Below are 56,621 nucleotides of genomic sequence, written 5' to 3'. Positions count from 1 at the left end.
GCCTGGCGCGCCCGGCCGTGGTCGCGGCGATCACCCGCGAACAGGACGCCCAGGCGCGGCTGGCCTGACGCCGGCGCTGTCGCTCAGCTCGACGGTGCGGCGACGCTGGCCCGCGTCGCCTCGGCATCCAGGAAGCCACCCGACTGGCGGCGCCACAGCCGCGCATAGAGCCCGTCGCGGGCGATCAGTTCGGCATGGCTGCCCTGCTCGACGATCCGCCCGCCATCCATGACCACCAAGCGGTCCATGGCGGCGATGGTCGACAGCCGGTGGGCGATGGCGATCACCGTCTTGTCGGCCATCAGCGTCTCGAGGTTTTCCTGGATCGCCGCCTCGACGTCGGAATCCAGCGCCGAGGTGGCCTCGTCGAGGATCAGGATCGGCGCATCCTTGAGCATCACCCGGGCGATGGCGATGCGCTGGCGCTGGCCGCCCGAGAGCTTGACCCCGCGTTCGCCGACGTGGGCCTCCAGGCCGCGGCGGCCGTGGATGTCGCGCAGCTCGTCGAGAAAGCTCGCCACGTGGGCCTGGCGTACCGCCGCGTCGACCATCGCCGAATCGGCGTCGGGCCGGCCGTAGAGCAGGTTGTCGCGCACCGAGCGATGCAGCAGCGAGGTGTCCTGGGTGACCATGCCGATCTGCGCGCGCAGGCTCTCCTGGGTGACCCGGGCGATATCCTGGCCGTCGATGTGGATGCGTCCGCCCTCCAGGTCGTGAAAACGTAGCAGCAGGCTGACCAGTGTCGACTTGCCGGCCCCCGACGGGCCGACCAGGCCGATCTTCTCGCCGGGGCGGATCGTCAGGCTCAGCTCGTCGATCACCCCGCTGCCCTTGCCGTAGTGGAAGCGAATGCGCTCGAAGACGATCGCCCCGTGGGGCACGCTCAGCGCCACGGCCTCTTCGGCGTCCTCGACGTGGTGGGGCAGCGACAGTGTGGCGATGCCGTCCTGCACCGTGCCGACGTTCTCGAACAGCGCCGAGACCTCCCACATGATCCACTGCGACATGCCCGACAGCCGCAGCACCAGACCCAGCGCCACGGCCACCGCGCCGATGCTCACCGATTCGCCGAGCCACAGCCCGATCGCCAGCGCGCCCATGGCGAACAGCAGCAGCGCATTGAGCGCGTAGAGCGCGCCGTAGAGCCCGGTGACCAGGCGCATCTGGCCGTGCACCGTGGTCAGGAAGCCGGCCATGCCCTGGCGGGCGAAGCTCGCCTCGCGCCGGGCGTGGGAGAACAGCTTGACGGTCTGGATGTTGGTGTAGCTGTCGACCAGCCGTCCGGTCATCTGCGAGCGGGCGTCGGCCTGGGCCTTGGAGACGCGCCCGAGGCGCGGAATGAAGTAGTAGAGCAGCAGCAGGTAGCCGACCAGCCAGGCCGCCAATGGCATTGCCAGCCGCCAGTCGGCGAGACCCACCAGCACCAGCGTACCCAGGAAGTACACGCTGACGTAGTTGAGCACGTCGATCAGCTTGATCACGCACTCGCGCACTGCCAGCGAGGTCTGCATCAGCTTGGTGGCGATGCGCCCGGCGAACTCGTCCTGATAGAAGCCCAGCGACTGCTTGAGCAGGTAGCGGTGGCCCAGCCAGCGGATACGCATCGGATAGTTGCCCATCAGCGTCTGCTGGTTGATCAGCGAATGCGCCAGCACCATCGACGGCAGCCCGACCAGGATCAACAGCGCCATGCCGGCGAGCTTCCAGCCCTGGTCGGCGAGGAAGGTCTCGCGCTGCTGGCTGGACAGCCAGTCGACGATGTTGCCCAGGAAGCCGAAGATCCACACCTCGGTGACCGCGATCAGCGCGATCAGCAGCGCCGAGGCAGTCAGGTAGGGCCAGGCGCCGCGGGTATAATGCAGGCAGAAGGCGACCAGCGAGGCGGGCGGGCGGCCCGGTTCCTCGGCGGGGAAGGGATCGAGACGGTTTTCGAACCAGCGAAACATGGCGGATCCTGTCCTTGGTGATGATTGCCGGCTTGGGGCACGGCTTGGATGGCGACCGGTTGCAAATAGCCCGACACTATCGCCGGAGCGTATCGACGGAAGCGGGCCGTGCGCTGCGGGCTGCCCTCAGCGCACGGGCGCAGAGCTCGAGTCGGGCGATGAGCCGGGCCAGGCGCAGCGGCTCGCCGAGCGAGGCGTACAGCGCGCCATGCAGGCCGAAACGGCCATAGGCATCGGCACAGCATAGCGGCTCGGGCAGTGCCAGTGCGCGGCGGGCGACGAAACGTTCCTGCAGGCGGGCCACGGCCCGCTCGCCGCCCGAGTCGCCGCCGTAGCCGATCAACGCGACCGGCTTGCCGGCCCAGGGGGCGTCGATGGCATCCAGCAAGCGTTCCAACGTCATCGGGTCGCCCCGAGTGTACTCCGGCGTGAGGACCAGGAATCCATCGGCGACGTCGAGCCTTGCGGCGATGGCCTCGGTCGGCAGTTGCGGTGAGTCGTGGACGCAATCGAGCAGCGTGACTGCCAGTTGGTCGCGATCTCGCAGTTGGCGGGCCACCCAGCGCACCACGCGGTCGCGGAATTGCGTGGGCGGAGCGCCACCGAGAATCATGGTGAGAGCGAGCGGGGCAGTCATGCGGCGGCACCTCGGGTTGCGAACGGTCGCCGATTACTCTAGAACCTCAAGTAAACTTGAGGTCAAGGGGGTCGCGAATGGATCGATTCAAGCCGCGCAAACGCGAACTGTCGGTGGGCGAGGTGGCCGCGCGCTGCGGGGTGGCGGTGTCGACGCTGCACTTCTACGAGGCCAAGGGGCTGATCGCGAGTCGCCGCAACGCCGGCAATCAGCGCCGTTACGCGCGCGACGTGCTACGCCGCGTGGCGATCATCAAGGTCGCCCAGCGCACCGGCGTGCCGCTGGACGAGATAGGCGAGGCGTTGCAGGCGCTGCCGGCCTGGCGCAGTCCCAGCGCAGCGGACTGGCAGCGGCTGTCGGCCAACTGGCGCGCCCAGCTCGACGCGCGCATCCGGCGCCTGGAGCGGCTGCGCGACCAACTCGACGGCTGCATCGGCTGCGGCTGCCTGTCGATGGAGGCCTGTCCGCTGCGCAATCCCGGCGATGTGCTGGGCGAAGAGGGCCCCGGCGCACGGCTGCTGGAGTCCTGAGCCGGCTGCACTCAGGACTCGGAGCACGCTCAGGCCTGGGGCGAGAGCACCGCGGTATACACCGCGAAGTAGTGACACACGCTGCCACCGAGCACGAACAGGTGCCAGATGGCGTGGTGGAAGGGGATCGCCCGGATCGCGTAGAACACCACGCCCAGCGTGTAGGTGATGCCACCGGCGACCAGCAGCGCGATGCTGGTATCGGAGAGATGGCTGCCCATGGCATCGGCGGCGATCACGATCAACCAGCCCATCACCAGGTAGACCGCCACCCGCAGCACGCCGAAGCGATGCGGCCAGATCAGCTTGAGGGCGATGCCGCCGATCGCCAGCGTCCAGATGATGGCGAACAGCGTCCAGCCCAGCGGGCCGCGCAGGTTGACCAACAGGAAGGGTGTGTAGGTGCCGGCGATCAGCGCATAGATCGCGCAGTGGTCGACAACCTTGAATGCCCGCTTGAGGCGAGGCCGGCGCACGCCGTGGTAGAGCGTCGAGGCAGTATAAAGCAGCACCAGGGTCGCGCCGTAGAGGCTGACGCCGACGATCTTCCAGGGGTCGACGTGGGCCGCGAGACTGGCCAGCGCGATCAGCACCACCATGCCGATCAGCGCGAGGATCGCGCCGATGCCGTGACTGATGCTGTGCAGCAACTCCTCGAGCAGGCTGTAGACGTCGTCTTCGTCGGTATGGTCGGTCGCGTTGCGCAAACGGGGATGGGGCATCGCCTTGGCTCCTCGTCAGATCCAGAAACGCGGCAAGCCCGGCTTCAGGGCTTGCGCCGGTTCTCCACGTCGCCCGCCGGGGTGAAATCCTCCAGCGCCATTAGGTGGCCGAGCTTGCCGGCCTTGGTCGACAGATAGTGTTCATTGTGCGGGTTGCGGCCGGTGGTCAGCGCCAGCCGCTCGCTGATGGTCACGCCGTCGCGGGTCAGGGCGTCGACCTTGCGCGGATTGTTGGTCATCAGCTTCAGCGAACGCACGCCGAGGTGCTCGAGCATCGGCACGCACAGGTCGTAGCGGCGCAGGTCGGCGCCGAACCCCAGGTGCTCGTTGGCCTCGACGGTATCGTAGCCCTGATCCTGCAGGTGATAGGCACGGATCTTGTTGAGCAGGCCGATGCCGCGGCCTTCCTGGCGCAGGTAGAGCAGCACGCCGCGGCCCTCGGCGGCGATGCGCTTGAGCGCTTCCTGGAGCTGGTAGCCGCAGTCGCAGCGCATCGAGAACAGCGCATCGCCGGTCAGGCATTCCGAATGCACGCGGCCGAGCACCGCCTCGCCGATCGACACGTCGCCCAGCGTCAGGGCGATATGATCCTTGCCCGTCGCTTCGTCCTCGAAGCCGTGCATGGTGAAGGTGGCCCAGGGCGTGGGCAGTTGGGAGGCGGCGATGAAGCGTATCGTCACGATGATCCTCGACTGCGAACCGGCGGGCACCAGCGCCCGCCGATGGAAACGACCCATGATAGCAGGATAGCGGCCATGGCTCATCAGCCGCGCGCCTCGAGGGGCACCCATATGCAGGGGACGTCGGATGCCCGACCATCCGCTACAATGGCGCAAACTCACGAGTCGACGAGAGCCCGATGGAACTTCACAACGACCGTCTTCTTCGCGCCCTGGCCCGCCAGCCGGTGGATCGCACCCCGGTATGGATGATGCGCCAGGCCGGGCGTTACCTGCCCGAGTACCGCCGGGTGCGCGGCGAGGCCGGCAGCTTCATGGATCTGTGTCGCGACACCGCGCGGGCCTGCGAGGTGACCCTGCAGCCGCTCGAGCGCTATCCGCTGGACGCCGCGATCCTGTTTTCCGACATTCTGACCATCCCCGACGCCATGGGCCTGGGGCTGTATTTCGAGACCGGCGAGGGCCCCAAGTTCAAAAAGCCGGTGCGCACCCAGGCCCAGGTCGAGGCGCTGAGCCTGCCCGATGCCGAGCGCGATCTCGATTACGTGATGAACGCCGTCACCGCGGTGCGTCGCGAACTCAATGGCCGGGCGCCGCTGATAGGCTTCTCGGGCAGTCCCTGGACGCTCGCCACCTACATGGTCGAGGGCGCCTCGAGCAAGGACTTCCGCCACGTCAAGGGCATGCTCTACGGCAACCCCGAGGCGATGCATCAGCTGCTCGACCTGCTGGCCCAGGCGGTCACCGATTATCTCAACGCGCAGATCCGCGCCGGCGCCCAGGTCGTGCAGATCTTCGATACCTGGGGCGGCACGCTGTCGACGCCGGCCTATCTGGAATTCTCGCTGCGCTACATGGAGCAGATCGTCGCCGGGCTGAACCGCGAGCACGACGGCCGCCCTGTGCCGGTGATCCTGTTCACCAAGAACGGCGGCCAGTGGCTCGAACACATCGCCTCCAGCGGCGCCGATGCGCTGGGCCTGGACTGGACCACCGAGCTTTCCGATGCCCGCGAGCGGGTCGGCCACCGAGTGGCGCTGCAGGGCAACCTCGACCCCAACGTGCTGTTCGCCCGCCCGGCGGCGATTCGCGCCGAGGTGGCGCGGATTCTCGACAGCTACGGCACCGGCCCGGGGCATATCTTCAACCTGGGCCACGGCATCAGCCAATTCACCGAGCCCGATCAGGTCAGCGCCTTTCTCGATGCGCTCCACGAACTCAGCCCGGCTTACCATGCCGGCTGAACGGGCGGCCTATCCGTTGCGCCGCTACGGGCGCCGGCTGGCCATGGTCGCCACCCTGGCCGTGGTCCTGGTGATCGCCTGGGGCAGCCTGTCGCCGGCCGAGGAACTGCCCGCGAACCTGCCCTGGGACAAGCTCAACCATCTGAGCGCCTATGCCGCGCTGGCGCTGGTCGCCGGCCTGGCGGGGCTGCGCCCCTGGCGGGCGGCCGCGCTGGCCATCATTTACGGGGTGGCGATCGAGTTCGCCCAGGTGGCGGTGCCCGGCCGGCAGGGCGGCGATTGGCTGGATATCCTCGCCAACGGCCTCGGTGCGCTGATCGCCTGGTTGGTGCTGGCTGCCTGGCAACGTTTCTTCTCGAGCCGCGATTAGGGTGGCTGGTAAATCGCTCTCGGCCGGGCCGGGCCGGGCCGGAGCGGGCCTGGGCCGGCAAAAGGGCCGCCTCTTGCTGGGGCCCGGCGCAGCCTCAAGGCGACTTCATGGTGCATCGGCGCTGCGTCGGCGTCGCTCGCCTGCGTTGGGTCTACGTTGATTGAAGGTGTAACGCGAACAGGCGACAGGTTGGAACACTCCTTGCTAGCGTTATGAGGCCATGCTTGAGCATGCACTCAAATGACAACGCGAGGGAGTTGATTCCACTATGCGACATAAGAACAAGAGCCTGTTACTGCTACCTGCCGCCGTACTGGCTGCGTCTGTGGCCTCCCAGGCCCAGGCGGCCACGCTCGACGACGTCAAGAGTAACGGCGAATTCCGCTGCGGCGTGAGCACCGGCCTGCCCGGCTTCTCCGCACCGGACGAGAATGGCAACTGGCAGGGGCTCGACGTCGAAGTCTGTCGTGGCGTTGCGGCCGCCGTGTTCGGCGATCCGAAGTCCGTGAGCTTCACCCCGCTGACCGCCAAGGAGCGCTTCACCGCGCTACAGTCCGGCGAGATCGACGTGCTGTCGCGCAATACCACCTGGACCGCGACCCGCGACAACTCCTTGGGTCTGAACTTCGCCGGCGTCAGCTTCTACGACGGTCAGGGCTTCTTGATCCGCAAGGAGCTGGGTATCGATAGCGCTACCGAACTCGACGGCGCCTCGATCTGCGTGCAGTCCGGCACCACCACCGAACTCAACATGGCCGATTACTTCAAGGCCAACGACATGCAGTTCCAGCAGGTCGCCTTCGATACTTCCGACCAGACCTCGCAGGGCTTCGATAGCGGTCGCTGCGACGTGCTGACCTCCGACTCCTCGCAGCTCGCCGCGCTGCGCCTGCAGCTTCAGGACCCGTCCAGCGTCAAGATCCTTCCCGAGCGTATCTCCAAGGAGCCGCTGGGTCCGGTGGTGCGCCAGGGCGACGATCAGTGGTTCGACATCGTCAAGTGGTCGCTGTTCGCCATGCTCAACGCCGAGGAACTGGGCGTGACCAGCGAAAACGTCGATGACATGAAGGCCAATCCGCCTAACCCCGACGTCGCACGCCTGCTGGGTGTCGACGGCCGTTACGGCGAGCAGCTCGGCCTGAGCAACGACTGGGCCTACAACATCATCAAGCAGGTGGGCAACTACGGCGAGATCTACGCCAAGACCGTGGGCGCCGATTCGCCGCTGGAAATCGAGCGCGGCATCAACGCCCTGTGGACGGACGGCGGCATTCAGTACGCTCCGCCGGTTCGCTAAACGCTATGTGATGTCCTCGCACCGCACGCCTCGGCGTGCGGTGCATTTACCCTGCCCGAAGTAGAGACATTCCATGTTGCGTCCATCCACCTCCACTCCCCGGCGCGGGCGTGGCCCCCTGTGGCGTGATCCGGCCATCCGAGCTCTGGTGGTGCAGATCGCGCTGTTCGTGGGGCTGGCCGTCGTCATCGGCTTCCTTATCCACAATACGCTGGCCAACCTCGAGGCCAGGGGCATTCGCACCGGCTTCGATTTCCTCGGTGAGCGTGCGGGCTTCTCGATTCCGCAGACGCTGATCGACTATTCCAGCGAAGATTCCTACGGTCGCACCTTCGTTATCGGCCTGCTCAACACCCTGCTGGTCTCGGCGCTGGGTGTCATTGCCGCGACGATCATCGGCTTCGCGGTGGGCATCGCCCGGCTGTCGCCCAACTGGCTGCTGGCCAAGCTGGCGGCGGTCTACGTCGAAGTGTTCCGCAACATCCCGCTGCTGGTACAGATCCTGTTCTGGTACTTCGCGGTATTGCGCTCGCTGCCCTCGCCGCGACAGAGCCTGTCGCTGTTCGAGGCGTTCTATTTCAACGTGCGTGGCCTGGTGATGCCGGCCCCGCAGCCCCTGGAGGGTTTCGCCGCCACGCCCTGGACGTTGCTGGTGGCGATCGCCGCCGCCGTGGCGCTGGGAATCTTCGCGCGCAAGCGCCAGGCCGCCACCGGCAAGGCGCTGCCCGTCTACTGGCTGGGCGCGGCGATCATCATCGGCCTGCCGCTGATCGCGTTCGTGGTAACCGGCATGCCGCTAGAATGGTCGATGCCCGAGATGGCCGGCTTCAATTTCCGCGGCGGCGTCAACGTCATGCCGGAACTGATGGCGCTGTGGCTGGCGCTGTCGGTCTACACGGCCGCATTCATCGCCGAGATCGTGCGTTCGGGCATCCAGTCGGTGCCCCACGGCCAGACCGAGGCCGCGCGTTCGCTGAGCCTGCCGGGCGGCATCGCGCTGCGCAAGATCGTGATTCCCCAGGCGATGCGCGTGATCGTGCCGCAACTGACCAGCCAGTACCTGAACCTGATCAAGAATTCGTCGCTGGCCACCGCCATCGGCTATCCCGACATCGTCGCGGTCTTCGCCGGCACCACGCTCAACCAGACCGGCCAGGCGATCGAGATCATCGCCATGACCATGGCCGTGTATCTGGTCATCAGCCTCACGGTGTCGCTGCTGATGAACATCTATAACGCGCGCACGTTGCTCAAGGAGCGTTGAGATGGCCTCGACTACCAATCCCGTCCGCATCGAAATGATCGAGGCCCGCAAACCGCCGAATCAGAGCCGTGGCCTGGTCGGCTGGCTGCGCGCCAACCTGTTTTCCGGTCCGCTCAACTCGGTCGTCTCGATCGTTACCATCATTCTGCTGGTCCGGCTGATCTGGCCGTTTCTGGAATGGAGTCTGTTCGACGCCGACTGGCTCGGAACCACCCGCGAGGATTGCACCGGCGGGGGCGCCTGCTGGGTGTTCATCTCGGCGCGCTTCGAGTCGATCGTCTATGGCTTCTACCCCGAAGCGGCGCGCTGGCGGGTCGATATCGTCTTCGCCATGATGGCGCTGCTGATCGCCTGGCTGGCGATCCCACGGCTGCCGGCCAAGCGCTGGGTGGGGTTGTTCACCCTGGTCGGCTTCCCGGTCATCGCCTACTTCCTGCTGCTCGGCGGCAGCTTCGGCCTGATGCACGTACCGACCCGCGAATGGGGCGGGCTGATGCTGACCCTGACCGTGGCCACGGTGGGCATCGTCGGCTCCCTGCCGCTCGGCGTGCTGCTGGCGCTCGGCCGGCGCTCGAAGATGCCGCTGGTCAAGGGCCTAAGCGTGATCTTCATCGAGTTCTGGCGCGGCGTGCCGCTGATCACCGTGCTGTTCATGGCTTCGGTGATGCTGCCGTTGTTCGTGCCTTCGGAGATCGAGTTCGACAAGCTGCTGCGCGCGCTGATCGGCATCATGTTCTTCTGGAGCGCCTACATGGCGGAGGTGGTCCGCGGTGGCCTGCAGGCGATCGACAAGGGCCAGAACGAAGCCGGCCAGGCGCTGGGCCTGGGCTACTGGCGGCGCATGGGGCTGATCATCCTGCCGCAGGCGCTGAAGCTGGTGATTCCCGGCATCGTCAACACCTTCATTGCGCTGTTCAAGGACACCTCGCTGGTGCTGATCATCGGCCTGTTCGATCTGCTGGCGATCATCCGCGCGGGCCTGACCGACACCAATTGGCTGGGCTTCGCGATGGAAGGCTATGTGTTCGCGGCCCTGGTGTTCTGGATATTCTGCTTCAGCATGTCGCGTTACAGCCAGTACATCGAACGCCGGCTGCACACCGGCCACTGACGGCCTCGGCGCCCGGACGGTTACCCGGCGCCGAGTGCGACCACGACAACAACACGCCCGATCGGCGCCATGTCCGCCGGGCACACGATTACCAGGAAGAACCGTCATGAGCGAAGCAAGCGCCCCTCGCAGCGACAGCGAGGCGATGATCGAAATCCAGGGGCTCAACAAGTGGTACGGCGATTTCCACGTGCTGCGCGATATCGACCTTACCGTCAAGCGCGGCGAGCGCATCGTCATCTGCGGGCCCTCGGGGTCCGGCAAGTCGACGCTGATCCGCTGCATCAACCACCTCGAGGCGCATCAGCAGGGCGAGATCGTCGTCGGCGGCGTGCACATGACCCAGGACATCAAGCGCATCGAGCAGATCCGCCGTCAGGTGGGCATGGTGTTCCAGCATTTCAATCTGTTCCCGCATCTCACGGTGCTCGAGAACTGCTGCCTGGCGCAGGTCTGGGTGCAGAAGAAGCCGCGCCGCGAGGCCGAGAAGACCGCCATGGAGTATCTCGAGCGGGTCCAGATCGCCGACCAGGCCAAGAAATTCCCCGGGCAGCTGTCCGGCGGCCAGCAGCAGCGCGTGGCGATCGCCCGCGCCCTGTGCATGCGCCCCGAGGTCATGCTATTCGACGAGCCCACCTCGGCGCTCGACCCGGAAATGATCAAGGAAGTCCTCGATGTCATGGTCGAACTGGCCAACGAGGGCATGACCATGCTCTGCGTGACCCACGAGATGGGCTTCGCCAAGACCGTCGCCGATCGGGTGATCTTCATGGATCAGGGGCAGATCATCGAACAGGCGCCGCCCGAGACGTTCTTCAACAACCCGCGCTCGGAGCGCACCCAGCTGTTCCTCAGCCAGATCCTCGGTCACTGATGCGCGTAATCCCATCGGCGCCACCGGTCTGACCGGCGGCGCCGATGGCGAGGCGGGCGCCTCGACGCCACCGGCCTCCGGCTAGCCGGGCGGCTACGGGGCGAGCATCAAAGGCTGGGTTCCTGACGAGGCGGGCGCGTGCCGGCGTGACTCGCCTCGTTGCCGTCGCGCTTCGCCGTGGGCGAGTCACCCGCTGCGGCCGCCGGCTTCAGCGGTTGCCGGGCACGCGTTACCCGGGGACTACCGATGACGCCCTCGTCGGGATCCACGGCCTTGGCCTCGTTGACCCAGGCGCTTTCGGGGTCGTGAACCGCCGGACGCCGATCGAAGGCACGCGTCACCACGGCCCCGGGGCCTTGGCGCAGGCCGGCGAGATGGTAGGGCAGCATCAAGAGCTCGGCGAGCAGGCGCAGGCCGACCAGCGCCACCAGCCATAGGCCGGCATCCAGCACCAGCGTCGGCCAGCGCTCGGCCCACGAGCCGCCAGCCAGCCACGGGCTGCGCATCGCCAGCCAGGCGAGCCCGGCGATCACCAGCGTGAGTTGCGCCACCACATGGCAGAACACCAGGGTGCGCCGCGGCAGTGGGCGGCGCAGGAGCAAAAAATCGCGCATCTTGCAGTTTCTCTCCGATTGGAATCTTCACGCATGACGGCGCGGTCGCTTTTCGGCAGTCCTTGCCGGTTAGCCGATACTAACAGCTAAGCATGAAGGGAGAGAATCTCGCCGTGCTTCCGCCGCCTTGCCGCTGGCCGTGCTTGTCGTGGAAGAGGCGTGATCAGCGACGGCCGGTGCTGCCGGCATGGCCGAGGCCCGCCGTCCGACAGCTGGTTGAACGCCTTGCCATGATCGACCATTCTGGGTGTACGCGTCTTCGCAATCGCGACAGGAAAAAGGTTGGTATCAAGGAATAAGGAGACTCCATGACGACCTATATCGTAGCCACTGATGCAGCGCGCGCACGGATATTCGCCCACGCCGCCGGGGTACTCAACGAGATCGAGGACCTGGTCCATCCCGAAAGCCGCGAACACGCCGGCGACCTGCGTACCGGTGGCAAGGGCGAGGCCGGCGGCGACAGCGGTCCCAACCTGCGCCAGACCGGCAACCACGATGCCACGTCCGAAAAACACGAGATGTTCTTCGCCAAGGAGGTCGCCGACTATCTCAAGAACGTCCGTTCGCAGGGCAAGGCCGACAGTTTCGTGATCGTCGCCGCGCCCAAGTTTCTGGGCATGCTACGCGAGAAGCTGGATTCGAATACCCGCGACATGGTCACCAAGGAGCTCGACAAGGATCTCTCCAAGGCCTCCAAGGAGCAGATCGCCGAAGCGCTCGGCTACCATTGAATCGCCGTTTGCAGTTTGTAATAACCACCCGAAACACAGGCCGGGCCCGCAAGCCCGGCCGTGAGCCACTCCAGCCGCAACGCGCCTACCACAAACGCCGAGCAATCGCTTGATCGACGGCAAGCTTGGCTCGAATTCCGCTTAAGTTTGATTGTCGCGAGCCGATAGCATTGCTAATGGGCGGCGTTGCATATCCCTGGCGGCGTCTCCCGAATAACTACCATAAAATCCCAAGTGAGATGCCCGTATGTTGTCTTCCCTGAAGCGCCGCATCCAAGTGGCGTGCTTAGCGATCATCGCCTTGGCGATGTTGCTGGTGGCCGTGGTGAGTTACTTCACCATCCGGTCGCATTACGAGAATACCGTCGATAACACCCTGGCCGCGGTCAGCCAGGGCAGCAGCGCGACCATCGGCGAATGGGTCGCGGCGCGACGTAGCATGATCGAGGCCGCACGCCAGCCGGTGAATGTCGACGACGATCCTACGGCGGCGCTGGTCCAGCTGGCCGAGTCCGGTGGCTTTTTATCCGCCTATATTGGCAGGGCCGATGGCAGTCTGACCTCTAACGATGGCTGGGAGCCTCCCGCCGATTACGACCCGCGGCAGCGTGGCTGGTATAAATCGGCCGTCGAGCAGGGCGGTACCATCGTTTCGCTGCCCTACATCGATGCCAACTCCGGCAAGCCGGTGGTGACCTTCGCCACGCCCGTCGAGCGTAACGGCAAGCTATGGGGCGTGGTGGCCGGCGATGTGGTGATCGACACCATCGTCGAGACGGTCGCGGCGATCCGTCCGACCCCGTCCAGTTTCGCCTTTCTCAGCATGGCCGACACTCTGATCGCGCATCCCGACAGCGCACTGACGCTCAAGCCGCTGTCGGCGCTGAGCGATGCGTTGACGCCGGCGCTGATCGGCTCGCTGGCCGGCGCCGACGGCTGGCAGCGAATCGTCCTCGACGATGCCACCAAGCGTCTCGACGTGACCGCCATCCCCGGTACCGACTGGCGATTGAGCGTTGCCCTCGATGAGCGTGAGGCCACCGCAGGGTTGCAGGCGATCATTCGCTCCGCGCTGATCACGCTGGCCGTCGTCACGCTGATCGCGACGGTGCTGCTCGGACTGTGGCTCAAGCGCGCCTTCGTCGGCGTGGAGCGGGTGCGCGATGCGCTGGAGAACATCGCCTCGGGCAGCGGCGACCTGACCCAGCGACTGCCGGTCAACGGTCGCGACGAGATCGCCCAGATCGCCGACGGTTTCAACCGCTTCGTCGGCAAGATCGAGACGGTGATGCTGACCATTCGCGACAGCAGCGACTCGGTGCGCGTGGCCTCCGACGAGATCGCCACCGGCAGCCAGGACCTGTCGGGGCGCACCGAGACCGCGGCGTCCAACCTGCAGCAGACCTCGGCGTCGATGGAGGAGCTGACCAGCACTGTCGAGCATACCGCCGACTCGGCGCGCCAGGCCGATACGTTGGCGGCCTCGGCGACCGATGTCGCCTCGCGCGGTGGGCGGGTGGTCGCCGACGTGGTGCAGACCATGGACGACATCGACGCTTCCTCGAAACAGATCGCCGAGATCGTCACCACCATGGACGGCATCGCCTTCCAGACCAACCTGCTGGCGCTCAACGCCTCGGTCGAGGCGGCGCGTGCCGGTGAGCAGGGCCGCGGTTTCGCGGTGGTCGCCGGCGAAGTGCGCCAGCTGGCCAGCCGTTCGGCCGAGGCCGCGCGTCAGATCAAGACGCTGATCGACGCCTCCTCGAGCAAGACCCGCGCCGGTGCCGAACTGGTGCGCACCGCCGGCTCGACCATGGACGAGATCGTCGCCAGCGTGGCGCGGGTCACCGACGTGCTCGGCGAGATCAGCGCCGCGACCAGCGAGCAGAGCCAGGGCATCGGCCAGGTCAACCAGGCGGTCGCCGAGCTCGATCGCATGACCCAGCAGAACGCCGCGATGGTCGAGGAGACCGCCACCGCCGCCGAGGAGCTCAAGGCCCAGTCGCAGCGCCTGGCCGATACCGTCGGCGCCTTTACCCTGTCGCGCCGCGCTGACCGGACGTCGTCGGTGGCGCTGCCTTCGCCGACGGCATCGGCGTCGCATCGCGCCTTGCCCGAACGCGAGCCGGCCTAAGAGATTTTTCCTATACCTTATAGAACGGGTCGCCTGGTGCGGCCCGTTTTTTGTTGGCGAGCCGGGCGCTAGGCAGCGCTCGCCCTGACGGCGAGAAACTCGCCTTTCCCGACCGGCACGAGACTGGTGACGAACGCCTCGTCGCTCTCGACGAGCGCGGTAAAGGCGCTCAGCTCCTGACGATGGGACACGGCGTTGTCGACGACCAGCAAGCCGCCGGGCCGCAGTGCCCGGCGCAAGGCCGGCCACCAATCGACGTACGCCGTGCGCTGCGCATCGAGAAAGATCAGATCGCAGGACGTCTCCGTGACGCTTCCCAGCACGCGCTCCGCCTCGGCGTGCCGCAACTGGACGACATCGCTCAGCCCCGCGCGAACCAGGGTCGCGGTGGCCAGCTCGATCTTGCCGGCGTCGCGCTCCACCGTTTCGACACGTCCACCCAGCGCCCGGGCGGCCTCCGCCAGCCACAGCGTGGAGTAGCCGTTGGAGGTGCCTATCTCCAAGATCCGCCGGGCGTCCATCGCCCGCACGAGCACGGCGAGGAATTCACCGGTGTCCCGGGTGATATTGAGCATGCGTTGCGCGCGCTCGGCATGGGTGCGGTCGTTTTCCTCGCCGAAGCGTTCCAGTTCGCGCTTCAGGCATTCGAGATCGGGCATGGCGGCCTCCTTGTGGCGTCGCTTGTAGCATAGCGTCTGCGGGGTTTGCCCGGTGGCGGTCAGGGGGGCTAGGCTCAGCGGTGCTCCTGCAGCCGGGCGTCTTGCGTCGCCCCGGCATGCACCATCGCGGTGCGCTGCGCTTTCGGCTATGCTCGGGGGCCGGCCGCTCGGCCGGTAACCGTCATCCGGCGATACGGCCGGTCGTTGCATGGCGGTGGCGGGGTGACGCGCTCAGGTGCCGCCATGCCATCGTCCGTCGTGGATCGCCCTTCATGGAGAGTGCCATGTCCTCGTCCCTGCTGGGAATTCTGATCATGTGCGCGGGCGTGCTGTGCCTGGCGCTGGGCGATGCGATCTCGAAGTGGCTAGGCGGCAGCTTCGACCCGATCCAGATCATCTTTTTCCGCACGCTGGTGTCGCTGCCGCTGATCGCCCTGCTGGCGCGCCTCAACGGCGGCTGGGCATCGCTCAAGACGCATCGCCCCGGCGTGCACCTGCTGCGCGGGCTGATCTTCACCGGCACCATGTTCTGCTTCGTCACCGGGCTGACCCTGCTGCCGCTCGCCGAGACCACGGCGATCGCCTTCGCCGCACCGCTGTTCGTCACCCTGCTCTCCGGACCGCTGCTCAACGAGCGCGTCGAGGCGGTGCCGTTCGCCGCTTCGCTGGTCGGCTTCGCCGGCGTGCTGGTCGTGGTGCGACCCGGCGCGGCGGGCTTTCAGTGGGGCGCGCTGATCGTCGTCGGTGCGGCGGTGTGCTATGCGCTGATGATGATCACCGCGCGACTCTATGGCGGCAAGGAGCGGCTGTGGGCGATGGTCTTCTATGCCACGCTGGTACCGATGCTGGTCAGCGCCGCGCTGCTGCCCAGCGTCTGGCAGATGCCGCACGGGCTGCACTGGCTGGGCTTCATCGCCGCCGGGGTGCTCGGCGTGGGGGCGATATCGTGCATCACCCTGGCCTTTCGCTACGCGCCGGCGGCGCTGGCCGCGCCCTTCGACTACACGGCGATGGTCTGGGCGGTGCTGCTCGGCTGGTGGCTGTGGGACGAAGTGCCCGACGTCTGGGTATTCGTGGGCGCGGGAGTGATCATCGCCAGCGGCGTGGCGATCGCCTTGCATGAGCGCCGGGTGGCGATCAAGGCGCGGCCCAGCACTTGAGCGAATGATTAATATCCTTATCGAATAAAAGGATAAAAAACGATTCCTTAAAAGCATGAGGGGTTTGCCACTAGCCTAGGGGGATCTTTGGCGATTTCTAGGATGGTGAACGCCTATGCCCAGCAAGGCGCTCGATACGACCAACAGCCCGCTGACCGACGAGCAGGCCGCCGAGGTCAACCGTCTGGTGGCACGCCTGTCGGGCGACCAGCGGACCTGGCTGAGCGGTTACCTGGCCGGCCTGCAGGCGGTATCCGGCGAGGCGCGCGCGCCGCGCGAGGCTACCGCCGAGCAACACACGCTGACGATTCTCTACGGCTCCGAGACCGGCAACGCCGAGAGCGTCGCCCAGCAGGCCGGCGAGCAGGCCCTGGCCCGCGGGCTGCCGGCGCGGGTCGTCGACATGGCCGACTACAAGGCTCGCGAGTTGCGCGACGAACGGCTGCTGTTGGTGGTCACCGCGACCCACGGCGAGGGCGACCCGCCCGATCCGGCGCTGGATTTCTACGAATTCCTGCACGGCCGCAAGGCGCCCAAGCTGGCCGAGGCCCGCTTCGCGGTGCTGGCGCTGGGGGATTCCAGCTACGAGCATTTCTGCCAGACCGGTCGCGACCTCGATGCGCGCTTCGAGGCGCTCGGTGCGCAGCGGTTGATCGAGCGCGTCGATTGCGACGTCGACTTCGACGAGGCCGCCGGGCAATGGATCGAGCGCGCGCTGGACGCCGTCGGCGAGCATATCGTCGAGGCGCCGGCGTCAGCGATGCCGGCGGCCGTCGCCGAGCCGGCGGGGGTCAGCTACGATCGCCACAATCCCTTTCAGGCCGAGGTGCTGGAAAACCAGATTCTCAACGGCCGCGGTTCCGAGAAGGCTACCCACCATATCGAGCTGTCGCTGGAGGGCTCGGGCATCGACTATCGGCCCGGCGACATCCTCTGCCTGATGCCGCGCAACCGCGAGGAGGTCGCCGCCGAGCTGCTCGAGGCGCTGAGCCTCGATCCGCAGCAGACGGTGCCCAGCCACGCCGGCGAGCGCCCGCTGGCCGAGGCGCTGCGCGACGACTACGAGATCACCACGCTGACCCCGGCGTTCGTCGAGGCCTACGCCGAACTCGCCGAGGCCGAAGCGCTGCACGCCCTGCTCGCGGAGGGCAAGCGTGGCGACCTGATGGCCTACCTGCATGGCCGCCACATCATCGACGTGATCAACGAGCATCCGCTGAGCGGAGGCCTCGATGCCGAGACCCTGCTGGGCATGATGCGCCGGTTGCAGCCGCGCGAATACTCGATCGCCTCGAGCCATCTCGCCAACCCCGGCGAGGTCCACGTCACCGTCGCCGCGGTGCGCTACGAGAGCCACGGGCGCCAGCGTCACGGCGTCGCCTCGACGTTTCTCGCCGAGCAGGCCGAGCCCGGCGAGACGGTGCCGGTCTACCTGCGCCGCAACAAGCACTTCCGCCTGCCAGAGAACCCCGACACGCCGATCGTGATGATCGGCCCGGGTACCGGGGTAGCGCCGTTTCGCGCCTTCCTCGAGGAGCGCGAGGTGAGCGGCGCCGGCGGCGCCAACTGGCTGTTCTTCGGCAACCCGCACTTTCGCACCGACTTTCTGTACCAGACTGAATGGCAGCGCTGGCTCAAGGATGGCCTGCTGACCCGCATGGACGTGGCCTTCTCCCGCGACGGGCCCGAGAAGGTCTACGTCCAGGATCGCCTGCGCGAGCGCGGTGCCGAGCTCTACCGCTGGCTCGAGGACGGCGCCCACGTCTACGTCTGCGGCGACGCCGAACGTATGGCGCCGGACGTGCATGCCGCGCTGGTCGAGATCGTCGCCGAACACGGCGGGCACAGCTTTGAGCAGGCCGGCGAGTACCTCAAGCAGCTCACGCGAGACAGGCGCTATCAGCGCGACGTCTATTAATGGAGAGAGGTCATGGAGACACCCGACCGTAGCCGTGATATCACTCAGCCGCTCGAGGCCAAGCATGCCAACGAGCGGCTCAAGGCCGAGAGCCGCTACCTGCGCGGCAGCATCGAGCAGAGCCTGGCGGATCCGATCACCGGGGCGCTGGCTCCCGACGACACCCAGTTGACCAAGTTCCACGGCTTCTACCAGCAGGACGATCGCGACCTGCGCGACGAACGGCGTCATCAGAAGCTCGAGCCGGCCTACCAGATGATGATCCGCCTGCGCCTGCCGGGCGGCACCTGCACGGCCGAGCAGTGGCTGGCCCTCGACGACCTGGCGCGGCGCTACGGCGACGGCGGCCTGCGACTGACCACCCGCCAGACCTTCCAGTATCACGGCGTGCTGAAGCGCGACATCAAGGCCACCCTGCAGGGCATCGACGCCGCCCTGCTGGACACCCTGGCGGCCTGCGGCGACGTCAACCGCACGGTGATGGCGGCGGTCAATCCGCACCAGTCGCGCGTCCACGCCGCGGTACAGCGCTGTGCCCGCGAGGTCAGCGATCACCTGGCGCCGCGCACCCACGCCTACCGCGAGATCTGGCTCGACGGCGAGCGCGTCGATCCCGACGCCGACGAGGAGCCGCTCTACGGCCCCACCTACCTGCCGCGCAAGTTCAAGATCGGCTTCGCGGTACCGCCGGTCAACGACATCGACGTCTACAGCCAGGACATCGGCCTGATCGCCGCCGTCGAGGAGGGCGAGCTGGCCGGTTTCACGGTGTGCGTCGGCGGCGGGCTGGGGCGCACCGAGAACGAGCCGGCGACCTACCCGCGGCTCGCCGACCCGATCGGCTTCTGCCGCCCCGAGCAGGTCAACGAGCTCGCCGAGACCGTCGTCGCGATCCAGCGCGACCACGGCGATCGCACCGACCGCAAGCACGCGCGCATGAAGTACACCCTCGACGATCATGGCCTCGAGTGGTTCAAGGCGGAACTCGAGCGGCGCCTGGGCTGGCCGCTGGCGCCCGCCCGCGAGGTGCATTTCGAGCACAACGGCGACCGCTACGGCTGGGTCGAGGGCGACGACGGCAACTGGCACTACACACTGTTCATCGAGAACGGGCGTATCCGCGACTGGCAGGACTACCCGCTGATGAGCGGGCTGCGCGAGATCGCCAGGGTTCATGGCGGCGAGTTCCAGTTGACCCCCAACCAGAACCTGACCATCGCCGGCATCGCCCCCGGAGAGCGCGACGCCATCGCGCGGCTGATCCGCGACCATCGCCTGGAGCGCCCGCAGCGCGCGGGCCAGCTACGTCGCAACGCCATGGCCTGCGTGGCGCTGCCCACCTGCGGGCTGGCGATGGCCGAGAGCGAGCGCTACCTGCCGTCGCTGATCGATGAGCTCGAGCGTCTGGCCGCGGAGGCGGGCATCGCCGACACGCCGATCGTGATCCGCATGACCGGCTGCCCCAACGGCTGCGCGCGGCCCTACCTCGCCGAGATCGGCTTCACCGGGCGCGCGCCGGGCAAGTACAACCTGTATCTCGGCGGCGGCTTTCACGGCCAGCGGCTCAACAAGCTGTATCTCGACAATGTCGGCGAGGCCAAGATCCTCGCGACCCTCGACGGGCTGTTTCGCCACTACGCCGCCGAGCGCCAGCCGGGCGAGCCGTTCGGCGACTTCACGATCCGCGCCGGCTATGTCGATGAGGTGATTGCCGGACGGCATTTCCACGATTAGCTGTATACAGCCCCAGCCTACCTCTGCAACTCGGCCGGGACGACGCAGCTCAAAAGGGATAGGTGAGTTGCAGGCGCAGACCGTGGCTGTGAGTGTCGCTTAAGTCGTCCGCGGCGTCGTGATCGATTCGGCTATAGAAGGCGCCGAGATAGGTCTCGAGGTCGGCGACGGTGACGAGCCCGGAGAGATCGTAGGAGGCATAGACGGTATCGATGGTGTAGCGGCCGGCGATGATGTCGTCCTCTTCCGCCGCCGGGGCAACGCTGTCGATGGTGTTGCGGGCGTGAATATAGCCCAGGCCCAGCGCGTCCCAGATCAGGTTCACGCCCATGGTCAGGTCTCGCTCGCGGTAGGCGTCCATGTACGCCAGATTGACGTTGATCTCGAGCTCCTCGCCCGCATAGCCGAGGGTAAGCCCGTAGCCGGTCCGCGCGCTGATGTCGGCGCCGGTCTCGTCGACGACGGCATCGTCGACTAGGTTGGCCTCCAGGCCCGCCGCCACGCGCCAGGGACCGGGTTCCCAGGCGACGACCGGACGCACGATGATCGCCTCCTTGTGGTGTGGCGCGATGGCGTAGCCATGGTAGGTGTCGTCATCGAACAGCGTCAGGCGTTCGCCGAACAGCGTCGACACCTCGGCGTACAGGACTTCGCCCTGGTAGCTGATCATCGCCTGGAAGGCGCTGTCGGAGGGGCCGATGCCTTCCAGCACCTGGTAGACATAGCCTTCGCCGTCGATGTAGAGATCGTCTGAGGTGTCGCCGCCGTAGTCGACGAGAACGTCCTGGCCGAGGGGGAAGAGGTCGTAGGCCTCGAAGCGCCCGAAGCGAACCTCCAGTCCGGCGTCGTTGCCCAGCGCGAACCAGACATCGTCGAAGCCCAGGTAGCCGTCGTCTTCCAGATAGGGCTGCAGGGTGAAGGCCATGTGGCGACCATCCCGGTCGCGTTCACCGCTCAAATCCAACGACAGGCTGGTGTATTGACTGCTCTCGACGCCGCGATCGTCGGCCTCGCGTGAGAACAGCGAAGTGGAGCGAGTGGTGTAATGGTCGAAATCCCACTCCAGTTCCCCTTCGAGCGTCAGCTCGCTGTCGTCATCTTCGTAGAGCAGGGCGGCGGGCGTCGGTGTGCCGACGAGCAGGGCGGCGACGGCGATGGCGAGCCTCGTGACGTGGCACATGATATTCCCTCGTTTGGCATGGCTCGCCTCGCTGGCGCTGTCTACAGTGATGGACGAACCCTGCGGCTTTTCAAGATTTCTGGCTCGCGGACGTGCCGCTCGCTATGTCTCGCCCAATGACCTGGCACCAGCTGTGTCGAGCCCTCGATGCTCGTGACGGCCCCTTTCGGGACTGCCGAATTGCCTTGACGCTCGGGGTGCCGAGCGCCGAGCGGCGTGGGCCCGCGCGGCGCTGGCGCTCGCTGCCTCCCGAGGAGCGCTATCGTGCCTCGCGGTTGCTGATTCGCTGGCTGCTGACGACGCTGACCGCGGGGAGTGTCCGGCCACAAGCCTGGATTCTGGCGCGCTCGGCCAGTGGTCGCCCCCGGGTTTTGGGGCCGGTGAGCGGCTTTCACGCCTCGCTGGCCTACGCCGAGACGGCCTGCGTGGTGAGTGTCGCCCGACAGCGGACGGTAGGCGTCGACCTCGAGATGTGGTCGCCGCCCCCGCTTGACGACATGCCTCGGCATCTGTTTTCGTCACGCGAAATGGCCCTGCTCGATGCCGACCCCGAGCTCTTCCTGACGCTTTGGACGCTCAAGGAGGCCCTGGCCAAGGAGTGTGGCGAGGGGTTGGTCAATGATCCCGGGCGTTTCGAGACGGCGACCTATGCCGCGGCGCCGGCCGGTGTGGCGTGCCGGCGCGCCGATGGCGGCACGGCCTTCCATGGCCGGTTCCATCTGGGCGGGCAGTGCTATGTCCTGGCACATACGCTCAGTCCTCCGCTGATCTGAATCGGCATGTCCTCGACCGGCGCCGCCCCGGTTACGGGGCGTGCCGGGTTACCGCGCCAGTGGCTGTACGGAGCGGTCCGTTCGCCCTTCATCAAAAAGGCATCGATCTCGACCAGTGTCTGGTCATCGATATACGTGCCGTAGTGGACGAAGGCGCGCGGTTCGAGCGTGACGCCGTGGCCGAGCACGACATGATCGGACTTGAAGGCGCCATCCTCGAGAGAGTGGGCCTGGATGGTGGTCGCGGCATTGAGCGTGCAGTGATCGCCGATCGCTACCAGGCTCCGCTCGGGGATGCCGCAGCCCTCGTCGTAGAGCTTGCGTCCGACCCGCAGAGCGAGCAGCCGCCAGAGCAGTCCCTTGAAGGGCGTGCCGTTGAACATCGTCAGGTGGGACGAAACCAGCAGTTTCCAGTAACGCTCATGGATCCAGAAATAGTGGTCATAGATGGAGCAGTAGCGCGGCTCCAGATGGCCGAAGCCACAAACCGCCCGCTCGATCACGATGACGTAGAGGGTAGATACGAGGGTTAGCAGCAAGCTGGCGACGGCCAGCTCCTCGACCGTGTCGAGTCCCGCCTCGAAGACCAGCGCGTGGACGAGTACCGTCATCAGTACGAGCAGGCCGAAGCGCGCCCCCAGGAACAGTGCCATGCTGGCGAGATTGACGCGGTTCTTGAGACGCAGCCGCTCGCGAAGAAGGTCGGGATCCTTGTATTGGTCGAAACAGCGATCGCGAGCCACGCTGCGGGGAATCTCGAACGTCGGCGAGCCGAGCAGGCCAATGTCCTCGTGCGGTGCCCCGGTGACCGGCACCATCGTCTTGGTACCCAGCAGGACGTTGTCGCCGGTCTTGCCGTTCGTCGGATAGAAGATCTCGTTGCCCAGGAAGTTGTCGCGTCCGAAGCTGACCCGGCCGAGGCGGAACGCGGCATTCGAAAACTCGGCATTGGCCATGACCAGCCCATCCGAGACCATCGTCCCGAGGCCGAATTCACACAGAAAGGGCACATCGTGGCGTTGCTGGACACCGAAGTTCGATCCCGATTGCTGCAAGCCGTGGAACCGGTAGCCGATGGCGCGCAGGTAATGGACGATATAGGAGCTGTCACCGAACAGCAGGTTGAAGAACTCCGAATTCGAGGTGCGAACGATCGTCTGCAGCAGCCAGTGACGCACGCCATACAACGGATAGATCCGCTCTTCATGCAGAAACAGCCAAGCCAGCCGGGGTACGACCAGCACCGTCGCCAGCCCCAGCAGTAGCGAGCCGACGAAGACCACGGCGCAGTAGACCAGCAGGTAAGGCAGCGCGGTCAGGGTGTCGGTGGGCAGGTGGATGCCCGTGCCCGATGCTTGACCACTGCCATCGTGCAGCGTCGTCAGGCCGATGAGGGTGACCAGCACGATCATGCTTACGGTCAGGCCGCCTACCCAGCCGATGACCTGCGCCAACGAGAAAGCCAACTGGCGCAGCCATGAGGCCTCGCCGGGGGGCAGGCTGCGGAAGTGGGGCGCCGTCGCCTCGGCCGGTGAACCGTGGTAGCCCAGACCCGCCTTGGCGACCTGCCCCTGATGGAGGGCGGAGGCGTGGGCCAGTTCCGCGCCTTCTTCGAGTCGCGTGTCGATGTCGAGTACCGCGCCCTCGCCGACATAGGCGCGTGTGGCGACCCGGACCGGGCCGGTGACGATACGCCCGCCGAGCGCCTTGTAGCCCTGCAGGGTCACGCCACGACCGATCACCGCCTGGGGGCCGATCTCGACGAGGTCGGTGCAGACTGGCAGCGGGCACTGTACCAAAGCACTCCAGGCCACGCGGGCACCGAGGAGCTTCAGGTAGGCGGTGTACAGCGGCGTGCCGGGCACCAACGCGAGCGGGGACAGGCGTATCAGGGTCTTCACGGTCCAGAAGCGGGTATAGGTCATGCCCCAGACCGGGAAGGTCTCCGCTCGCCAGCGTCCGACCAACAGCCATTTGGCAACGATGGGCAAGACGACAGACAAGGCCAGGACGAGTGCCGTGAATGACAGGGCGCGCTGGATCAGTGCCATATCCTGAACCTCCAGACACCATAGCAATCCCTCCTTCCAGAGGACGAAGAAGCCCCAGGTGACCAGCAGCGATGCCAGCAACTGGTAGGCACCCGTGCTCCAGTAGGCGAGGTTCGTGGCGACATGTGTCGGTTCGTGGCGCGGCGGTGGGGTGTCGAGGTTGGAGTGACTACCTAATTTTCCGGCCAGTTGGCGTATCGTCGGTGCGAGATAGATCTCGCGCATGGCGATGTCGTTGGTGGCGAACTCGCGGCGGATACGCGTGCTGAAGCGTGCCATGAGCAGCGAGTTGGCACCGAGGTCGTCGAAGAAGTGATGAGTCGCCGAGACGCGTTCGAGACTCAGCAGCTCCGCCAGCATCGCGGCGAGACGCGTCTCGATGTCGCCCTCGGCGGCGGCGAAGTCACTGCAGCCTCGCACCAGACGCTGGCTCGACGGTGGCGGCAGACGGCTGCGATCGGCCTTGTCGGACGGCAGCATGGCGATCCGCTCCAGGGGTTCGTAGTAGGCGGGCACCATGTAGGCGGGCAGTCGCTCGCGCAGTGATTCGGCCAGCGTTCCGGGCTCGACTGTCATCGGCGGGGCGAGGGTGTAGTAGGCGACCAGCTCGACGTGGCCGGGCGTCGCCTCGTAAGTGTCGACCACCGCCTGCTGGATGCCGGGCTGCTCCATGAGCGCGGACTCGATTTCCGTCACTTCGATCCGGTAACCACGAATCTTGACTTGGGTGTCGAGGCGACCCAGGTATTCCACCCGGCCGGCCTCGTCGATCCGCCCCAGGTCGCCGGTGCGGTAGATGCGCCCCGACGGGTTGTGCGGCAGGCCCAGGAAATCGGGAATGAACGCCTTGTGGGTCAGGTCGTCGCGGCCCAGATAGCCCGGCGAGAGGCCGATACCGGCGATGCCGATCTCGCCGATCTCGCCGAAGGGCAGCGCCCGCGGTGCGTCTCGATCGAGGATGACCACGCTGTAGCTGGGTAGCGGTTTACCGATGGTGACCGGTTGGTCAGGGGCGAGCTCTGCGATGGTGGCGGTCACCGTGGTCTCGGTGGGGCCGTAGGCGTTGAGGATCATTCGGCCCGGCCGGTGCCAGCGGCGTACGATATCCTCCGGACAGGCCTCGCCCGAGACGATCAGCAGGCGCAGGTCGGGGAGATCGGATAGACCTTCCTCGAGACTCGCGAGCAGGGTGGGCACGCAGCACAGCGCGCTGATTCGCGACGCCTTCAGGAACTCATAGAGTTCCTCGCCGACGAGGCTGCCCTTTGATTGGCTAGGCACCAGCGTGGCCCCGGCCAGCAGCGGCACCCAAATCTCCTCGACCGAGAAGTCGAAGGCCAGGGTCAGGCCCTGATAGACGCGATCGCCCGGCTGGTACCCGTAGGTGGCAGCGGCGACCCGCGCGAAGTTGACGATCGCGCCATGCTCGATCGGGACCCCCTTGGGGCGGCCGGTGGAGCCGGAAGTGTAGATAATATAGGCCAGCTCGCTCGACGACTCGCGGAGGGTCAGACGCTCGCTGGAATAGCCGCGACGCAAGTCGGCCATTTGGTCGAGGCTGAGCACCGGCTGTGCCGAGGCTTCGGCGAGCGCGGCATGCTCCGATACGGTGAGCACCAGGGAGACGCCTGCATCGGCGGCAATGTAGCGGATCCGTTCGCCGGGAAACTTGGGGTCGAGCGGCACATAGGCGGCGTGCAACTTCAATACCGCAAGCAGCGCGATATAGGCATCGGCATCGCGGTCGAAGAGCAGGGCGACCACATCACCGGCCCCGATATCATGATCCTCGAGCAGCCGCGCCAGACGATTCGCCTCGCCATCCAGAGCGGCGAAACTTAGGCGACAGTGAGGCGTCTCGACCGCGGTCGCCGCCGGGCAGCGATCCGCCATCGTTTCGAACAGGTGGTGCAGCCGTTCGCCCGGCTGCCAGCGTGGCGCGGTGTCGCCGTGACAGGTCAATATTTCGATACCATGTTCGAGGATCGGTCCCTGAACGAGGGCATCGTCCATTAGTGTGTTTCCGATGGAGGTCATTATCGGTCTCCGATATCTGACGTTCAGCCTGTCACCGACGGCAAGTGCGGTGTTCGGGCATTCTTCTTTTTAAGGAGAGGACGCTATGGCGTGACCCGTTATTGGGAACGACAGTGACCTTGGGTTCTGACGGAAAGGTACGGATGGATTAGATTCATGTTAATGATTCCTTGAGCTTGCCCGTGTGGCACGGTTCCTTGTAAAAGACGGCTTCCCTCAACGCCATCCACGAAGTTGATCAGCACCGCGGGTGAGAGCACTTCGTTACTCTTTTATCTTCGAGTCACTCAAAAAAGTGAGCTGGAGACTAGCAGCGGCTTAATTGGAGTGAATCTTGTGAAATGATAGTCATAGAAAGCGAGAAAAAATAACGCGCTGTACTAAAAAAGCCACAGGATTGACAAAATACTGAGATCACGCCGGTGATGAGATGGTGTTATTAGCTGGGAGTTTTTTTAATTGTCTCCGCCATGACAAAAAATAATGGATTTTTCTCATATATCGCCAGTTAGTAAATAAGTTCACGCTTTTTGCTGCAGCAAAGGTTTGATAAGTATTAAGCTTTAGGAGTTTAAAGGCCGGATGATTACACGCCGGGTTACGGTGATTGATTATTTTGTAAATTCTTGTTGGTAATTAGTTATATTTAAATTATTGCTGATGGCTATTTGCTGGAAGTGGAAGAGTCCGCCCCAAAATGCCAGATGGCGAGTGGTCGGTCGGAACTCAAGGCGATGGCTGGCAGGACCAACGTACAGCATCTAGCGGGGCGAAAAGCTACGGCATAAATGGACGCCCGTCGGGGACGGGCGTCGCGGAGGATCATCGCTTGGGTTGTTTGACCATGCGCAGGTAGGGCTTCTTCTCATCCCAGCCCTGCGGGAACAGTTCCTTGGCCTGCTCGTTGCTCACCGAGGGCACGATGATGCAGTCGTCGCCGTCGTTCCAGTTGACCGGGGTGGCGACCTTCTGGTCGTCGGTCAGTTGCAGGCTGTCGATGACCCGCAGGATCTCGGCGAAGTTGCGCCCGGTGCTCGCCGGGTAGGTGATGGTCAGACGAATCTTCTTGTTGGGGTCGATGATGAACACCGAACGCACCGTCAGGGTGTCGTTGGCGTTGGGGTGGATCATGTCGTAAAGATTGCTGACCGTGCGATCGGCATCGGCGAGCAGTGGGAAGTTAAGGCCGTATCCCTGGGTCTCCTCGATGTCGCCGGCCCAGCTGCGATGGTCTTCAACCGGGTCCACCGACAGGCCGATGGCCTTGGCGTTGCGCTTCTCGAACTCCGGCTTCAAGCGCGATACCTCACCGAGCTCGGTGGTGCAGACTGGGGTGAAGTCCTTGGGATGCGAGAACAGGATGACCCAGCTGTCACCGGCCCACTCGTGGAACTTGATCGGGCCTTCCGTACTGTCTTGGGTGAAATCCGGGGCGGTGTCGCCTAGATGCAGTGCCATGTCTTGCTCCTTGAACATAACCGGTGGATGGCTTATTCGCTTTGCTACTATGACATCGGGTCGGCCCCAAGGGGAAACAATCCCTGGGGCTATGCAAATATCTGGGCGCTATTACAACTCGACGGCCGGGGATGACCGGCCGCCGCGATGCGTTCCAGGCGCTGCGGCGTTATTCCCCCTCGCCCTTTTCGGGCAGCGCGAAGGAAACCACCTGATCGCTGACCTTGGGCAGCAGAATCGAGTTGCCACCCACCGCGAAGGTCACGTACTGCCGGCCTTTATAGGTGTAGACCGCGGGCATCGACACCGCCGGTGCTTCGACCAGGTGCTTCCACAGGACTTCACCGCTCTTCAGATCGAGTGCGCGCACCCGCGAATCCATCGAGGCGCCGATGAAGATCAGCCCCGACTGGGTGATCACCGGCGCGCCGATGGTCACCGAGCCCCAGGATTCGGGCATGTAGAAGCCGTACTTCTGGACCTGGCCGAACGGCTCCTTCCACAGGCGCTCCCCGGTATTCAGGTCGTAGGCGGCGATGGTGCCATAGGGCGGCTTCCAGCAGGGCATGCCCGCCCAGTTGAGGAACGTCTGGAGCTGGAAGCCATAGGCCGCGTCGCCCTGCTGATAGTAGCCGCCGGTCTCGCCGGATTGCTCCAGTTGCTGGAATTCGTCGCGCGGGATCAGCCGATAGATCTGCACCACGCTGTTGGAGTTGACCACGTAGACCCCGGTGTTCGGGTCGACGGCGCCGCCGCCCCACTGCGAGCCGCCGGTGGTGGGCGGATAGGCGAGCGTGCCCTCGAGGCTCGGCGGCGTGAAGCGGCCCTCGTAGCGCAATTTCTCGGCGCGGTTGCTGCACTCGCCGAAGCTCACCAGGTCGGCGATGGTCGAAACGCCCGGCCACTCATCGGGAATCACCGGCTCGGGCTTGGGCACATAGGGCTGGGTCGGCGCGGCCTGCTCACCCTCGACATCCGAGGCCGGCACCTTGCGCTCCTCGATCGGGTAGATCGGCTCGCCGGTCTTGCGGTTGAGCACATACAGGAAGCCCTGCTTCGAGGTCTGTACCAGTGCGGGAATGGTCTTGCCGTCCTTCTCGATATCGACCAGGGTCGGTGGCGCGTCGGTGTCGTAGTCCCAGATGTCGTGATGCACGAGCTGGCGACTCCACACCACCTCGCCGGTTTCGCCGTTCAGTGCCGTCACCGAGGTCGCCAGGGGCAGCTTCTCGGTACGGTTGCCGCCGTAGTAGTTCGGACTCGGCGAACTCACCGGGATGTAGAGCAGGCCGGTCTCGGGATCGATGGACATCGAAGCCCAGACGTTGGCGGTACCGGTGCGCTCGATCACTTCCTTGGGCAGCGCGTGGAAGGTCCATTTGAGCTCGCCGGTGCGCGCATCGAGGGCGAAGACCGTTCCCGGGGGCGCGGCGGCATCGGTCCAGTCCTTGCCGGCCCAACCGAGGAACAGCGTGTCGTTGTAGACCGTGGGCGGCTGCAGCAGCGACAGCGGCCACTTGTCGTTGATCGTGTTCCACTGGTTGACGTTGACCATGCCGTCGTCGCCGAAGTTGGCGCAGCGCTTGCCGGTGTCGGCATCGACCCCGTAGAGCTTGGCGTCCATGGTGCCGATGTAGACGATCTTCTGGCAGGGCTCGCCCTGCTTCGGCTCGTCGGCCTGCCAGTAGGCCACGCCGCGGTTCTTCATGTTAGGCTGGGTCAGCGCTTCCAGCCGCGCATCGGGGTCGAAGGTCCACTTCTCTTTGCCGGTGTCGGGCTCCAGGGCGATGATCCGGTAGAACGGCGTCCCCAGGTAGAGCGTGTCGTTGACGAACAGCGGCGTCGCCGACCAGACCGTCATCGGCACGTCGCCGCTGCCGTCCGAGACGTCGCCGGTGTGATACTCCCAGACCTGTTCGAGGTTAGCGACGTTATCCGGCGTGATCTGCGTGGCGGGCGAGTATTTCTGGGCGCGCAGGTCGCCGTTGAAGGTCGCCCAGGTGTTCTCGGCCTCCATCCACTGATCGAGGCCCGGACGCGGCGGGGAGGCCTGCCCGTCGCCACTCGGCGCCTGCCCAGCAGGGCCGGTATCGACCCGCCCGCCCGGCCCGGTGGGGGTGGTGGTAGTGGATGCCCCATTGGCGGACTCGGCAGCGCCCGTATCGCTGGAAGGGTTGGTGGCGTCGCTCGACGATTGTTCGGATTGCTCGGATGCCTCGTCCTGCGTATCGGTGAGGCCCTGCGGCTGGCCACCGGCCTTGCCCGGGGACGACGCCTCCTCCTGCGCCAGGACCTGGCCGGCTGCACCGGCCAGGACGAAGGAGGCGGTCAGTGCGATTGCATATTTTACGCTCATGCTGCGGCCTCCTTGCGACGCTGCTTGGTCGGGGCGGTGAAAAGGTGGATCAGCCAAGCGACGAGTCCCGCCAGCATGAATCCGACCAGCCAGTAGGCCTCGAGCAGGTAGGCCGCGAACGCGGTTCCCAGCAGATCGAGCAGCACCAATAGGGCGATTATTCCGCGCAGCCAGCGTGGCGCGCTACGGGCGAAGGCCAGCAGCAGCGAGCCGGCGACCAGCAGGGCGGTGGTGAAGAACACCAGGTAGGTGCCCGGCGTGTGAGCGATGCCGTTGCCGTCGTTGAATGTCGCGATCGCCGCCAGCACCAAGCCGGCGAGCGCGCAAATCAATAGCAGCCAGGCACCGATGTTGGTGCCGTGTCGGTTTTTCTTCGTCATGACCTTGTCCCTTCCCTTGAACAGTTTCGAAGCGCGCTATGTCGTGTTGTCGCGGTGCCATGTCGTATTGTTGCGTTGGAGTCAGATGGGTCGCCTGCTGCCCATCGAGGCGCTGAAGTAAGCATAGGCAAACCAAACGATTTTTTCTGATCATCGGCGCTCGGCGGCGCAAAAAAATGCCGGCCAGCGAACGCTGGCCGGCATGGGGCGGCGGATGCCGACGGGAAAGTTCAGGCGTTGCTCTGGTGGAGCCTGTCCAAGCCTTCGAGCAGTCCGGCCATGTCGTCGGCGTGCTCCTCTTCCTGGGCGAGGATGTCTTCCATGATGCGCCGCGAGGTGGGATCGTTCTCGCCCAGGTAGTTGGCGATCTCGCGGTAACTGTCGATGGCGATGCGCTCGGCGATCAGATCCTCCTTGATCATCTCCTTGAGCGAGTCGCCCTCGACATACTCGGCGTGCGCCCGGGTCTGGATGCCCTCCGGCGAAAAGTTGGGCGCGCCGCCCAGCTGGACGATACGCGCAGCAAGCCAGTCGGCATGCTGCTGCTCCTGCTGGGCGTGTTCGAGGAACTCGTCGGCGGCGATGTGCGCGCTGAGCCCGTCGGCCATGTAGTAGTGACGCTTGTAGCGCAGATAGCAGACGATCTCGGTGGCCAGCGCCTCGTTGAGCAGGTGGATGACGTTCTCGCGATCGGCGCGATAGCCCTCGGTGACGGCGCCGCGCTCGATGTGCTGGCGGGCACGCTCGCGAATCGTCTTGATGTCGGTCAGAAACGGTTGGTCGGCCACGGATGTTCTCCTCGTCGCGTCGAAGTGCGTGTGCCTATGCAGCGTAGAACATCCATCACGCGGAGGCTGCAGCGTGTCGCGGGTCGTGTCGTTTCACCTCAACTCTCGGCGTAAAGGCGTGGGCGGGGCAGCAACGCCTCGAAGGCAGCGTCGTCGACGAAGCGCTGCGCGGCGTCGAGATCGGGGGCGAAATAACGATCCCGCGCGTAACGGGCCACGTCCCGGCGGATGAGCGCCAGCGCATCTTCGAGAGCGGGCGAGCTGGCCAGGGGGCGGTGGAACTCCACGCCCTGGGCGGCCGCCAGCAGCTCGATGGCGACCACCGCACTGGAATTGAACGCCATGTCGGCCAGCCGACGGGCCGCGAAGGTCGCCATCGAGACATGATCCTCCTGGTTGGCGGAGGTCGGCAGGCTATCCACCGAGGCCGGGTGTGCCAGGGTCTTGTTCTCCGAGGCCAGCGCCGCGGCGCTGACCTGGGCGATCATGAAGCCGGAATTGAGTCCGCTGTCCTCGACCAGGAAGGCCGGCAGCCCCGACAGGGCCGGGTCGACGAGCTGCGCGATGCGCCGCTCGGAGAGCGCGCCGACCTCCGCGATCACCAGCGCCAGGACATCGGCGGCCATGGCGACCGGCTCGGCATGGAAGTTGCCACCGGAGAGCACGTCGCCGTTGTCGAACACCAGCGGATTGTCGGAGACCGCGTTGGCCTCGCGCAGGAACACCCCGGCGGCGAAGCGCAAGTGGTCCAGGCAGGCGCCCATCACCTGGGGCTGGCAGCGCAGCGAATAGGGATCCTGCACCCGTGGGCAGTCGCGGTGCGATTCGCGGATCCGGCTGCCGGCGAGCAGCGCGCGGTAATAGGCCGCCACGTCACGCTGGCCGGGGTGGCCGCGGACCGCCTGGATGCGCTCGTCGAACGGCGTGTCGGAGCCCTTCAACGCCTCGACGCTCAGGCTGCCGGCGACCACCGCGGCGGTGAACAGCTTTTCGGCGGCGAACAGCCCGCGCAGCGCCAACGCGGTGGAGACCTGGGTGCCGTTGATCAGCGCCAGGCCCTCCTTGGGGGCCAGCGTCAGCGGCTCGAGGCCGGCCAGCGCGAGCCCTTCGACGGCCGGCATCTGGCGGCCCTGGTGGCGCATGCGGCCCTCGCCGAGCAGCGTCGCCGCCAGGTGCGCCAGCGGCGCCAGATCCCCCGAGGCGCCCACCGAGCCCTTGGCCGGAATGCACGGGTAGACCCGCGCGTTGTACAGTGCCAGCAGCGTCTCGATCACCCGCCAGCGCACCCCGGAGTGGCCGCGCGCCAGCGACGTCGCCTTGAGCGCCAGGATCAGGCCCACCGTGGCGTCGTCGAGACCGTCGCCGATCCCGGTGCTGTGCGAGAGCACCAGGTTGCGCTGCAGCTCGGTCAGCGAGGCGCGCGGTATCGAGGTCTGGGCGAGCACGCCGAAGCCGGTATTGATGCCGTAGACGGTGCGGCCGCTATCCAGGATGGCGCCGACCGTGGCCTCGGCGTCGGCGACCCGGGTCCGGCTGTTCTCGTCGAGCGAGAGCGTGGGGCTGCGCTCGTAGAGTTCGCGCAGCGTGTCGAGTGTCAGATCGCCCGGAGCGAGCCGCAGTGTGGTTGTCATGATCACCTCGAACGAAGCCGGCGAGAGCCCGCCGTTGCAAATATGGTTACGCCTGTCCTGTATATACATGAACGCGGCGTCCATGCAAACCGCGCTGCGGGCGAGCCGGCTTTGCGCATGGCGTTGCGTTTACTGGAATGGAGCGCTATCCCAGCCAATAGTCAGTTTAGTTGCACTGGCGATCACGGTTGCACGCGCCGTTGGATATCGCGGTGTGACGCCTTGACCGCTTTAAATGTATATACTTGTGGCTCGCCGCCCTGGACGGACGAACCTCACGGCGGGAGCAGCCATGACCCAACCAGCAACGACAAGCCCCCGGGCGCCGCGTCCTAGCATGGACCTGCCCGACACACTGCGCTTCGCCGAACTCGAGCCGGTCGCCTGGCGCAACGGCGGCGGGGTCACCCGCGAACTGGCCCGCGGACCGGCGCATGAAGCAGGCCCGGGCTGGCGGGTCTCGCTCGCCGAACTCGAGCGGGCGGGGCCGTTCTCGGCCTTTGCCGGTCTGGCGCGGCATTTCACGGTGATCGGCGCGCATCCGGTGACGCTTATGCTGGCCGGCCGGCGTGTCGAGCTGGCGCCGCTGGAGAGCCTGGCCTTCGCTGGCGACGCGGCGGTGGACTGCCTGCTGCCCGACGGTCCCAGCCGGGCGCTGAACCTGATGTACAATCCACGCCATTGGCGGGCCGACGTCGCCTGGCTCGACCCCGGCGTAGCGCTGACGCGCGATCCCGGCTGCGAGACGCTGTTGCTGGCCGTGGCCGGTGGCGCGCGGCTGGCCGGGTCGGTGTCGGCTCGCCTCGATTGTGGCGACGCCTGGCATTGGCGTAGGCTTGGCTCGCCCGCGACGCCGCTGAGCTACACGCTGGAGGCGCCCCACACGGCGCGCCTGATCAGGATCGACCTGCAACCGCTGACCTGACGCTTTGCACGGAGCGACACGAGGAAGGCAGGCGAGGACTTCGAGGAGAACCCCGTGGGACGCCAACCGCCCCGTTATCAACAGATCAAGCAGTACCTGCTGGAGAACATCCGCACGGGGCATTTTCCCGCCGATCATCAGATCCCGCCGGAGGAACAGCTGGCGGTGACCTTCGGCGTCAGTCGCATGACCGCCAACAAGGCGATCCGCGACCTGGTGCAGGAGGGCTACCTGGTGCGTCAGTCGGGGATCGGCACCTTCGTCACCGACCGACGCTCGGAATCGCCGCTGGTCGAGATCAACAACATCGCCGACGAAGTGCGCCGCCGCGGCCATGGCTACGCCAACCGCGTGCTGCGCTGCGAAGCGGTCAGCGCCGACGACGAGATGGCGCTGCGGATGGGCGTGCGCATCGGCGTGACGCTGTTCCACTCGATCCTCATCCACCTGGAGGACGGCCTGCCCATCCAGCTCGAGGACCGCTACGTCAATCCGCGCTGGGTGCCCAAGTACCTGGAGGCCGATTTCTCGCGCCAGACGCCCAACGAGGTGCTAGTCGCCGCCTGCCCAATCAGTGACATGGAGCACGTCGTCGAGGCGGTGCTGGCGGAGTCCCAGGCCGCCGACTGGCTGGAGGTCGACGCCACGCTGCCCTGCCTGAGCGTTCGCCGGCGCACCTGGTCGGGCGATCGCCTGATCAGCTACGCCCACCTTTTGCACCCCGGCGATCGTTACAAGCTGCGCTCCATGGCTCACTCGGCTACTTGACTCGCCGGCTCCTCAACCCACCAGCCAGGCGGCGAAATACCCGGCGGGAATCGCCAGCGCCAGGCTGAGCAGCGTGCGGATCAGCCAGATCACCACGATACGGCCGATGGACAGCGGAATGGTCGTCGACAGGATGCACGGGATCGACGCCGAGAAGAACAGCACCGACGACACCGAGACTACCCCGGCGGCGAAGCGCGCGGGCAGCTCGGCGTCGGCCATCAGCAGTGCCGGCAGGAACATCTCGGCCAGCCCCGAGGCCGCCGCCTGCGCCAGTTGGCTCGCCTCGTCGATGCCGAACAGCGCGATCAACGGGTAGAAGACCAGCCCGAGCCATTCGAATACCGGGGTGTACTTGGCCAGCAGCAGGCCGAGCAGACCCACCGAGAGGATCGAGGGCAGGATGCTCATGGTCATCAGCATGCCCTCCTTGAGGTTGACCGCAACGCTGCGACCCAGGCTCGGGGCGCGTTCGGCGGCGCCCAGGCTTTCCTGCCAGGCCCGGCTCAGCCGCTGGCCGCGCGCCACCGGCGCCTCGTCGTTGGGCGTGTCGTCGTTGATCCGCGAGAGCGGCGGCAGGCGCACGGTGATCGCGGTGACCGCGAAGGTGATCAGCAGGGTCAGCCAGAAATACAGGTTCCACATCGCCATCAGATCCAGCGTCTTGGCGACCACGATCATGAAGGTGGCCGAGACGGTGGAGAAGCCGGTGGCGATGATCGCCGCTTCGCGAGCCGAGTACTGTCCCGCCTGGTAGACCCGGTTGGTGATCAGCAGGCCGATCGAGTAACTACCGACGAACGAGGCCACGGCGTCGATGGCCGAGCGCCCCGGCGTGCGCCATAGCGGCCGCATCAGCGGCTGGCAGACGACCCCGACGCCTTCGAGCAGGCCATAGTTGATCAGCAGCGCCAGGAAAATCGCCCCGATTGGCACGATCAGCCCCACCGAGATCACCAGCTTGTCGAACAGGAACGGCAGCATGTCCGGGGTATGCAGCGCCGCCGGCCCGGCGCCGGTCAGCGCCAGCACGCCGAACAGCACGCCCAGCCACTTGAACACGGTGAATACGCGCTCGGTGCGATTGGCGCGCCAGCGTCCGGTGACTACCGGATAGAGCGCGCCGGCGACGATCACCGCCATGGCGTAGTACGGCACGGCACCGCCGAGCAGGCCGCGCACGGCGGTCACCATGTGGTCGAGCAGGATCGTCGTCTTGCCGTCGATGGGCAGTGGCACGAAGAACACCAGAATACCCAGCAGGCTGGGCACCAGCAGCTTGAACAGCGTCGCGGGGGTTGGCTTGGGAATCGCGTTTACGGCGGACATGGGAAGCTCCAGATATTGTTGGGGTTGTTATCGTCGGACGAATGCTGACCGTGTAGAGGTCGTTCTATTAGCGCTACCTTGTCGAGGACAGGTTTCCGCGAGGGCGCTGTAAGCCCTTCCATGGGCGCTACTTTCGCTATCTGACCGCCATGGATGGCGGAAACGATGGAAAAGTAGGGAACTTTTTTCCGTCCATGGCGAAAGACCCTCGCTTCAAGCTGCCCCCGACAGCTTGGTTGACCATTAGCCGAGTTCGCGGAACAGCCGGGCCAGCGCCGCCTGGTTGCTGTCATCGAGCGCGTGTCGGCGCGCCTCGATCACCCAGCGGCCGGCGACCATCACGTCGCGGATCTGCTGTTTCGAGCCGCCGAACAGCCAGCGACCCAGACGCGTCTCGTCGCTGGCCGTTGCCAGGTAGGGATCGTCGCCGTCGAGCACCACCAGATCGGCGCGCATGCCCGGGGCGATGGCGCCGATCGGCTGCCCCGAGGCCTGGGCGCCGCCGGCCAGCGCGTGGCGGTAGAGCCAGTCGCCGACCTGGCGGGTGTCGCCGTCCTGCAGGCAGTTGCGTCGCCGGGTGACAAGCCGCTGGCCGTACTCGAGCAGGCGCAGCTCCTCGACCACGTCCAGCGAGACGTGACTGTCGGAGCCGATCCCCAGCCGGCCGCCCTCGGCGGCATAGTCGACGGCGGGAAACAGCCCGTCGCCGAGGTTGGCCTCGGTGGTCGGGCAGAGCCCGGCGACGGCACCGCTGGCGGCGAGATCGCGCACTTCGCCCGCGTCGAGATGGGTGGCGTGGACCAGACACCAGCGCGCATCGACCCCGACATTGTCCAGCAGCCAACGTACCGGGCGGCGTCCCGAATGGACCACGCTCTCCTCGACTTCGCGCTGCTGCTCGGCGACATGGATGTGGCGCGGACCGGCGGGATCGGCCGCGAGCACCTCACGAATCTGCTCCGGCGTTACCGCGCGCAACGAATGAAAGGCCAGCCCCAAGGCTTGCGTCGGATGCTTCGCCAGCCGCGGCGCCAGGCGCTCGAGCAGTCGCAGGAAGCCCGGTGCATCGTGGATGAAGCGGCGCTGCCCGGCGTTGGGCGGCTGGCCACCGAAGCCGCCGTGGGCGTAGAGCACCGGCAGCAGGGTCAGGCCGATGCCGCTGCGCTCGGCGGCGGCGCTGATCGCCCAGGCCATCTCCGCGGGGTCGGCGTAGGCCCGGCCGGCGGGGTCGTGATGCAGGTAATGGAACTCGCCGACCTGGGTGTAGCCACCCTTGAGCATCTCGACGTAGAGCGCCTGGGCGATGGTCGCCACCTGTTCGGGGGTCAGCCTGTCGACCAGACCGTACATGCGCTCGCGCCAGCTCCAGAAGCTGTCCGGGCGCTCGCTGCCGATCTCGGCGAGTCCCGCCATGGCGCGCTGGAAGGCGTGGGAATGCAGGTTGGGCATGCCGGGCAGCGCCGGCCCGGCCAGGCGCCGGGCGTCTGCGGCGGCGCTGTTCGGCGCGACGGCCGTGATGAAGCCGGCGTCGTCGACGTCGATCAGCACGCGCCGGGCCCAGCCGTCGGTTAGCAGGGCGTGATCGGCGAAGAGGCGTTGAGCCATGACGAGCTCCTGAGGGTCCAATGTATATACATATACCGAAGAGCCGACGCCGAGTAAATCCTCGCGAGCGGTTCGCCACTAAAGTACTACTTTGGTGCAATGAAGCGGAAAATCCCCAAGCTGTGCGTCTCGACGGCGAGGCGCCAAGCATTGCGCGCGGCGCATGGCTGACATAATGTATATACATATTGGCTAGCCAAGATCACCGACATTCCTTCAGGAGCGACCATGGCCTCTTCACGTTTTCGCGATACTGAGATCCGCGCCCCCCACGGCAGCCAGCTGAGCGCCAGGAGCTGGCTCACCGAAGCGCCGCTGCGCATGCTGATGAACAATCTCGATCCCGACGTGGCCGAGAATCCCAAGGAGCTGGTGGTGTATGGCGGCATCGGTCGCGCCGCGCGCAACTGGGCGTGCTATGACGCCATCGTCGATGCCCTCAAGCGCCTCGCCGACGACGAGACGCTGCTGGTGCAGTCCGGCAAGCCGGTGGGCGTGTTCAAGACCCATGCCGACGCGCCGCGGGTGCTGATCGCCAATTCCAACCTGGTGCCGCACTGGGCCAACTGGGAACACTTCAACGAGCTCGATGCCAAGGGCCTGATGATGTACGGCCAGATGACCGCCGGTTCGTGGATCTACATCGGCAGCCAGGGCATCGTCCAGGGCACCTACGAGACCTTCGTCGAGGCCGGACGCCAGCACTACGCCGGTGACCTGCGCGGGCGCTGGATCCTCACCGCCGGGCTCGGCGGCATGGGCGGCGCGCAGCCGCTGGCGGCGACCCTGGCCGGTGCCTGCAGCCTCAACATCGAGTGCCAGCAGAGCCGCATCGACATGCGCCTGCGTACCCGCTACGTCGACGAGCAGGCCAATGATCTCGACGATGCCCTGGCGCGCATCGAGAAGTACACCAAGGCCGGCGAGGCCAAGTCGATCGCCCTGCACGGCAATGCCGCCGAGATCCTGCCCGAGCTGATCCGGCGCGGCGTGCGCCCCGACATGCTCACCGACCAGACCAGCGCCCACGATCCACTCAACGGCTACCTGCCGGCCGGGTGGACGTGGGACGAGTACCGCGCGCGTGGCGAGCGCGAGCCGGAAGCGGTGGTCAAGGCCGCCAAGCAGTCGATGGCGGTGCACGTCCAGGCGATGCTCGATTTCCAGGCGCTGGGCGTGCCGACCTTCGACTACGGCAACAACATCCGCCAGATGGCCCAGGAGGAGGGCGTCACCAACGCCTTCGACTTCCCCGGCTTCGTGCCCGCCTACATCCGCCCGCTGTTCTGCCGCGGCATCGGCCCGTTCCGCTGGGCGGCGTTGTCCGGCGACCCCGAGGACATCTACAAGACCGACGCCAAGGTCAAGGAGCTGATCGACGATGTGCCGCTGCACCGCTGGCTCGACATGGCCCGTGAGCGGATCAGCTTCCAGGGGCTGCCGGCGCGGATCTGCTGGGTCGGGCTGGGCCAGCGCGCCAAGCTCGGCCTGGCGTTCAACGCCATGGTCCGCTCCGGGGAACTCTCGGCGCCGGTGGTGATCGGCCGCGATCATCTCGATTCCGGCTCGGTGGCCAGCCCCAACCGCGAGACCGAAGGCATGCGCGACGGCTCGGACGCGGTCTCCGACTGGGCGCTGCTCAATGCGCTACTGAACACCGCCAGCGGCGCCACCTGGGTCTCGCTGCATCACGGCGGCGGCGTGGGCATGGGCTTTTCCCAGCACGCCGGCATGGTGATCGTCTGCGACGGCAGCGAGGAGGCCGACCGGCGCATCGCCCGGGTGCTGCACAACGACCCGGCCACCGGCGTGATGCGTCACGCCGATGCCGGCTACGACATCGCCATCGACTGCGCCCGCGAGCAGGGCCTCGATTTGCCGATGGTCGACTGAGGAGCCCACCATGGAAACCAACCAGCCTTTGGCGGGCGATAGCCTGTGGCGCAACTGCCAGGCGGTGACGATGCGTGGCGGTGGCTACGCCACTCTCGAGAACGCCGCGCTGGTGATCCGCGACGGACACATCGCCTGGATCGGCCCGGAAGCCGAGCTGCCTGCCATCGAGATCGACGAGACCCGCGATCTCGGCGGGCGCTGGCTGACCCCGGGGCTGATCGACTGCCATACCCACCTGGTGTTCGGCGGCGACAGGAGCCGCGAGTTCGAGCAGCGCCTGGAGGGTGTCAGCTACAGCGAGATCGCCCGTCAGGGCGGCGGGATCGTCAGCAGCGTGCGCGCGACCCGCGAAGCCGACTTCGACACGCTGCTGGCCAGTGCCGAGGCGCGGGCCAGGCTGCTGCTGCGCGAGGGCGTGACGACGCTGGAGATCAAGTCCGGCTACGGGCTCGATCTCGACAGCGAGCGCAAGATGCTGAAGGTCGCGCGCACGCTCGGCGAGCGGCTGCCGGTCACGGTGCGGGCCACCTGCCTGGCCGCCCACGCGCTGCCACCCGAGTACAGGGAGCGCGGCGACGACTATATCGAGCTGGTCTGCGAGTCGATCCTGCCGACGCTGGCCGCCGAGGGGCTCATCGACGCGGTGGATGGCTTCTGCGAGGGCATCGCCTTCTCCGTCGCCCAGATGCGCCGGGTGTTCGACGCCGCGCGACGTCTCGGCCTGCCGGTCAAGCTGCACGCCGAACAGCTCTCACGGCTCGGCGGCTGCCAGCTGGCCGCCGAGTTCGGCGCGCTCTCGGCCGATCACGTCGAGTACGCCGATTCCACGGACGCCCGGGCGATGGCGAAGAGCGGCACCGCGGCGGTGTTGTTGCCGGGGGCCTTCCTGACCCTGCGCGAGACGCAGCTGCCGCCGGTCGAGGCGTTCCGCGAGCAGGGCGTATGCATGGCGCTGGCGACCGACCTCAACCCCGGCACCTCGCCGGCGCTCTCGCTGCGACTGATGATGAACCTGGCCTGCACGCTGTTCCGGCTCACCCCGGAAGAGGCGCTGGCCGGGGTAACCCTGAACGCCGCCCGGGCGCTGGGCATCGCCGAGCGCCACGGTTCGCTGGAAGTCGGCAAGGCGGCGGACGCGGCGGTGTGGGACATATCCGGGCCGGCGGAACTCAGCTACTGGCTGGGCGGCCAGCTGCCGGTCACGGTCTTCAAGGCGGGCAGGGAGGTAACGGCATGAACGAGGCGTATCGACTCGACACCGGCGAGGTTCCGCTGCTGGTCTCGATGCCGCATTGCGGGACGGCGCTGACGCTGGCGGTCGAGGCGGGCCTGAACGACGCGGCCCGGTCGCTCGACGACACCGACTGGCACATTCCCGAGCTCTACGACTTCGTCGCCGAGCTCGGCGCCAGCCGGCTACAGGCGCACTATTCGCGCTACGTGGTCGATCTCAACCGGCCCGAGGACGACACGCCGCTGTACGCCGGCGCCACCACCGGGCTGTTCCCGGATATCGACTTCGACGGCCGACCGCTGTTCGCCGAGGGCCGGGCGCCGAGCCGGACCGATCGCGACTGGGCGCTGGAGCATGTCTGGCGGCCCTACCACCAGGCGCTGGCCGGCGAACTCGCCCGGCTCAAGCAGCGCTTCGGCTATGCGCTGCTGTTCGACGCCCACTCGATCCGCTCGCGCATCCCGCGGCTGTTCGACGATCGCCTGCCGGATCTCAACCTGGGCACCTACGAGGACCGCAGCTGCGACCCGGCGCTCAGCCGGCGCCTGCAGGCGGTCTGCCAGGCGCAGTCGCGCTATACCCATGTCGCCAACGGGCGCTTCAAGGGCGGCCATATCACCCGCCACTACAACGACCCGCAACATGACGTGCACGGCGTTCAGCTCGAGCTGTCGCAGCGCACCTACATGCAGGAAGCGCCGCCCTTCGCGTTCGACGAGGCGCGGGCCGACGCGGTGCGCCCGCTGTTGCGCACCCTGCTGGCGGAGATGCTGGCGTGGGGCGAGGCGCGCTATGGTCGGAGGGGCTAGCTGGCAGTCGGCCCAACGTGCAAGCCGCCGCGGTCAATCCGGCGCAGCGCTATCCACCACGGCTTGCAGATCGAGCATCTGGATGGCGCTGATCGCCGCCTCCAGCGCGCCTTCGCTGCAAAGGCCGGCGATTGCCGCCTCCTCGTGGCCCGCCAGGGCGGCGGCAATGCAGGCGTCGCGCACGCGTGCGGCCAGTGCCAAGCGTTCGTCGTCGTTCATGCGTCATCCTCCAGGTGATCCTTGAGTACCCTGGCATTGTTGTACTCGACATCGCGCGCGGCGAACAACAGCGTCAGCCCGTCGCGGCGGGCATGCTCGCGAAGTCTCGCCAGCGTTTCGCCATCGCCTTCACGCAACTCGGCGCGATAGGCGCGATGGAATTCGTCCCAACGCGCCCGGTCGTGGCCGAACCATTGACGCAACGACTTCGAGGGCGCCAGCTCCCGGCACCACTCGTCCAGTGCGGCATTGCGCTTGGCAACCCCCCGTGGCCACATTCCATCGACGAGCACGCGGTAGCCGTCCTCCTCGGAGGCCGGGTCGTAGATTCGCTTCAATTGGATGTTCATAAGCGCTCTTCACCCTCGGTAGCCGTAGCCATCGATAGATAGCCTCCGCCGCACGTGTGCGGCGGTAGGGTACGATAACGCATCGAAAAACCGCCTAGCCAGGAGCGCACCATGGCCGAGGAACTCACGCTCTCCCTGACGGATGCCGAGGCATTGAGTCGTCAGGTCCTGTTGAACAACGGCTTCAACCCGGCACACGCCGCGGCGATCACTCGCAGCGTGGTGGCCGCCCAGCGCGACGAATGCCACTCGCACGGATTGTACCGGCTGATTGGCTGCGCCCAGACGGCGCAGTACCGGGGCATCGATCCCCACGCCGAGCCGGCCGTCATCGACCAGGCGCCGAGCGTAGTGAGGGTCGACGCCAACCGGGGGTCGTCCTTGCTGGCCTTCGAGAGGGGCCTGCCACTGCTGGTGGAGAAGGCCCAGCGCAACGGCATTGCGGTGCTCGGCATCAACAACAGCTTTCATTTCTCGGCGCTCTGGCAGGAAGTCGAAGCGCTCTCGGATCAGGGCCTGGCGGGGATCGCGATGACGCCGAGCCACGCCTATGTGGCGCCGGCGGGGGGCAAGTCGCCGTTGTTCGGCACCAACCCCTTCGCCTTCTCCTGGCCGCGGCCCGGCAAGACGCCGTACACGTTCGACTTCGCCACCAGCGTAGTGGCACGGGGCGAGATAGAGCTTCACAAGCGGGCCGGTGAGTCGCTTCCGGAAGGCTGGGCCATCGACCGGGAAGGCAACCCCACGAGCGACCCGCAAGCGGCGCTGGATGGCGCACTGCTGCCCTTCGGCGGCTACAAGGGCTCGGCGCTCTCGAGCATGATCGAGCTGCTGGCCGGGCCGCTGATCGGCGACCTGCTGGGCCATGAAACCCAGCCGGCCACGCCGGATGGCCAGGGCAAGCCCTTCCACGGCGAACTGATCATCGCCTTCTCGTTGGAAACGTTCCTGGGCGATGACAAGGAAAGACAGCAACGGCATGCCGAGGCGCTGTTCGATGCCATCGTCGACCAGGGGGCGCGGCTTCCCTCGCAGCGGCGCTTCGCGGCCCGCGAGCGGAGCCGGGCCGCCGGCGTGACCATCCCCTGGGCGCTCTATGACGAGCTCAAGGCGCTGGCTACGCCTGCCTGAATGCCCCCTTTAATACCATGTGAGGGCTTTGCTACTTCGCCAGCGGTTCACTTCATTTCGAAGCCGCGCTCGATCAGGAATTCGCGCATGTGGGCGCGCAGCTTGGAGTCGAATAGCGGGGTGAGGTTGCGCGACCAGTTGGCGTCCTTCTTGCCGTTGCTCCTGTCCTGGTAGTAGCCGTGCATGGTGGCGTCGAAGGCCTCGACGTTCCCGCGCTCGTTGCGGTAACGATCCTCCATGAGGACCGCCTCGACCGGCAGGCGGGGTTTGACCTCGGGCTGCTGATCGGGATAGCCGAGGCACATGCCGAACACCGGGTAGACGTGCTCGGGCAGTTGAAGCAGGTCGCTCACGGCCTGCGGATCGTTGCGGATGCCGCCGATGTAGCAGATGCCCAGCCCCTCGGATTCAGCGGCGATCGCCACGTTTTGCGCCATCAGTGCGGTATCCACGCTGGCGACGAGCAGTTGCTCGGTCATCCCGCGCACTACGTTGGCGCCAGTGCACTCGGCGGCGTCGGTGGGGCGTTTCATGTCGGCGCAGAACACCAGGAAGTCGGAGCAACTGACGATATAGTTCTGGCGGCCGGCCAGCTCGGCGATCTTCTCGCGGTTGGTCGGGCTCTTGACGTGAATGACGCTGTAGGCCTGAACGTGACTGGAAGTGGCGGCGCCCTGGCCGGCCCGGATGAGCTCCAGCAGCAACTCGTGGGGAATCTTGCGCTCGGTGTACTTGCGGATCGATCGGTGGGAATTCAGCAATTCGATGACGGGGTTCATGCGGCCTCGCTTAAGGAACATCATTAGTTTCCTAAACAGGATACCGCAACACGCCGCCGGTGCTGAGAGGCGGGAAACTTCGAAGGCCGAGCGCTCAGGGAGCCGGGCCGGCCGCGCCCAGGTAATGCTCGTGCCAGTAGTCGATGCCCAGCGAGGTGACGGTGACCGTGCGCCCGCTGCCCGGCGCGTGGATCATCCGCTGATCGCCGACATAGATGCCGACATGGGTCGCCTTCGAACCCGAGCCGAAGAACATCAGGTCGCCGGGACGCACGCGCTCGCGTTGCGGTAGTCGCTTACGCTGCTGCTCGGCGGTACGCGGCACCGCGATGCCGGCGGCCTGGTAGGTCATCTGCACCAGTCCCGAGCAGTCCACGCCGCTTGGCGAGGCGCCGCCATAGCGATACGGCACGCCCAGCGCCTGGCGGGCGTTGGCCAGGATCATCGCCCGCTCGATGGACAGCGAATCCGCAGGCACGTCCTCGAAATCGGCCAGCTGCATCTGCGGGCCGGCACAGCCGGCGAGCCACAGGCACGCCAGGGTTATCCACAGCGGGGGCAGCCAGCGTCGCGAATCACGGCGGGTCATACGATCTTCCTAGGCTTGACGCGTTTGTGCACAACATAACGCCTGAAACGGGTGGCGGCTATCGCCTGCGTCATATCCCGGTGACGACGGGATGAGCGGTCCGGCGGTGGTTGAAACTCGACGACGGGCAATCAACGGCGCCAAGGATAAAATAATGTTATTGTTGTTCCGATATACAATAAACCCTGCTTAAGGAGACGATTCATGTCCCTATCCCATCGTGCCAACGGACTGATTGCCGGTGCCCTGGCCACCGCATCGCTGAGTCTGTCGGGTAGCGTATTCGCGCAGGAAGATCCCGCCGTTACCTTTTCCGCGCCGCCGTGGCCCGGCGTGACCATGAAGACCGAGATCGCCTCGCAGCTGCTCGAGACGCTGGGCTATCAGCCGAACACCAAGCAGCTCGGCGCTCAGATTTCCTACGAAGCGCTCAACCTCGGCGAAGTCGATGCGTTCTTCGGCGCCTGGCTGCCGGCCCAGCAGGGCATGTACGACACCGTCAACGCCAAGGGCACCCTGGCGGACCTGGGCAACAACGTCGATGGCGCGCGGATGGGCTTCGCGGTGCCCCGCTACGTCGCCGAGGCCGGCGTGAGTTCGGCGCGCGACATCGACAAGCCGGAATTCGCCGAGAAGTTCGGTCACGAGATGTTCTCCATCGAGCCCGGCTCGGCGACCAGCGACATCCTCAACGGCGCGGTCAAGAACGACACCTACGGCATGGGCGACTGGAAGCTGCGCGAAGCGACCACGCCGGCGATGCTCGGTGCGGTGGACAACGCCACCAGCAATAACGAGTGGATCCTGTTCTACGGCTGGACACCGCACTGGATGAACATCGAATACGATATCGTCTACCTCGATGACCCGGAAAACCTGTTCGGCCCCGGCGGCGGCAGCAGCGACGTGCGTACCCTGCTCAACAGCGGTTTTGCCGACAGCCACCCCAACGCCAAGAAGCTGCTCGATCAGATGGTGTTCAGCGCCGACGACCAGAGTCAGCTGATCCTCGACTTCAGCTACAAGGAGCGCGAGGCCGACGAGGTCGCCGTGGAGTGGATGCAGAACAACGTCGACAAGATCAAGGCCTACCTCGACGGCGTGACCACGCGCGACGGCCAGCCCGCCTGGCCGGCCGTGCAGAAGGCGTTCGACCTGAAAGCGTGATCGCCTTCCGCTAAGCATTCGCGGTACCGAAACGCCCCCGCCCAGCCGAATCACGGCTGGGCGGGGGCGTTTTGCTTTATCGGTCGACGCTGCCGCCAGCGTCTTACATCCCGGTGTTGGCCATCAACGTCGGCTCGACGATCTCGATCCAGTAGCCGTCCGGGTCCTTGACGAAGGCGACGTTCTGCAGCTTGCCCTGCTCGGGGCGCTTGACGTATTCCACGCCGTTCTCGTCCAGCCAGTCCACCGCGGCGTTGAGGCTGGGTACCGAGAAGCAGATGTGCCCGAAGCCCTGCGGCTCGGCGTTGCCGTCGTGATAGGCGAAACCCGCCTGATCCTCGGTTCCCCAGTTGTGGGTGAGCTCCAGCACGCCGCGCTGGCTGAAGGTCCACACCGTGCGCTCGGCGGTGCATTCCGGCACCTCGTCGCCATCCTCGAGGTGGGCCAGGAAGTACAGCGAGAAGTTGAGTTCCTCGAAGTCCAGCTTGCGCAGCACGCGCATGCCGAATACATGGCTGTAGAAGCGCAGCGAGCGCTCGGGGTCCTTGATCCGCAACATGCTGTGGTTGAGCGTGAAGCCCGCGGTTTCCTGGGGGGCTTGGGGCTCGACGCCGGGATGCTGCTCGGTGAATAACGCCATGGGGTGCTCCTAGCAATGAGACGAACGGCTCAACGACCAGCGTAGCCTGGGTTATGGCACGACACAGCCAGCGAAGCGCGCCGGGCATGATAGCCAAGCGAGTCGGCAGGTTGCGAGCCATCAGGCTGGGCGGCGCCCCTTGCAACAGCCAGGGGGCGTCGATAGCAGTACAGCATGCGAGCAGGAATTCATATTTCTAAAAAGTATAACAATATAACTAAAATAGCGTTACCCTGAGGGAAATTTTTGCCCTGAGGAGGCGCCATGCACACCTTCGCGCTCTCGAAAGGCCAGCCTGATGTCGCTGGCTTTTTCGATCCCCGTACCTTCAGCGTTCAGTATGTGGTCAGCGATCCCGCCACGCGCCGCTGCGCGATCATCGACCCGGTGCTCGATTTCGACGAGAAGTCCGGCGCTACCGCGACCCACCAAGCGGACGAGCTGCTGGCCTACATCGAGCGCGAACGGTTCGAGGTCGAATGGATACTGGATACGCACCCGCACGCCGATCATTTCTCCGCCGCGCGCTACCTGCATGACAAGACCGGCGCGCCCACCGCCATCGGCCGTCCGGTGACCCAGGTGCAGTCACTGTGGAAAGCGATCTACAACTGGCCGAACCTCAAAGACGACGGTAGCCAGTGGAATCAGCTGTTCGACGAGGGGGACACCTTCAAGCTGGGCGAGATCGAGGCCCGCGTGATGCATTCGCCGGGGCATACGCTGGCCTCGATCACCTACGTGATCGGCGATGCCGCCTTCGTTCACGACACCCTGTTCCAGCCCGACTTCGGCACCGCCCGCGCCGACTTCCCCGGCGGCAGCGCACACCAGCTCTGGCACTCGATCCAGGCGATCCTTGCGCTGCCCGACGACACCCGGCTGTTTACCGGCCACGACTACATGCCCGATGGCCGCGAGCCGCAGTGGGAAAGCACGGTGCGTGAGCAGCGGGAGCACAACAAGCATCGGCTCGGCGAGAGCAGCGAGGCTGAATACGTCGAGCTGCGCAACCGCCGTGACAGCGAATTGCCCATGCCGAAGCTGATCCTGCATGCGCTTCAGATCAATATTCTCGGCGGGCGCCTTCCTGAGCCGGAGGACAACGGCAAGCGTTACCTGAAGATCCCGCTCGATGCCCTGGAAGGCGCTGCGTGGGAGTGAGAAGTCGCCGTCTTTCGGGAGCGATTAATAGTCGGTCATCTCCAGATAACCCTCGCCGGCGTGGCTGCCCTCGACCGAGACCATGCCCTCCCAGTAGGCGAACGAGGTATCCATCCACTGATCGGGGTGAACCGCGCGAATCATAGCCCCATCGGCAGTATGTGCTCGCAAGTTATCCACAATGGTACGGGCCGAGAACGAAGCCGTTATCAGGCGATAGTGAACCCCGCCGCCGCTACCTCCTTCTGGATGATGGCTAGGAAGGCCTTGAGATCTTCATCGCTAAGATCGAGCGCCATCCCTGTGATCGTGATCGCACCCAGAAACTGTCCGTCGGATTCGAAGAGCGGTGTTGCGATAGAGGCGAAATGGCGGTGCCGCTCGCCTCGCGAGATGTAGTACCCGCGTTTCCTGATTGCCACGGATTCGTCGCTGTCGATATCGCTGTGGGCGAGGATGATCTGCGCCGCTGCGCCGCCCTTATCCAGGGGAACAGAGGCTCCTACCTCGATGAAATAGCGAAAGTCCTGGTGCGCATGGTCGCGTGCCAGGCAAACACGTTCGCTCCCCGAGCGAACGAAGAATGAGGTCGTCTGGCCGACCTGACGACTGATGCTGATTATCGGCGCCTCCACCCGGGACACGAAGTTGGATGTAGTCCGAAAGATTGACGCCATACGTAGGTTGGCAGGCCCCGGCGAGTATGAGCCATCGGAACTCCGCTCGAGGTAACCCCAGTCGACCAGCGTTTTCAACGCTCTGGACGAGGTTGTCTTGTCCAATCCCGTCAATTCCGCCAGTTCTCTCAACTGCAGCCTCGGCCGTTCCTGTGTGAAGCAAGCCAACAGAGAGAGGCCACGCTCCAGCACACCCGACGGAGGTCTATGCGACTTATTGCTCATGCGTTCCTCCGCGCAATGACTTGACGATGCATAGTTTCTAGCGTTTCACTGGATGAGTCAAGTCGCATTGAATGAGACGCGAGCTTGAGTCCATCCCCGTAAGCTATCCGGAGTCAGTCTGATGACCAACAAGTACTACGACAATGCCGATGCCGAGTTCCGCATGCAGATGGCCAAGCTTGCGCCCGCGGATTTTAAGGCCTGGATGACCCTTAACGCGATTCCGGGCCAGGACAACGGGGAAGTTCCACCGCGTACTCGTGAGCTCATAGCGATCGCGGTGGCTCATGCCACCGGCTGCCCTTACTGCATTGAATCCCACGTGACCAAGGGCAAAGCCGTCGGGCTCTCCAAGGCCGAAGTGGCAGAAGCCGTGCTCATCGCTGCGGCTATGAAGGCCGGCGCGGCTGCTGCCCACGGTGGTCTGGCCATGAAGTTCTACGGCGACGAAGAGTAAGCAGCCACTATCCACGTTGACTCTAGCCACCGAGATTCAAATATGTCCGTCTCCGTTTTTGACATGATCACGATGCAACACCTCTGGAGCACTCCAGAGATGCGCGAGGTGTTCTCGGAAAAAAACCGCTTGCAGAAGTGGTTGGACTTCGAGGTCGCGCTTGCGCAGACCCAGGCCGAGATGGGGTTGATCCCGGCAAGTGCGGCCGAGGAGATCGCTGCCAAGGGTTCGATCGACGCGATCGATCTCGAGGCGGTGGCCGAGGAGGTGCGTCGCGTCAAGCACACGCTGGTCCCGCTGCTCAAGCAGGTGCATCTTCAGATCTCCAGCGAAGCGTCCGAATATATCCACTACGGCGCCACGACCCAAGACGTGCTGGATACCGGACTGCTGCTCCAGCTCAAGCAGGTGCATGCGTTACTGTGCCGGGACATGGCGACGATCGGTCGGGAACTGTTTCGCCTGGCCGGCGAGCACCGTGACACCGTGATGGTCGGGCGTACCCATGGCGTTCAGGCGCTGCCGATCACTTTCGGCCACAAGTGCGCCATCTGGCTCGACGAGATGTCGCGCCACGCCGAGCGCCTGGCGCAGGTCGAGCCTCGCCTATTCGTGATCATGATGGTGGGGGCGGTCGGTTCCCAGGCGAGCTATGGCCCGCGCGCCGCAGAAATCGAGCAGGCGGTGGCGAAGCGACTCGGTCTGGGGGCCCCCGACATCAGCTGGGCGCCGGCGCGCGATCGCATCGCCGAGTACACCGGGCTGCTCGCCATGATCGGCCAGACCCTCGGCAAGATCGGCAACGAGCTTTTCAACCTCCAGCGCAACGAGTTCGCCGAGGTCGAAGAGGGGTTCTCCGAAGGCAAGCTCGGTTCCTCGACCATGCCACACAAGCGCAATCCCGTCGCGGCCGAGAACGTCGCCATGCTGGCCCGCGCCATTCGCTATAGCTCCACGCTGATGCTCGAAGCCATGGTGCAGGAGCACGAGCGTGACGGCATCTCCTGGAAATCGGAATGGAAAGCGGTGCCCGAGACCTGCCTGATCCTCGGTGCCATGACGTTCCAGACCGCCAACCTGCTGGCCGGACTGCGGGTCAATCCCCGGGCCATGCAGCGCAACGTGAACATGATGGAGGGATATCTTCTGTCCGAGCGGGTGATGCTCGACTTGGGTGACAAGAAAGGCAAGAACACGGCCCATGAGTGGCTCTACGAGGCCACGATGAAAGGCATCGAATCCGGCCAGAGCTTCGAGCAGGCGCTGAGAGCGCACCCGGACATCGCCGACACCTATACCCCCGAGCGCATTCGCGAACTCACTGATCCGTCCGCCTATCTCGGTGAGATCGGCGGTAGCGTCGATCGCGTATTGGCACGCGAAAAAGATGCGCAGTGGTTATCGAAGTAGCTGTTCCACAGGCACTGGACTCGGCGACAGTGAGTCGGGCGCCATCACGACCAACTAACAACAACCCGTGAAATCAGGAGACGCCACAATGAATAAAACGATCGCTCTCACCCTCGGCTCCGCGGTCATGTCACTGACGACGGTTTCGGCCATGGCCTTTCCGGACAAACCCATCGAACTCGTCGTGCCTTTCAGTCCTGGTGGTGGCTCCGATGTCGCCGCACGAGTCTTCGCCCAGTGTCTGGAGGGCCGTATCGATCAGCAGGTTCTGATCAGAAACATCACCGGCGCCAGGGGCAAGATCGCCGAAGTCGAGGTGCGTGATGCCCGCCCAGACGGCTACAAGCTCCTGTGGGCGCACCAAGGCATGGATATGGGGCTGGCGACCGGACGCTCGGACTACAACTACACCGCCTTCAAACCCGTGGCTTCCACCGTCGCCATGAATTACGGCATCTTCGCCGATGCAAACTCGGGCATCGACAGCGTCGACACGCTGCGCGAGAAAGTCGCGTCCGATCCGGGCGCTTACAACATCGGCGTCGCGCTCAACGGATTCTCCCACTTCGCGGTCCTCGATTTTCTCGACAAAGCCGGCATTAGCACCGACGACCTGCAGACCATCCCCATGTCCGGTGACAAGACCCGGATCGTGGCGGCGATTCAGGGCAATCTGACGCTGGTCCCCACGGCAGTTGCCGCGGCGGCCCCCTACGTCAATTCCGGTGATCTAAGCCCGGTGGCGATCCTCTCCGACGAGCGCGACCCCAAGCTGTCCGATGCATCGACGGCGGCCGAACAGGGCGTCGACAGCGAGTTTGCTATGTACTTCACCACCTACGCGCCGGCCAATACCCCGGACGATGTCGTCGCTACCCTGGCGAAGGCGTGGCTAGCCGCCGCCAAGGACTCTTCGTGTCAGCAGCGACTCGCTCAGAACTCCATGTCGGTGGTTGCCGCCAGTGGCGACGAACTGGAGGCCGATCTCGCCGCGCGTTATCAGCGTATCGAAGAGCTTGCCAAGCAATATCAGTTGGGTACGGAGTAGGCACGAACGGCCAGCGGTGCGTTGCGCCCCTGGCCTTTCACTAAACGACCGTCGGTATCGCCGGCAGGGAGATTCTCGTCATGAGAGTCAATGATCTGTTGTTCTCTTTGCTCTTCATTCTGCTATTCGTGGTGGCGGCCACCCAGATCACGCAGCTCAGCGAGATCGCTTCGGCCACGGTTTCCGCCAGGTTGTTCCCCGAAATGGTAATCGGTGGCGGCATTCTGATGGGCGTCATCGAAATGATCCGCACGCTCGTGTCGCGCCCGCGCAAGGACGCCCCGGGGTTTCGCGAAAGCTGGAAAGAAGCTTTCCTGCGTCGTCGCATGTACCTGCTGGGCCTGTTCACCGTCTATCTGATCGCCATCACGCATGTCGGCTTCCTGGTAGCGACGGCCGTTTTCTGCTTTGTGACGATTCTGGTGCTGGCACCGCGCATCAAGCCCGCCAGCCTGGTCATTGCACTGGCGGTGACAGCAGGGCTTCTGGGACTGATCTATGTGCTGCTGGTTGTCTATCTGAAGGCCTTCCTGCCATGAGGACTCATCCATGTACGATTTGATGCTCGCAGGTGTTGCAGCGGTCTTCCAGCCTTGGACGCTGCTCGCCATCATGCTTGGGGTGGCCGGCGGCCTGGTGATCGGCTCGATACCGGGATTGACCTCGACCATGGCGATTGCGCTGCTGGTGCCGCTCACCTACAGCATGAAGCTCGAGCTCGCGATTCCGCTGCTGATGGGGGTTTACTGTGGCGCCATTTCCGGCGGGCTGGTCGGCGCCATTCTGCTGAACATTCCCGGCACGCCCGCCTCAGCCGGTACCTGCCTGGACGGCTTCCCCATGGCGGCGAAAGGACAGGCCACTCGTGCACTCGGGCTGGCCGTGTACGCCTCTATGATCGGTGGAACGTTGTCGGGGTTGGCGCTGGTACTTATTGCCCCGCTGCTGGCCAAGGTGGCGCTATCGTTCGGCCCCTGGGAGTACTTCGCCCTGGTGATCTTCACCTTCTCCTGCATCTCGTCCATGTCGGCCAAGGGCCGTGCGGTCAAGGCGTTCATGGCGGCGTTCATCGGTCTGGGACTTTCGTTGGTCGGCCTCGATGAAGCATCGGGTCAGACCCGGCTGACCTTCGGTTTCACCAGTCTCGAATCGGGATTCTACGAACTGCCGGCGCTGATCGGGCTCTATGCCATTCCGCAATTGCTCACCGACACCGACGGCATTGGCCGGCGCGAGAAGGTCCTGCAGGTCAACTACCGTCTGCGCCTTTTCGTTTCGACATTCGGTGAAGTCATCGGTCGCAAGTGGGATCTGCTGCGCTCGACCTTCATCGGTATCGTCATCGGCATTCTGCCGGGTGTCGGGCCGGGGCTTTCCAATATCGTCGCCTACAGCCAGGCCAAGAACAGCTCGCGCACGCCGGAGAAGTTCGGCCAGGGAGAATTGGCCGAGTCGGTCATTTCACCAGAGGCGGCGAACAACGCCTCGATGGGTGGGGCGCTGATACCCATGTTGACGCTGGGTATCCCCGGGGACGCCTCGACCCTGATGATGCTGGGTGCGTTCATGCTTCATGGCATCGATCCCGGGCCGCTGCTGTTCCGCGATCACGGCGACATCGTGTGGATCGTGTTCATTGCGTTCTTCGTGGCGTTCGCCTTCTGCACGCTGCTTTATCACTTCTTCATCCCCATCACCATCAAGGCCATCGCGGTGCCGCGCCAGTTCGTCATTCCGGTGCTGCTGATCCTATGCACCGTGGGCTGCTATTCGCTCAACAACCGGATGTTCGACGTCTACTGTTTCCTGGGGTTCGGGCTGCTCGGCTACGTCTTGCATATCGTCAAGGTTCCGGTACTCCCGGTAATCCTGGGGCTGATCCTGGGGCCGATGGCGGAGGAGCAGTTGAGCCTTGCGCTGGCGTTCGGCCAGGGCTCCTTCCTGCCGTTTCTGACGCGACCGATCTCCGGGTTCATCCTGCTCGTCGCGCTTTTGTCTCTTGTGCTGCCGGCTGTCTTCGGATGGAGGAAGAGACTGACGGCGCAACGTATCCACACCAAGGAGTCGCAAAATGGCACTGTCTAACCTGGTCACCGTCGACTGGCTTCAATCCAACCTCGATCTTCCGGAGATCGTGATCCTGGACGCCAGCTGGTATCTGCCGACCCAGTCTCGTGATCCGGATGCCGAATATCTCGAAGGCCATATTCCCGGCGCCAAGCGTTTCGACTTCGACGGCGAGATCAAGGATGCCTCCTCCTCGCTGCCACACATGCTGCCCGCGGCGTCCGAGTTCACTGCCGCCGTGCGTGCACTGGGTGTCAACGCCGATAGCCGCGTGGTGGTCTATGACGGCATGGGGGTGTTCGCGGCTCCCCGAGCATGGTGGATGTTCAAGGTAATGGGTCATGGAAACGTCGCCGTACTCGATGGTGGGCTGCCGGCCTGGAAGGCCGCCGGCCTTGCGCTCGAAAGCGGTCCACCGGCGGCCGTTGCAAGCTCCGGCAACTTCGAAGCACGTCTGGTGTCGGAGCGACTTGCCGATGCCGCCGAAGTCGCCGAGCACCTCGAGAAGCGCACGGCACAGGTGGTGGATGCGCGTTCGCCTGCGCGGTTTAGCGGTGAGCAGCCCGAGCCGCGACCCGGTTTGCGCGCCGGGCACATGCCGGGGGCGATGAATCTACCATTCGACCGGCTGCTGGAGGACGGCTTCTACCGTTCCCCTGAGGTGCTCGAGCAGCGGTTCCGCGAGGCAGGCATCGAGTCGGGAGCGCCGGTCGTGGGCTCCTGTGGATCCGGCGTAACGGCCTCGGTCCTGGCGCTTGGTGCCGAACTCGCGGGGTTGGGGCCGATGGCCGTCTACGACGGCTCGTGGGCGGAGTGGGGGCAGGAGTCGCGTCCTGAGCTTGCCGTGGTCAAGGGAGGCGTCGAGCATGGCGCGACCTGAACTCGAGGCGCTAGCGCACTGGGTCGCGAGCGTCGACGTCGACGTCGAGGACGCCCGGCTGCGCGAGCGACTCTTTGCCACCATGCTGGATTGGTCGACGGCGCTGGTCGCCGGTATCGGGCATCCGCTCTTCGAGCCCTACAAGCATGCGCTGACCACGCCGGGGGAAGTCGGGCAGGCCAGTCTTGCCGGCTTGCCTATCAAGCAGCCCGCGGTGGCGGCGATGGCGTTCAACGCTGCCGTGAGTCACTTCCATGAAGTGGACGACGCCCACCGGACCTCGACCAGCCATCCGGGCATTACCGTGATCCCCGTGGTAATGACACTTGCCGAGCTGGAGAGGCTGGATGCTCGCACCGTCGCCAGTGCCATCGTCGCCGGCTTCGAGACGATTATTCGGGTCGGATCGCATTTGGGCGCGGGGCACTACGAGGTATCGCATACAACCGCGACCGCCGGCAGCTTCGGCGCGGCGGCGGCGGCGGCGCGGGCGCTCGGTCTGAATGCACAGCAGACGCTATGGGCGCTGGGGCATGCCGGTACTCAAGCCTCGGGGCTTTGGCAGTTCCTGGACGATAAGGCGACTGCCGCCAAGGCGTTCCACGTGGCGACCGCGGTGCGTAACGGGCTGGCTGCCGCGCGTATGGCCCAGGTGGGTATTGCGGGCGCTGAACATATCCTCGAAGGCCCGCGGGGCATGCGTCGCGCTTGGAGGCTCGAGGGCTGTGACGTCGCTTGGCTGACGCCGGGCGACACTCCGATGATTCACGACGTAACAATCAAGGGCTGGCCCGTCTGCGGCCAGATGCACAGCGCTCTGGACTGTGCCCAGGCGCTCTACGAGCGCGACCCCGCGCGCTGCCGCCAAGTCAAGCGCGTGCGCGTCGAGCTGCCGGCGAGCGCGCTGGCAATTGCGGGTATCACCGAGCCCGAAAGCCTCGCCGAGGCGAAATTTTCCACCGCCTTCTGCATCAGCGCGATGCTCTGTGGCCGAGCGCCGGATTTCCTCGGCTTTTCCCAGGAACTGCTGGAGGACCCGACGATTCGCCGATTCATGAGGCGGGTCGAGGTCGTGGAGTCGGCCGAGTTTAGCGCTCGTTTCCCGCGCGAACGACCGGCTCGCGTCAAGCTAGAGAGCGACGAAGGCGAAACGGTTGTCGAGGAGCGCTCGCTGCGACGCGGCGACCCGGAGGCCCCCTGGTCGAGAGCCGAGCTCGAAGCCCGTGCGGCGGGCGTGCTGTCACTGTCGGCTTGCGCGATTGATACAGCTGGGCTGGTGAACTGGTGCGAGGCGTTAGCCGCGCAGTCCGATCGCTGGTCGGCCCAGGCGCTGTTCGCAATGATTCCACACGTCGCGGGTGAGGAGAGATCATGAAACCGCAGGCCACATTCGAAGCAACCCCGCCGCTCGACGACGCCTTCATCGAGCGTTTGAAGGCCATTCTACCCGGGGCCGTCATTACCGACTCGGGGCAGTTGGAAAGTTACTTGATCGAGGAGCGTGGACTCTTCACCAGCACCGCCCGAGTGGTGATCGTACCCGACTGTGCCGAAACGCTTGCCAAGGCCGTGCGCCTGTGTGCCGAACATCGAGTACCGATGGTGCCGCAGGGAGGCAACACCGGGCTGGTAGGCGGCGCCGTTGCCAATCAGGGCGAGGTGGTGGTGTCGATGCGGCGCATGCGCGCGGTTCGCAACATCGACCCGGTCAACTTCACGGCTACGGTGGAGGCCGGCTGCATTCTCGCCGACCTGCAGAACGCAGCCGACGCCGAATCCTGCCTGTTCCCACTCAGCCTGGGCGCCGAGGGTAGTTGCACGGTCGGTGGCAACATTGCCAGTAATGCAGGCGGCATGGGTGTCCTGCGCTATGGCAACATGCGTGAACTCACCCTGGGCCTGGAAGTCGTGCTGCCCGATGGGCGCATCTGGAACGGAATGCGCCCGCTCTATAAGGACAACAGCGGCTACTCGCTGAAAAATCTTTTCGTCGGCAGCGAAGGTACGCTCGGGTTCGTTACCGCAGCGGTGGTCAAGCTCTTCCCCAAGCCGCGCCATGTTCAGACCGCGTTCTGTGCGCTGCCGTCGGTGGAGGCCGCGTTAGAGCTTCTGTCGCTGGCTCGGCGCAATAGCGGCGATGCCGTCACTGCCTTCGAACTGATGTCGGAATTCTCGCTCGAAATCGTGTGCCGTCACACCGATCGCGACAGCCCGCTCTCCGAGCCGGCGCCATGGTTCGCGATGATCGAGCTCAGCTCGTCGCGCCCCCAGGACAATCTCCAGGAGATTTTCCAAAGCACGCTTGAGGAAGCCTTCAAAGCCGAGCTGATTCTGGATGCGGTAATCGCAAGCTCTCTGGAGCAGGGGCATAAGCTTAGGCAACTGCGTGAGAGCACGCCGGAGGCGCAGAAGCGTGCCGGCGGCAGCATCAAACACGACGTGTCGGTGCCGGTGTCGAGCATTCCGGTCTTCATCGAGCGTGCCAGTGCCGCTGTCGCCGAATACATGCCGGGCATCCATTTCTGTGTGTTCGGTCATGTCGGCGATGGCAACGTGCACTATAACCTGACGCAGCCGGACGACATGACCAAGGAGGCGTTTCTCGCTCACTGGGGGGCGGTCAATGACATCGTGCATCCACTGGCCATGTCACTCGGCGGATCCATCTCCGCCGAGCACGGAATCGGGCTGCTCAAGGTCTCCGAAATCAAGGGCTACCGATCTCCCGAGGAGCAGGGTCTGCTGTGCGAGATCAAGCAAGCGGTGGACCCCGACAACCTGATGAACCCGGGCAAGATGATTTGAGCCGATTCGCCGGGGCGGGCGCTTTAGTCGGCGTGAGCCGACTCGCGGCTTGCCTGTGCCAGCATGACCAGGAGTCAGCATGAAAATTCTCGTCGCGGTCAAACGCGTCATCGATTACAACGTCAAGATCCGCGTCAAGGCGGACAACACCGACGTCGACCTGAC

General features: G+C 65.4%; 52 protein-coding genes and 1 pseudogene (1 of these 53 running past the window's edge). 31 read left to right on the top strand and 22 right to left on the bottom strand.

All coding sequences use genetic code 11. The annotated features are described in order from the left end of the window. A protein-coding gene (locus R6258_RS02640) for a glutathione S-transferase family protein (protein WP_318447039.1) crosses the window boundary here: on the top strand, window positions 1-68 show its 3' portion. 562 nt of this gene lie to the left of the window's left edge; only the last 68 of its 630 coding nucleotides appear in the window; its start codon lies off the left edge, out of view; the stop codon is at window positions 66-68. Window positions 69-83: 15 nt separating this feature from the next. Here the strand turns inward: R6258_RS02640 and R6258_RS02635 are convergent, their stop codons facing one another. Both R6258_RS02635 and R6258_RS02630 read right to left on the bottom strand, forming a co-directional pair. After that, complete coding sequence (locus R6258_RS02635; protein WP_318447037.1) at window positions 84-1,946, bottom strand: ABC transporter ATP-binding protein; 1,863 nt, start codon at window positions 1,944-1,946, stop codon at window positions 84-86. A 76-nt stretch (window positions 1,947-2,022) separates the two neighbouring features. Continuing rightward, window positions 2,023-2,583 carry an NADPH-dependent FMN reductase gene (locus R6258_RS02630; protein ID WP_318447034.1) on the bottom strand — a complete coding sequence of 187 codons (561 nt, stop codon included), beginning with the start codon at window positions 2,581-2,583 and terminating at the stop codon, window positions 2,023-2,025. Between the two features lie 77 nt (window positions 2,584-2,660). On the opposite strand from R6258_RS02630, the gene soxR reads away from it, so the two are divergent. Continuing rightward, on the top strand, window positions 2,661-3,113 hold the full coding sequence (gene soxR / locus R6258_RS02625) for a redox-sensitive transcriptional activator SoxR (protein WP_318447032.1): 453 nt from the start codon (window positions 2,661-2,663) through the stop codon (window positions 3,111-3,113). 29 nt (window positions 3,114-3,142) lie between these two features. Here the strand turns inward: soxR and trhA are convergent, their stop codons facing one another. Both trhA and ribA read right to left on the bottom strand, forming a co-directional pair. Next, entirely contained in the window at window positions 3,143-3,835 is a 693-nt protein-coding gene (gene trhA / locus R6258_RS02620) for a PAQR family membrane homeostasis protein TrhA (protein ID WP_318447029.1), read from the bottom strand. 44 nt (window positions 3,836-3,879) lie between these two features. Further along, entirely contained in the window at window positions 3,880-4,515 is a 636-nt protein-coding gene (gene ribA, locus R6258_RS02615) for a GTP cyclohydrolase II (RefSeq protein ID WP_318448019.1), read from the bottom strand. A 179-nt stretch (window positions 4,516-4,694) separates the two neighbouring features. Between ribA and hemE the strand changes: the two genes are divergently transcribed. The 6 genes from hemE (at window position 4,695) to R6258_RS02585 (ending at window position 10,675) form a co-directional block, all read left to right on the top strand. Continuing rightward, window positions 4,695-5,759 (top strand): uroporphyrinogen decarboxylase, encoded by a 1,065-nt coding sequence (gene hemE / locus R6258_RS02610; protein WP_318447027.1) that lies wholly within the window; start codon window positions 4,695-4,697, stop codon window positions 5,757-5,759. Beyond that, window positions 5,749-6,129, top strand: coding sequence for a VanZ family protein (locus R6258_RS02605; RefSeq protein WP_318447024.1), 381 nt, complete (start codon window positions 5,749-5,751; stop codon window positions 6,127-6,129). Before hemE ends, R6258_RS02605 begins: the two co-directional genes overlap by 11 nt. A gap of 268 nt (window positions 6,130-6,397) precedes the next feature. Continuing rightward, on the top strand, window positions 6,398-7,426 hold the full coding sequence (locus R6258_RS02600; protein WP_318447022.1) for an amino acid ABC transporter substrate-binding protein: 1,029 nt from the start codon (window positions 6,398-6,400) through the stop codon (window positions 7,424-7,426). A gap of 73 nt (window positions 7,427-7,499) precedes the next feature. Continuing rightward, window positions 7,500-8,690 (top strand): amino acid ABC transporter permease, encoded by a 1,191-nt coding sequence (locus tag R6258_RS02595; protein WP_318447020.1) that lies wholly within the window; start codon window positions 7,500-7,502, stop codon window positions 8,688-8,690. Between the two features lies 1 nt (window position 8,691). Beyond that, the gene (locus R6258_RS02590; protein WP_318447018.1) at window positions 8,692-9,801 is read left to right on the top strand and encodes an amino acid ABC transporter permease; all 1,110 of its coding nucleotides are present in this window, start codon (window positions 8,692-8,694) and stop codon (window positions 9,799-9,801) included. Between the two features lie 145 nt (window positions 9,802-9,946). Next, window positions 9,947-10,675, top strand: coding sequence for an amino acid ABC transporter ATP-binding protein (locus R6258_RS02585; protein ID WP_318448017.1), 729 nt, complete (start codon window positions 9,947-9,949; stop codon window positions 10,673-10,675). A gap of 107 nt (window positions 10,676-10,782) precedes the next feature. Here R6258_RS02585 and R6258_RS02580 read toward each other — a convergent pair whose 3' ends face one another. Next, entirely contained in the window at window positions 10,783-11,289 is a 507-nt protein-coding gene (locus tag R6258_RS02580; protein WP_318447016.1) for a hypothetical protein, read from the bottom strand. A 308-nt stretch (window positions 11,290-11,597) separates the two neighbouring features. Between R6258_RS02580 and R6258_RS02575 the strand changes: the two genes are divergently transcribed. Continuing rightward, window positions 11,598-12,023 carry a host attachment protein gene (locus R6258_RS02575; protein WP_318447014.1) on the top strand — a complete coding sequence of 142 codons (426 nt, stop codon included), beginning with the start codon at window positions 11,598-11,600 and terminating at the stop codon, window positions 12,021-12,023. Window positions 12,024-12,270: 247 nt separating this feature from the next. Continuing rightward, entirely contained in the window at window positions 12,271-14,157 is a 1,887-nt protein-coding gene (locus R6258_RS02570) for a methyl-accepting chemotaxis protein (protein ID WP_318447012.1), read from the top strand. Between the two features lie 68 nt (window positions 14,158-14,225). On the opposite strand, the gene R6258_RS02565 is transcribed toward R6258_RS02570, so the two are convergent. Continuing rightward, window positions 14,226-14,816 (bottom strand): O-methyltransferase, encoded by a 591-nt coding sequence (locus R6258_RS02565; protein WP_318447010.1) that lies wholly within the window; start codon window positions 14,814-14,816, stop codon window positions 14,226-14,228. A 284-nt stretch (window positions 14,817-15,100) separates the two neighbouring features. On the opposite strand from R6258_RS02565, the gene R6258_RS02560 reads away from it, so the two are divergent. From R6258_RS02560 to R6258_RS02550, 3 genes are all read left to right on the top strand, one after another. Beyond that, window positions 15,101-15,976, top strand: coding sequence for a DMT family transporter (locus tag R6258_RS02560; protein WP_318447008.1), 876 nt, complete (start codon window positions 15,101-15,103; stop codon window positions 15,974-15,976). Window positions 15,977-16,091: 115 nt separating this feature from the next. Further along, window positions 16,092-17,894: an assimilatory sulfite reductase (NADPH) flavoprotein subunit gene (locus R6258_RS02555; RefSeq protein WP_318447006.1), complete on the top strand. Its 1,803-nt coding sequence runs from the start codon at window positions 16,092-16,094 to the stop codon at window positions 17,892-17,894. A gap of 12 nt (window positions 17,895-17,906) precedes the next feature. Then, window positions 17,907-19,628: an NADPH-dependent assimilatory sulfite reductase hemoprotein subunit gene (locus tag R6258_RS02550; RefSeq protein WP_318447003.1), complete on the top strand. Its 1,722-nt coding sequence runs from the start codon at window positions 17,907-17,909 to the stop codon at window positions 19,626-19,628. A 49-nt stretch (window positions 19,629-19,677) separates the two neighbouring features. On the opposite strand, the gene R6258_RS02545 is transcribed toward R6258_RS02550, so the two are convergent. Further along, complete coding sequence (locus tag R6258_RS02545; protein ID WP_318447000.1) at window positions 19,678-20,808, bottom strand: carbohydrate porin; 1,131 nt, start codon at window positions 20,806-20,808, stop codon at window positions 19,678-19,680. A 104-nt stretch (window positions 20,809-20,912) separates the two neighbouring features. Between R6258_RS02545 and R6258_RS02540 the strand changes: the two genes are divergently transcribed. Next, on the top strand, window positions 20,913-21,581 hold the full coding sequence (locus R6258_RS02540; RefSeq protein WP_318446997.1) for a 4'-phosphopantetheinyl transferase family protein: 669 nt from the start codon (window positions 20,913-20,915) through the stop codon (window positions 21,579-21,581). On the opposite strand, the gene R6258_RS02535 is transcribed toward R6258_RS02540, so the two are convergent. The 6 genes from R6258_RS02535 to hutH form a co-directional block, all read right to left on the bottom strand. Further along, window positions 21,542-25,645, bottom strand: coding sequence for a Pls/PosA family non-ribosomal peptide synthetase (locus R6258_RS02535; protein ID WP_318446994.1), 4,104 nt, complete (start codon window positions 25,643-25,645; stop codon window positions 21,542-21,544). The genes R6258_RS02540 and R6258_RS02535 overlap by 40 nt on opposite strands. Before the next feature lie 846 nt (window positions 25,646-26,491). After that, window positions 26,492-27,127 carry a peroxiredoxin gene (locus tag R6258_RS02530; protein WP_318446991.1) on the bottom strand — a complete coding sequence of 212 codons (636 nt, stop codon included), beginning with the start codon at window positions 27,125-27,127 and terminating at the stop codon, window positions 26,492-26,494. A gap of 169 nt (window positions 27,128-27,296) precedes the next feature. Beyond that, entirely contained in the window at window positions 27,297-29,483 is a 2,187-nt protein-coding gene (locus tag R6258_RS02525; protein WP_318446988.1) for a pyrroloquinoline quinone-dependent dehydrogenase, read from the bottom strand. Further along, the gene (locus R6258_RS02520; RefSeq protein WP_318446986.1) at window positions 29,480-29,863 is read right to left on the bottom strand and encodes a hypothetical protein; all 384 of its coding nucleotides are present in this window, start codon (window positions 29,861-29,863) and stop codon (window positions 29,480-29,482) included. Before R6258_RS02520 ends, R6258_RS02525 begins: the two co-directional genes overlap by 4 nt. A gap of 230 nt (window positions 29,864-30,093) precedes the next feature. Next, window positions 30,094-30,651 carry a ferritin-like domain-containing protein gene (locus R6258_RS02515; RefSeq protein WP_318446983.1) on the bottom strand — a complete coding sequence of 186 codons (558 nt, stop codon included), beginning with the start codon at window positions 30,649-30,651 and terminating at the stop codon, window positions 30,094-30,096. A 98-nt stretch (window positions 30,652-30,749) separates the two neighbouring features. Then, on the bottom strand, window positions 30,750-32,282 hold the full coding sequence (gene hutH / locus R6258_RS02510; RefSeq protein ID WP_318446981.1) for a histidine ammonia-lyase: 1,533 nt from the start codon (window positions 32,280-32,282) through the stop codon (window positions 30,750-30,752). A 292-nt stretch (window positions 32,283-32,574) separates the two neighbouring features. Between hutH and R6258_RS02505 the strand changes: the two genes are divergently transcribed. Together R6258_RS02505 and hutC are read left to right on the top strand one after the other, a co-directional pair. After that, on the top strand, window positions 32,575-33,207 hold the full coding sequence (locus R6258_RS02505) for a HutD family protein (RefSeq protein ID WP_318446978.1): 633 nt from the start codon (window positions 32,575-32,577) through the stop codon (window positions 33,205-33,207). Between the two features lie 54 nt (window positions 33,208-33,261). Continuing rightward, window positions 33,262-33,975, top strand: coding sequence for a histidine utilization repressor (gene hutC, locus R6258_RS02500; protein WP_318446976.1), 714 nt, complete (start codon window positions 33,262-33,264; stop codon window positions 33,973-33,975). Between the two features lie 12 nt (window positions 33,976-33,987). Here hutC and R6258_RS02495 read toward each other — a convergent pair whose 3' ends face one another. Next, on the bottom strand, window positions 33,988-35,304 hold the full coding sequence (locus R6258_RS02495; protein WP_318446973.1) for a YjiH family protein: 1,317 nt from the start codon (window positions 35,302-35,304) through the stop codon (window positions 33,988-33,990). 243 nt (window positions 35,305-35,547) lie between these two features. Then, on the bottom strand, window positions 35,548-36,909 hold the full coding sequence (locus R6258_RS02490; protein WP_318446970.1) for a formimidoylglutamate deiminase: 1,362 nt from the start codon (window positions 36,907-36,909) through the stop codon (window positions 35,548-35,550). Window positions 36,910-37,137: 228 nt separating this feature from the next. Here R6258_RS02490 and hutU point away from each other — a divergent pair, with 228 nt between their 5' ends. Genes hutU through hutG form a run of 3 tightly spaced genes read left to right on the top strand, consistent with a single transcriptional unit; the run spans window position 37,138 to window position 40,848 of the window. Further along, window positions 37,138-38,802 carry a urocanate hydratase gene (gene hutU, locus R6258_RS02485; protein WP_318446967.1) on the top strand — a complete coding sequence of 555 codons (1,665 nt, stop codon included), beginning with the start codon at window positions 37,138-37,140 and terminating at the stop codon, window positions 38,800-38,802. Window positions 38,803-38,812: 10 nt separating this feature from the next. Then, window positions 38,813-40,042, top strand: a complete 1,230-nt coding sequence (gene hutI / locus R6258_RS02480; protein WP_318446965.1) for an imidazolonepropionase — start codon at window positions 38,813-38,815, stop codon at window positions 40,040-40,042. Beyond that, window positions 40,039-40,848 (top strand): N-formylglutamate deformylase, encoded by an 810-nt coding sequence (gene hutG, locus R6258_RS02475; protein ID WP_318446963.1) that lies wholly within the window; start codon window positions 40,039-40,041, stop codon window positions 40,846-40,848. The genes hutI and hutG overlap by 4 nt, the downstream gene beginning before the upstream one ends. A 33-nt stretch (window positions 40,849-40,881) precedes the next feature. Here hutG and R6258_RS02470 read toward each other — a convergent pair whose 3' ends face one another. Together R6258_RS02470 and R6258_RS02465 are read right to left on the bottom strand one after the other, a co-directional pair. Continuing rightward, window positions 40,882-41,067 (bottom strand): hypothetical protein, encoded by a 186-nt coding sequence (locus tag R6258_RS02470; protein WP_318446961.1) that lies wholly within the window; start codon window positions 41,065-41,067, stop codon window positions 40,882-40,884. Next, window positions 41,064-41,417: a DUF488 domain-containing protein gene (locus tag R6258_RS02465; protein ID WP_318446959.1), complete on the bottom strand. Its 354-nt coding sequence runs from the start codon at window positions 41,415-41,417 to the stop codon at window positions 41,064-41,066. Before R6258_RS02465 ends, R6258_RS02470 begins: the two co-directional genes overlap by 4 nt. Before the next feature lie 111 nt (window positions 41,418-41,528). Between R6258_RS02465 and R6258_RS02460 the strand changes: the two genes are divergently transcribed. After that, on the top strand, window positions 41,529-42,548 hold the full coding sequence (locus tag R6258_RS02460) for an Ldh family oxidoreductase (protein WP_318446956.1): 1,020 nt from the start codon (window positions 41,529-41,531) through the stop codon (window positions 42,546-42,548). 47 nt (window positions 42,549-42,595) lie between these two features. On the opposite strand, the gene nfsA is transcribed toward R6258_RS02460, so the two are convergent. Continuing rightward, complete coding sequence (nfsA, locus tag R6258_RS02455) at window positions 42,596-43,327, bottom strand: oxygen-insensitive NADPH nitroreductase (RefSeq protein WP_318446954.1); 732 nt, start codon at window positions 43,325-43,327, stop codon at window positions 42,596-42,598. A gap of 94 nt (window positions 43,328-43,421) precedes the next feature. Beyond that, entirely contained in the window at window positions 43,422-43,916 is a 495-nt protein-coding gene (locus tag R6258_RS02450) for a C40 family peptidase (RefSeq protein WP_318446951.1), read from the bottom strand. 204 nt (window positions 43,917-44,120) lie between these two features. Between R6258_RS02450 and R6258_RS02445 the strand changes: the two genes are divergently transcribed. Then, the gene (locus tag R6258_RS02445; RefSeq protein WP_318446949.1) at window positions 44,121-45,083 is read left to right on the top strand and encodes an ABC transporter substrate-binding protein; all 963 of its coding nucleotides are present in this window, start codon (window positions 44,121-44,123) and stop codon (window positions 45,081-45,083) included. 103 nt (window positions 45,084-45,186) lie between these two features. Here R6258_RS02445 and gloA read toward each other — a convergent pair whose 3' ends face one another. Further along, entirely contained in the window at window positions 45,187-45,723 is a 537-nt protein-coding gene (gloA, locus tag R6258_RS02440) for a lactoylglutathione lyase (protein WP_318446945.1), read from the bottom strand. A 264-nt stretch (window positions 45,724-45,987) separates the two neighbouring features. Between gloA and R6258_RS02435 the strand changes: the two genes are divergently transcribed. Beyond that, window positions 45,988-46,887 (top strand): MBL fold metallo-hydrolase, encoded by a 900-nt coding sequence (locus R6258_RS02435; protein ID WP_318446943.1) that lies wholly within the window; start codon window positions 45,988-45,990, stop codon window positions 46,885-46,887. Between the two features lie 24 nt (window positions 46,888-46,911). Here the strand turns inward: R6258_RS02435 and R6258_RS02430 are convergent, their stop codons facing one another. Together R6258_RS02430 and R6258_RS02425 are read right to left on the bottom strand one after the other, a co-directional pair. Next, a complete protein-coding gene (locus R6258_RS02430) occupies window positions 46,912-47,031 on the bottom strand; it encodes a lipocalin family protein (protein WP_318446940.1) in 120 nt (39 codons plus the stop codon). A 65-nt stretch (window positions 47,032-47,096) separates the two neighbouring features. Beyond that, on the bottom strand, window positions 47,097-47,789 hold the full coding sequence (locus R6258_RS02425; RefSeq protein ID WP_318446937.1) for an IclR family transcriptional regulator: 693 nt from the start codon (window positions 47,787-47,789) through the stop codon (window positions 47,097-47,099). Between the two features lie 121 nt (window positions 47,790-47,910). Between R6258_RS02425 and R6258_RS02420 the strand changes: the two genes are divergently transcribed. The 9 genes and pseudogenes from R6258_RS02420 to R6258_RS02380 all read left to right on the top strand — a co-directional run. Then, on the top strand, window positions 47,911-48,246 hold the full coding sequence (locus R6258_RS02420) for a carboxymuconolactone decarboxylase family protein (RefSeq protein WP_318446935.1): 336 nt from the start codon (window positions 47,911-47,913) through the stop codon (window positions 48,244-48,246). A gap of 72 nt (window positions 48,247-48,318) precedes the next feature. Beyond that, window positions 48,319-49,656, top strand: coding sequence for an adenylosuccinate lyase (gene purB, locus R6258_RS02415; protein WP_318446932.1), 1,338 nt, complete (start codon window positions 48,319-48,321; stop codon window positions 49,654-49,656). Between the two features lie 88 nt (window positions 49,657-49,744). Further along, a complete protein-coding gene (locus R6258_RS02410) occupies window positions 49,745-50,704 on the top strand; it encodes a tripartite tricarboxylate transporter substrate binding protein (protein WP_318446929.1) in 960 nt (319 codons plus the stop codon). A gap of 80 nt (window positions 50,705-50,784) precedes the next feature. Beyond that, window positions 50,785-51,243 carry a tripartite tricarboxylate transporter TctB family protein gene (locus R6258_RS02405; protein WP_318446927.1) on the top strand — a complete coding sequence of 153 codons (459 nt, stop codon included), beginning with the start codon at window positions 50,785-50,787 and terminating at the stop codon, window positions 51,241-51,243. Window positions 51,244-51,253: 10 nt separating this feature from the next. Then, window positions 51,254-52,789, top strand: a complete 1,536-nt coding sequence (locus R6258_RS02400) for a tripartite tricarboxylate transporter permease (RefSeq protein ID WP_318446924.1) — start codon at window positions 51,254-51,256, stop codon at window positions 52,787-52,789. Then, on the top strand, window positions 52,776-53,651 hold the full coding sequence (sseA, locus tag R6258_RS02395; protein WP_318446921.1) for a 3-mercaptopyruvate sulfurtransferase: 876 nt from the start codon (window positions 52,776-52,778) through the stop codon (window positions 53,649-53,651). Before R6258_RS02400 ends, sseA begins: the two co-directional genes overlap by 14 nt. Further along, complete coding sequence (locus R6258_RS02390; protein WP_318446918.1) at window positions 53,638-55,026, top strand: MmgE/PrpD family protein; 1,389 nt, start codon at window positions 53,638-53,640, stop codon at window positions 55,024-55,026. The genes sseA and R6258_RS02390 overlap by 14 nt, the downstream gene beginning before the upstream one ends. Next, complete coding sequence (locus R6258_RS02385; protein WP_318446916.1) at window positions 55,023-56,456, top strand: FAD-binding oxidoreductase; 1,434 nt, start codon at window positions 55,023-55,025, stop codon at window positions 56,454-56,456. Before R6258_RS02390 ends, R6258_RS02385 begins: the two co-directional genes overlap by 4 nt. 79 nt (window positions 56,457-56,535) lie before the next feature. Next, window positions 56,536-56,621: pseudogene (locus R6258_RS02380) on the top strand (electron transfer flavoprotein subunit beta/FixA family protein); the annotation flags it as partial.

Source organism: Halomonas sp. HP20-15 (assembly GCF_033446685.1).
In the GTDB taxonomy this organism is placed as follows: Bacteria; Pseudomonadota; Gammaproteobacteria; order Pseudomonadales; family Halomonadaceae; genus Modicisalibacter.
This window is presented reverse-complemented; position numbering and strand designations above follow the sequence as displayed.

Bases quoted from the DNA above. Each gene is read 5' to 3' on its own strand.
- R6258_RS02635 (WP_318447037.1), bottom strand. From the start codon at position 1,946: ATGTTTCGCTGGTTCGAAAACCGTCTCGATCCCTTCCCCGCCGAGGAA.
- R6258_RS02630 (WP_318447034.1), bottom strand. From the start codon at position 2,583: ATGACTGCCCCGCTCGCTCTCACCATGATTCTCGGTGGCGCTCCGCCC.
- soxR (WP_318447032.1), top strand. From the start codon at position 2,661: ATGGATCGATTCAAGCCGCGCAAACGCGAACTGTCGGTGGGCGAGGTG.
- trhA (WP_318447029.1), bottom strand. From the start codon at position 3,835: ATGCCCCATCCCCGTTTGCGCAACGCGACCGACCATACCGACGAAGAC.
- hemE (WP_318447027.1), top strand. From the start codon at position 4,695: ATGGAACTTCACAACGACCGTCTTCTTCGCGCCCTGGCCCGCCAGCCG.
- R6258_RS02605 (WP_318447024.1), top strand. From the start codon at position 5,749: ATGCCGGCTGAACGGGCGGCCTATCCGTTGCGCCGCTACGGGCGCCGG.
- R6258_RS02600 (WP_318447022.1), top strand. From the start codon at position 6,398: ATGCGACATAAGAACAAGAGCCTGTTACTGCTACCTGCCGCCGTACTG.
- R6258_RS02595 (WP_318447020.1), top strand. From the start codon at position 7,500: ATGTTGCGTCCATCCACCTCCACTCCCCGGCGCGGGCGTGGCCCCCTG.
- R6258_RS02590 (WP_318447018.1), top strand. From the start codon at position 8,692: ATGGCCTCGACTACCAATCCCGTCCGCATCGAAATGATCGAGGCCCGC.
- R6258_RS02585 (WP_318448017.1), top strand. From the start codon at position 9,947: ATGATCGAAATCCAGGGGCTCAACAAGTGGTACGGCGATTTCCACGTG.
- R6258_RS02580 (WP_318447016.1), bottom strand. From the start codon at position 11,289: ATGCGCGATTTTTTGCTCCTGCGCCGCCCACTGCCGCGGCGCACCCTG.
- R6258_RS02575 (WP_318447014.1), top strand. From the start codon at position 11,598: ATGACGACCTATATCGTAGCCACTGATGCAGCGCGCGCACGGATATTC.
- R6258_RS02570 (WP_318447012.1), top strand. From the start codon at position 12,271: ATGTTGTCTTCCCTGAAGCGCCGCATCCAAGTGGCGTGCTTAGCGATC.
- R6258_RS02565 (WP_318447010.1), bottom strand. From the start codon at position 14,816: ATGCCCGATCTCGAATGCCTGAAGCGCGAACTGGAACGCTTCGGCGAG.
- R6258_RS02560 (WP_318447008.1), top strand. From the start codon at position 15,101: ATGTCCTCGTCCCTGCTGGGAATTCTGATCATGTGCGCGGGCGTGCTG.
- R6258_RS02555 (WP_318447006.1), top strand. From the start codon at position 16,092: ATGCCCAGCAAGGCGCTCGATACGACCAACAGCCCGCTGACCGACGAG.
- R6258_RS02550 (WP_318447003.1), top strand. From the start codon at position 17,907: ATGGAGACACCCGACCGTAGCCGTGATATCACTCAGCCGCTCGAGGCC.
- R6258_RS02545 (WP_318447000.1), bottom strand. From the start codon at position 20,808: ATGTGCCACGTCACGAGGCTCGCCATCGCCGTCGCCGCCCTGCTCGTC.
- R6258_RS02540 (WP_318446997.1), top strand. From the start codon at position 20,913: ATGTCTCGCCCAATGACCTGGCACCAGCTGTGTCGAGCCCTCGATGCT.
- R6258_RS02535 (WP_318446994.1), bottom strand. From the start codon at position 25,645: ATGGACGATGCCCTCGTTCAGGGACCGATCCTCGAACATGGTATCGAA.
- R6258_RS02530 (WP_318446991.1), bottom strand. From the start codon at position 27,127: ATGGCACTGCATCTAGGCGACACCGCCCCGGATTTCACCCAAGACAGT.
- R6258_RS02525 (WP_318446988.1), bottom strand. From the start codon at position 29,483: ATGAGCGTAAAATATGCAATCGCACTGACCGCCTCCTTCGTCCTGGCC.
- R6258_RS02520 (WP_318446986.1), bottom strand. From the start codon at position 29,863: ATGACGAAGAAAAACCGACACGGCACCAACATCGGTGCCTGGCTGCTA.
- hutH (WP_318446981.1), bottom strand. From the start codon at position 32,282: ATGACAACCACACTGCGGCTCGCTCCGGGCGATCTGACACTCGACACG.
- R6258_RS02505 (WP_318446978.1), top strand. From the start codon at position 32,575: ATGACCCAACCAGCAACGACAAGCCCCCGGGCGCCGCGTCCTAGCATG.
- R6258_RS02495 (WP_318446973.1), bottom strand. From the start codon at position 35,304: ATGTCCGCCGTAAACGCGATTCCCAAGCCAACCCCCGCGACGCTGTTC.
- R6258_RS02490 (WP_318446970.1), bottom strand. From the start codon at position 36,909: ATGGCTCAACGCCTCTTCGCCGATCACGCCCTGCTAACCGACGGCTGG.
- hutU (WP_318446967.1), top strand. From the start codon at position 37,138: ATGGCCTCTTCACGTTTTCGCGATACTGAGATCCGCGCCCCCCACGGC.
- hutI (WP_318446965.1), top strand. From the start codon at position 38,813: ATGGAAACCAACCAGCCTTTGGCGGGCGATAGCCTGTGGCGCAACTGC.
- hutG (WP_318446963.1), top strand. From the start codon at position 40,039: ATGAACGAGGCGTATCGACTCGACACCGGCGAGGTTCCGCTGCTGGTC.
- R6258_RS02470 (WP_318446961.1), bottom strand. From the start codon at position 41,067: ATGAACGACGACGAACGCTTGGCACTGGCCGCACGCGTGCGCGACGCC.
- R6258_RS02465 (WP_318446959.1), bottom strand. From the start codon at position 41,417: ATGAACATCCAATTGAAGCGAATCTACGACCCGGCCTCCGAGGAGGAC.
- R6258_RS02460 (WP_318446956.1), top strand. From the start codon at position 41,529: ATGGCCGAGGAACTCACGCTCTCCCTGACGGATGCCGAGGCATTGAGT.
- nfsA (WP_318446954.1), bottom strand. From the start codon at position 43,327: ATGAACCCCGTCATCGAATTGCTGAATTCCCACCGATCGATCCGCAAG.
- R6258_RS02450 (WP_318446951.1), bottom strand. From the start codon at position 43,916: ATGACCCGCCGTGATTCGCGACGCTGGCTGCCCCCGCTGTGGATAACC.
- R6258_RS02445 (WP_318446949.1), top strand. From the start codon at position 44,121: ATGTCCCTATCCCATCGTGCCAACGGACTGATTGCCGGTGCCCTGGCC.
- gloA (WP_318446945.1), bottom strand. From the start codon at position 45,723: ATGGCGTTATTCACCGAGCAGCATCCCGGCGTCGAGCCCCAAGCCCCC.
- R6258_RS02435 (WP_318446943.1), top strand. From the start codon at position 45,988: ATGCACACCTTCGCGCTCTCGAAAGGCCAGCCTGATGTCGCTGGCTTT.
- R6258_RS02430 (WP_318446940.1), bottom strand. From the start codon at position 47,031: ATGATTCGCGCGGTTCACCCCGATCAGTGGATGGATACCTCGTTCGCC.
- R6258_RS02425 (WP_318446937.1), bottom strand. From the start codon at position 47,789: ATGAGCAATAAGTCGCATAGACCTCCGTCGGGTGTGCTGGAGCGTGGC.
- R6258_RS02420 (WP_318446935.1), top strand. From the start codon at position 47,911: ATGACCAACAAGTACTACGACAATGCCGATGCCGAGTTCCGCATGCAG.
- purB (WP_318446932.1), top strand. From the start codon at position 48,319: ATGCAACACCTCTGGAGCACTCCAGAGATGCGCGAGGTGTTCTCGGAA.
- R6258_RS02410 (WP_318446929.1), top strand. From the start codon at position 49,745: ATGAATAAAACGATCGCTCTCACCCTCGGCTCCGCGGTCATGTCACTG.
- R6258_RS02405 (WP_318446927.1), top strand. From the start codon at position 50,785: ATGAGAGTCAATGATCTGTTGTTCTCTTTGCTCTTCATTCTGCTATTC.
- R6258_RS02400 (WP_318446924.1), top strand. From the start codon at position 51,254: ATGTACGATTTGATGCTCGCAGGTGTTGCAGCGGTCTTCCAGCCTTGG.
- sseA (WP_318446921.1), top strand. From the start codon at position 52,776: ATGGCACTGTCTAACCTGGTCACCGTCGACTGGCTTCAATCCAACCTC.
- R6258_RS02390 (WP_318446918.1), top strand. From the start codon at position 53,638: ATGGCGCGACCTGAACTCGAGGCGCTAGCGCACTGGGTCGCGAGCGTC.
- R6258_RS02385 (WP_318446916.1), top strand. From the start codon at position 55,023: ATGAAACCGCAGGCCACATTCGAAGCAACCCCGCCGCTCGACGACGCC.